General features: G+C 61.1%; 58 protein-coding genes and 1 pseudogene (1 of these 59 cut by a window edge). 30 read left to right on the top strand and 29 right to left on the bottom strand.

The window, feature by feature from the left end; genetic code table 11:
• The 3 genes in view from FEF26_RS08515 to FEF26_RS08505 are tightly spaced (at most 10 nt apart) and all read left to right on the top strand, a layout consistent with a single transcriptional unit that may run on beyond the window.
• Positions 1 to 526 carry the 3' portion of a 3-oxoacyl-ACP reductase gene (locus FEF26_RS08515; RefSeq protein ID WP_138253115.1) on the top strand. The gene continues 248 nt to the left of window position 1, outside the view, so the window shows 526 of its 774 coding nt (coding positions 249-774); its start codon lies beyond the left edge, outside the window; it ends in the stop codon at positions 524 to 526.
• Positions 527 to 531: 5 nt separating this feature from the next.
• Entirely contained in the window at positions 532 to 1,866 is a 1,335-nt protein-coding gene (locus FEF26_RS08510; protein WP_208012875.1) for an LLM class flavin-dependent oxidoreductase, read from the top strand.
• 10 nt (positions 1,867 to 1,876) lie between these two features.
• Positions 1,877 to 2,068: a hypothetical protein gene (locus FEF26_RS08505; protein WP_138253113.1), complete on the top strand. Its 192-nt coding sequence runs from the start codon at positions 1,877 to 1,879 to the stop codon at positions 2,066 to 2,068.
• Here FEF26_RS08505 and FEF26_RS08500 read toward each other — a convergent pair.
• A complete protein-coding gene (locus FEF26_RS08500; RefSeq protein WP_138253112.1) occupies positions 2,065 to 2,373 on the bottom strand; it encodes a nucleoside triphosphate pyrophosphohydrolase family protein in 309 nt (102 codons plus the stop codon). The two genes, FEF26_RS08505 and FEF26_RS08500, sit on opposite strands and share 4 nt — an antisense overlap.
• A 155-nt stretch (positions 2,374 to 2,528) precedes the next feature.
• Here FEF26_RS08500 and FEF26_RS08495 point away from each other — a divergent pair, with 155 nt between their 5' ends.
• Both FEF26_RS08495 and FEF26_RS08490 read left to right on the top strand, forming a co-directional pair.
• On the top strand, positions 2,529 to 3,356 hold the full coding sequence (locus FEF26_RS08495; RefSeq protein WP_138253111.1) for an alpha/beta fold hydrolase: 828 nt from the start codon (positions 2,529 to 2,531) through the stop codon (positions 3,354 to 3,356).
• A complete protein-coding gene (locus FEF26_RS08490) occupies positions 3,353 to 4,084 on the top strand; it encodes an esterase/lipase family protein (RefSeq protein WP_138253110.1) in 732 nt (243 codons plus the stop codon). The genes FEF26_RS08495 and FEF26_RS08490 overlap by 4 nt, the downstream gene beginning before the upstream one ends.
• A 29-nt stretch (positions 4,085 to 4,113) precedes the next feature.
• Here FEF26_RS08490 and FEF26_RS08485 read toward each other — a convergent pair whose 3' ends face one another.
• Entirely contained in the window at positions 4,114 to 4,530 is a 417-nt protein-coding gene (locus FEF26_RS08485) for a hypothetical protein (protein WP_138253109.1), read from the bottom strand.
• Positions 4,531 to 4,662: 132 nt separating this feature from the next.
• Here FEF26_RS08485 and FEF26_RS08480 point away from each other — a divergent pair, with 132 nt between their 5' ends.
• The gene (locus FEF26_RS08480) at positions 4,663 to 5,928 is read left to right on the top strand and encodes a phospholipase D-like domain-containing protein (protein WP_138253108.1); all 1,266 of its coding nucleotides are present in this window, start codon (positions 4,663 to 4,665) and stop codon (positions 5,926 to 5,928) included.
• A gap of 53 nt (positions 5,929 to 5,981) precedes the next feature.
• Entirely contained in the window at positions 5,982 to 6,641 is a 660-nt protein-coding gene (locus tag FEF26_RS08475) for a cyclodeaminase/cyclohydrolase family protein (RefSeq protein WP_138253107.1), read from the top strand.
• Between the two features lie 15 nt (positions 6,642 to 6,656).
• Here the strand turns inward: FEF26_RS08475 and FEF26_RS08470 are convergent, their stop codons facing one another.
• The 7 genes from FEF26_RS08470 to FEF26_RS08440 all read right to left on the bottom strand — a co-directional run bounded on the left by FEF26_RS08470 (position 6,657) and on the right by FEF26_RS08440 (position 14,488).
• Positions 6,657 to 7,148, bottom strand: coding sequence for a DUF3253 domain-containing protein (locus FEF26_RS08470; protein ID WP_138253106.1), 492 nt, complete (start codon positions 7,146 to 7,148; stop codon positions 6,657 to 6,659).
• A 152-nt stretch (positions 7,149 to 7,300) separates the two neighbouring features.
• On the bottom strand, positions 7,301 to 7,639 hold the full coding sequence (locus tag FEF26_RS08465) for a GntR family transcriptional regulator (protein WP_138253105.1): 339 nt from the start codon (positions 7,637 to 7,639) through the stop codon (positions 7,301 to 7,303).
• Positions 7,632 to 8,564: a hypothetical protein gene (locus FEF26_RS08460; protein WP_138253104.1), complete on the bottom strand. Its 933-nt coding sequence runs from the start codon at positions 8,562 to 8,564 to the stop codon at positions 7,632 to 7,634. Before FEF26_RS08460 ends, FEF26_RS08465 begins: the two co-directional genes overlap by 8 nt.
• Positions 8,565 to 8,676: 112 nt before the next feature.
• Positions 8,677 to 9,348 carry a DUF1801 domain-containing protein gene (locus FEF26_RS08455; RefSeq protein WP_138253103.1) on the bottom strand — a complete coding sequence of 224 codons (672 nt, stop codon included), beginning with the start codon at positions 9,346 to 9,348 and terminating at the stop codon, positions 8,677 to 8,679.
• A gap of 75 nt (positions 9,349 to 9,423) precedes the next feature.
• Positions 9,424 to 12,282: an FAD-binding and (Fe-S)-binding domain-containing protein gene (locus tag FEF26_RS08450; protein WP_208012873.1), complete on the bottom strand. Its 2,859-nt coding sequence runs from the start codon at positions 12,280 to 12,282 to the stop codon at positions 9,424 to 9,426.
• 14 nt (positions 12,283 to 12,296) lie between these two features.
• On the bottom strand, positions 12,297 to 13,907 hold the full coding sequence (locus FEF26_RS08445) for a GMC family oxidoreductase (RefSeq protein ID WP_138253102.1): 1,611 nt from the start codon (positions 13,905 to 13,907) through the stop codon (positions 12,297 to 12,299).
• Positions 13,907 to 14,488 carry a hypothetical protein gene (locus tag FEF26_RS08440; protein WP_138253101.1) on the bottom strand — a complete coding sequence of 194 codons (582 nt, stop codon included), beginning with the start codon at positions 14,486 to 14,488 and terminating at the stop codon, positions 13,907 to 13,909. Before FEF26_RS08440 ends, FEF26_RS08445 begins: the two co-directional genes overlap by 1 nt.
• Before the next feature lie 204 nt (positions 14,489 to 14,692).
• Here FEF26_RS08440 and FEF26_RS08435 point away from each other — a divergent pair, with 204 nt between their 5' ends.
• The 3 genes from FEF26_RS08435 (at position 14,693) to FEF26_RS08425 (ending at position 16,712) form a co-directional block, all read left to right on the top strand.
• Positions 14,693 to 15,445, top strand: coding sequence for an IclR family transcriptional regulator (locus FEF26_RS08435; protein ID WP_138253100.1), 753 nt, complete (start codon positions 14,693 to 14,695; stop codon positions 15,443 to 15,445).
• Between the two features lie 96 nt (positions 15,446 to 15,541).
• A complete protein-coding gene (locus FEF26_RS08430) occupies positions 15,542 to 16,327 on the top strand; it encodes an acetoin reductase (protein WP_138253099.1) in 786 nt (261 codons plus the stop codon).
• A gap of 52 nt (positions 16,328 to 16,379) precedes the next feature.
• Complete coding sequence (locus tag FEF26_RS08425) at positions 16,380 to 16,712, top strand: putative quinol monooxygenase (protein ID WP_138253098.1); 333 nt, start codon at positions 16,380 to 16,382, stop codon at positions 16,710 to 16,712.
• Here FEF26_RS08425 and FEF26_RS08420 read toward each other — a convergent pair.
• A pseudogene (locus tag FEF26_RS08420) lies at positions 16,702 to 18,177 on the bottom strand (APC family permease). The gene FEF26_RS08425 and the pseudogene FEF26_RS08420 overlap by 11 nt on opposite strands.
• Positions 18,178 to 18,382: 205 nt before the next feature.
• On the opposite strand from FEF26_RS08420, the gene FEF26_RS08415 reads away from it, so the two are divergent.
• The 4 genes from FEF26_RS08415 to gabT all read left to right on the top strand — a co-directional run bounded on the left by FEF26_RS08415 (position 18,383) and on the right by gabT (position 23,016).
• The gene (locus FEF26_RS08415; RefSeq protein WP_138253097.1) at positions 18,383 to 19,111 is read left to right on the top strand and encodes a GntR family transcriptional regulator; all 729 of its coding nucleotides are present in this window, start codon (positions 18,383 to 18,385) and stop codon (positions 19,109 to 19,111) included.
• A gap of 115 nt (positions 19,112 to 19,226) precedes the next feature.
• Positions 19,227 to 20,408 carry a CaiB/BaiF CoA transferase family protein gene (locus FEF26_RS08410; protein ID WP_138253096.1) on the top strand — a complete coding sequence of 394 codons (1,182 nt, stop codon included), beginning with the start codon at positions 19,227 to 19,229 and terminating at the stop codon, positions 20,406 to 20,408.
• Positions 20,409 to 21,566 carry an acyl-CoA dehydrogenase family protein gene (locus FEF26_RS08405; RefSeq protein ID WP_138253095.1) on the top strand — a complete coding sequence of 386 codons (1,158 nt, stop codon included), beginning with the start codon at positions 20,409 to 20,411 and terminating at the stop codon, positions 21,564 to 21,566.
• 139 nt (positions 21,567 to 21,705) lie between these two features.
• Positions 21,706 to 23,016, top strand: coding sequence for a 4-aminobutyrate--2-oxoglutarate transaminase (gabT, locus tag FEF26_RS08400; RefSeq protein ID WP_138253094.1), 1,311 nt, complete (start codon positions 21,706 to 21,708; stop codon positions 23,014 to 23,016).
• Positions 23,017 to 23,082: 66 nt separating this feature from the next.
• On the opposite strand, the gene FEF26_RS08395 is transcribed toward gabT, so the two are convergent.
• On the bottom strand, positions 23,083 to 24,108 hold the full coding sequence (locus tag FEF26_RS08395; protein ID WP_138253093.1) for an ATP-grasp domain-containing protein: 1,026 nt from the start codon (positions 24,106 to 24,108) through the stop codon (positions 23,083 to 23,085).
• 325 nt (positions 24,109 to 24,433) lie between these two features.
• Between FEF26_RS08395 and FEF26_RS08390 the strand changes: the two genes are divergently transcribed.
• Both FEF26_RS08390 and FEF26_RS08385 read left to right on the top strand, forming a co-directional pair.
• Entirely contained in the window at positions 24,434 to 24,682 is a 249-nt protein-coding gene (locus tag FEF26_RS08390) for a hypothetical protein (RefSeq protein ID WP_138253092.1), read from the top strand.
• A gap of 27 nt (positions 24,683 to 24,709) precedes the next feature.
• On the top strand, positions 24,710 to 25,594 hold the full coding sequence (locus FEF26_RS08385; protein WP_243730489.1) for an FHA domain-containing protein: 885 nt from the start codon (positions 24,710 to 24,712) through the stop codon (positions 25,592 to 25,594).
• A gap of 18 nt (positions 25,595 to 25,612) precedes the next feature.
• Here the strand turns inward: FEF26_RS08385 and FEF26_RS08380 are convergent, their stop codons facing one another.
• Positions 25,613 to 26,176 carry a CGNR zinc finger domain-containing protein gene (locus tag FEF26_RS08380; protein WP_138253091.1) on the bottom strand — a complete coding sequence of 188 codons (564 nt, stop codon included), beginning with the start codon at positions 26,174 to 26,176 and terminating at the stop codon, positions 25,613 to 25,615.
• Positions 26,177 to 26,335: 159 nt separating this feature from the next.
• Between FEF26_RS08380 and FEF26_RS08375 the strand changes: the two genes are divergently transcribed.
• On the top strand, positions 26,336 to 27,547 hold the full coding sequence (locus FEF26_RS08375) for an MFS transporter (RefSeq protein WP_166432972.1): 1,212 nt from the start codon (positions 26,336 to 26,338) through the stop codon (positions 27,545 to 27,547).
• A gap of 39 nt (positions 27,548 to 27,586) precedes the next feature.
• Positions 27,587 to 27,709, top strand: coding sequence for a hypothetical protein (locus tag FEF26_RS16265; RefSeq protein ID WP_279536482.1), 123 nt, complete (start codon positions 27,587 to 27,589; stop codon positions 27,707 to 27,709).
• Between the two features lie 28 nt (positions 27,710 to 27,737).
• Here FEF26_RS16265 and FEF26_RS08370 read toward each other — a convergent pair whose 3' ends face one another.
• Positions 27,738 to 28,595: an SDR family oxidoreductase gene (locus tag FEF26_RS08370; RefSeq protein ID WP_138253089.1), complete on the bottom strand. Its 858-nt coding sequence runs from the start codon at positions 28,593 to 28,595 to the stop codon at positions 27,738 to 27,740.
• A 166-nt stretch (positions 28,596 to 28,761) separates the two neighbouring features.
• Between FEF26_RS08370 and FEF26_RS08365 the strand changes: the two genes are divergently transcribed.
• From FEF26_RS08365 to FEF26_RS08355, 3 genes are all read left to right on the top strand, one after another.
• On the top strand, positions 28,762 to 29,055 hold the full coding sequence (locus tag FEF26_RS08365) for a winged helix-turn-helix transcriptional regulator (RefSeq protein WP_424991730.1): 294 nt from the start codon (positions 28,762 to 28,764) through the stop codon (positions 29,053 to 29,055).
• Between the two features lie 141 nt (positions 29,056 to 29,196).
• Positions 29,197 to 30,180, top strand: coding sequence for a hypothetical protein (locus FEF26_RS08360; protein WP_138253087.1), 984 nt, complete (start codon positions 29,197 to 29,199; stop codon positions 30,178 to 30,180).
• A 97-nt stretch (positions 30,181 to 30,277) separates the two neighbouring features.
• A complete protein-coding gene (locus FEF26_RS08355) occupies positions 30,278 to 30,640 on the top strand; it encodes a DoxX family protein (protein WP_138253086.1) in 363 nt (120 codons plus the stop codon).
• On the opposite strand, the gene FEF26_RS08350 is transcribed toward FEF26_RS08355, so the two are convergent.
• Positions 30,628 to 31,563, bottom strand: a complete 936-nt coding sequence (locus FEF26_RS08350) for an aldo/keto reductase (protein WP_138253085.1) — start codon at positions 31,561 to 31,563, stop codon at positions 30,628 to 30,630. The two genes, FEF26_RS08355 and FEF26_RS08350, sit on opposite strands and share 13 nt — an antisense overlap.
• 171 nt (positions 31,564 to 31,734) lie before the next feature.
• Between FEF26_RS08350 and FEF26_RS08345 the strand changes: the two genes are divergently transcribed.
• Positions 31,735 to 33,126 carry an NAD-dependent succinate-semialdehyde dehydrogenase gene (locus FEF26_RS08345; protein ID WP_138253084.1) on the top strand — a complete coding sequence of 464 codons (1,392 nt, stop codon included), beginning with the start codon at positions 31,735 to 31,737 and terminating at the stop codon, positions 33,124 to 33,126.
• On the opposite strand, the gene FEF26_RS15725 is transcribed toward FEF26_RS08345, so the two are convergent.
• Together FEF26_RS15725 and FEF26_RS08340 are read right to left on the bottom strand one after the other, a co-directional pair.
• Positions 33,123 to 33,287 carry a hypothetical protein gene (locus tag FEF26_RS15725; RefSeq protein WP_166432971.1) on the bottom strand — a complete coding sequence of 55 codons (165 nt, stop codon included), beginning with the start codon at positions 33,285 to 33,287 and terminating at the stop codon, positions 33,123 to 33,125. The two genes, FEF26_RS08345 and FEF26_RS15725, sit on opposite strands and share 4 nt — an antisense overlap.
• Before the next feature lie 37 nt (positions 33,288 to 33,324).
• Complete coding sequence (locus tag FEF26_RS08340; protein WP_138253083.1) at positions 33,325 to 33,648, bottom strand: hypothetical protein; 324 nt, start codon at positions 33,646 to 33,648, stop codon at positions 33,325 to 33,327.
• A gap of 396 nt (positions 33,649 to 34,044) precedes the next feature.
• On the opposite strand from FEF26_RS08340, the gene FEF26_RS16090 reads away from it, so the two are divergent.
• The gene (locus FEF26_RS16090) at positions 34,045 to 34,401 is read left to right on the top strand and encodes a MarR family winged helix-turn-helix transcriptional regulator (protein ID WP_243730488.1); all 357 of its coding nucleotides are present in this window, start codon (positions 34,045 to 34,047) and stop codon (positions 34,399 to 34,401) included.
• 136 nt (positions 34,402 to 34,537) lie between these two features.
• Positions 34,538 to 35,128 (top strand): small multi-drug export protein, encoded by a 591-nt coding sequence (locus FEF26_RS08330; RefSeq protein WP_243730487.1) that lies wholly within the window; start codon positions 34,538 to 34,540, stop codon positions 35,126 to 35,128.
• Positions 35,129 to 35,140: 12 nt separating this feature from the next.
• On the opposite strand, the gene FEF26_RS08325 is transcribed toward FEF26_RS08330, so the two are convergent.
• Both FEF26_RS08325 and FEF26_RS08320 read right to left on the bottom strand, forming a co-directional pair.
• Positions 35,141 to 36,256, bottom strand: coding sequence for a GtrA domain-containing protein (locus FEF26_RS08325; protein ID WP_138253081.1), 1,116 nt, complete (start codon positions 36,254 to 36,256; stop codon positions 35,141 to 35,143).
• A gap of 66 nt (positions 36,257 to 36,322) precedes the next feature.
• A complete protein-coding gene (locus FEF26_RS08320; protein ID WP_138253080.1) occupies positions 36,323 to 37,399 on the bottom strand; it encodes an LLM class flavin-dependent oxidoreductase in 1,077 nt (358 codons plus the stop codon).
• Positions 37,400 to 37,707: 308 nt separating this feature from the next.
• Here FEF26_RS08320 and FEF26_RS08315 point away from each other — a divergent pair, with 308 nt between their 5' ends.
• A complete protein-coding gene (locus tag FEF26_RS08315; protein ID WP_138253079.1) occupies positions 37,708 to 39,351 on the top strand; it encodes a phytoene desaturase family protein in 1,644 nt (547 codons plus the stop codon).
• A gap of 8 nt (positions 39,352 to 39,359) precedes the next feature.
• On the opposite strand, the gene FEF26_RS08310 is transcribed toward FEF26_RS08315, so the two are convergent.
• Complete coding sequence (locus tag FEF26_RS08310; RefSeq protein WP_138253078.1) at positions 39,360 to 40,136, bottom strand: LysE/ArgO family amino acid transporter; 777 nt, start codon at positions 40,134 to 40,136, stop codon at positions 39,360 to 39,362.
• A 115-nt stretch (positions 40,137 to 40,251) separates the two neighbouring features.
• Here FEF26_RS08310 and FEF26_RS08305 point away from each other — a divergent pair, with 115 nt between their 5' ends.
• The gene (locus tag FEF26_RS08305; protein WP_138253077.1) at positions 40,252 to 41,148 is read left to right on the top strand and encodes an ArgP/LysG family DNA-binding transcriptional regulator; all 897 of its coding nucleotides are present in this window, start codon (positions 40,252 to 40,254) and stop codon (positions 41,146 to 41,148) included.
• A gap of 14 nt (positions 41,149 to 41,162) precedes the next feature.
• Here FEF26_RS08305 and FEF26_RS08300 read toward each other — a convergent pair whose 3' ends face one another.
• A complete protein-coding gene (locus FEF26_RS08300) occupies positions 41,163 to 42,419 on the bottom strand; it encodes a hypothetical protein (RefSeq protein ID WP_138253076.1) in 1,257 nt (418 codons plus the stop codon).
• 79 nt (positions 42,420 to 42,498) lie between these two features.
• Here FEF26_RS08300 and FEF26_RS08295 point away from each other — a divergent pair, with 79 nt between their 5' ends.
• Both FEF26_RS08295 and FEF26_RS08290 read left to right on the top strand, forming a co-directional pair.
• The gene (locus FEF26_RS08295) at positions 42,499 to 42,987 is read left to right on the top strand and encodes an SRPBCC family protein (RefSeq protein WP_138253075.1); all 489 of its coding nucleotides are present in this window, start codon (positions 42,499 to 42,501) and stop codon (positions 42,985 to 42,987) included.
• A gap of 173 nt (positions 42,988 to 43,160) precedes the next feature.
• Positions 43,161 to 43,925 carry a CGNR zinc finger domain-containing protein gene (locus tag FEF26_RS08290; RefSeq protein ID WP_138253074.1) on the top strand — a complete coding sequence of 255 codons (765 nt, stop codon included), beginning with the start codon at positions 43,161 to 43,163 and terminating at the stop codon, positions 43,923 to 43,925.
• A 120-nt stretch (positions 43,926 to 44,045) separates the two neighbouring features.
• On the opposite strand, the gene FEF26_RS15925 is transcribed toward FEF26_RS08290, so the two are convergent.
• The 6 genes from FEF26_RS15925 to FEF26_RS08260 form a co-directional block, all read right to left on the bottom strand.
• Positions 44,046 to 44,471, bottom strand: coding sequence for a hypothetical protein (locus FEF26_RS15925; RefSeq protein ID WP_208012872.1), 426 nt, complete (start codon positions 44,469 to 44,471; stop codon positions 44,046 to 44,048).
• 75 nt (positions 44,472 to 44,546) lie between these two features.
• Positions 44,547 to 45,104 carry a hypothetical protein gene (locus tag FEF26_RS08280; protein ID WP_138253073.1) on the bottom strand — a complete coding sequence of 186 codons (558 nt, stop codon included), beginning with the start codon at positions 45,102 to 45,104 and terminating at the stop codon, positions 44,547 to 44,549.
• Positions 45,105 to 45,119: 15 nt separating this feature from the next.
• Positions 45,120 to 46,499 (bottom strand): MATE family efflux transporter, encoded by a 1,380-nt coding sequence (locus FEF26_RS08275; RefSeq protein ID WP_243730486.1) that lies wholly within the window; start codon positions 46,497 to 46,499, stop codon positions 45,120 to 45,122.
• Positions 46,496 to 47,347 (bottom strand): CPBP family intramembrane glutamic endopeptidase, encoded by an 852-nt coding sequence (locus FEF26_RS08270; RefSeq protein WP_166432970.1) that lies wholly within the window; start codon positions 47,345 to 47,347, stop codon positions 46,496 to 46,498. The genes FEF26_RS08275 and FEF26_RS08270 overlap by 4 nt, the downstream gene beginning before the upstream one ends.
• Positions 47,348 to 47,500: 153 nt before the next feature.
• The gene (locus FEF26_RS08265) at positions 47,501 to 48,523 is read right to left on the bottom strand and encodes an acyl-CoA thioesterase (protein ID WP_138253071.1); all 1,023 of its coding nucleotides are present in this window, start codon (positions 48,521 to 48,523) and stop codon (positions 47,501 to 47,503) included.
• A gap of 31 nt (positions 48,524 to 48,554) precedes the next feature.
• Complete coding sequence (locus FEF26_RS08260) at positions 48,555 to 49,052, bottom strand: Lrp/AsnC family transcriptional regulator (RefSeq protein ID WP_138253070.1); 498 nt, start codon at positions 49,050 to 49,052, stop codon at positions 48,555 to 48,557.
• 120 nt (positions 49,053 to 49,172) lie between these two features.
• Here FEF26_RS08260 and ald point away from each other — a divergent pair, with 120 nt between their 5' ends.
• On the top strand, positions 49,173 to 50,312 hold the full coding sequence (gene ald, locus FEF26_RS08255) for an alanine dehydrogenase (protein ID WP_138253069.1): 1,140 nt from the start codon (positions 49,173 to 49,175) through the stop codon (positions 50,310 to 50,312).
• A gap of 146 nt (positions 50,313 to 50,458) precedes the next feature.
• The gene (locus FEF26_RS08250) at positions 50,459 to 53,683 is read left to right on the top strand and encodes a beta-phosphoglucomutase family hydrolase (protein WP_138253068.1); all 3,225 of its coding nucleotides are present in this window, start codon (positions 50,459 to 50,461) and stop codon (positions 53,681 to 53,683) included.
• Here FEF26_RS08250 and FEF26_RS08245 read toward each other — a convergent pair.
• The 3 genes from FEF26_RS08245 to FEF26_RS16080 form a co-directional block, all read right to left on the bottom strand.
• A complete protein-coding gene (locus tag FEF26_RS08245) occupies positions 53,675 to 54,331 on the bottom strand; it encodes an alpha/beta hydrolase (protein WP_138253067.1) in 657 nt (218 codons plus the stop codon). The genes FEF26_RS08250 and FEF26_RS08245 overlap by 9 nt on opposite strands.
• Before the next feature lie 8 nt (positions 54,332 to 54,339).
• Positions 54,340 to 54,918: a VOC family protein gene (locus FEF26_RS16085; RefSeq protein WP_243730485.1), complete on the bottom strand. Its 579-nt coding sequence runs from the start codon at positions 54,916 to 54,918 to the stop codon at positions 54,340 to 54,342.
• A gap of 63 nt (positions 54,919 to 54,981) precedes the next feature.
• Positions 54,982 to 55,282 (bottom strand): VOC family protein (locus FEF26_RS16080; RefSeq protein WP_481850147.1); only part of this gene is annotated, 301 nt, incomplete at its 5' end.

Here is a 55,282-nt window from a genome sequence, read left to right as displayed (position 1 = left end):
CGGCTCCGTCACCACCGTGATCAACAACGCCCTGGTCGACTTTGTCTTCAACGGTGATGCCCGGCCTCAAGCCATGCAGATCACCTACGATGCGCTCACACGCCAGTTCGAAGGTGCAGTGAAGGGCGCACTGAACGCCATCCAGGCCGCCCATCCCGGCATGAAGCGAACAGGCTTCGGCCGCATCATCAATATCGGCACCAACCTCTTCCAGCACCCCGTAGTGCCGTACCACGACTACACCGCAGCCAAGGCCGCCCTGCTATCCCTGACCAAAACATTCGCCGACGACCTGGGTCCTGAAGGGATCACGGTCAACATGGTCTCCGGCGGGCTTCTGCGAACCACAGATGCCTCAGCGGCTACCCCGGAAGCGGTGTTCGAAGGAATCGCGGCCGGCACACCACTGCGAAAAGTCACCACGCCGGACCAGCTCGCCGATGCGACCCTGTTCTTCGCATCACCCTGGGCCAGAGGTGTCACCGGGCAGAACCTGATCGTCGACGGAGGCCTCGTCAAAGGTTGATGAGTATGAACACACCCCATACCAAGCAGGCGCATTTCAACCTCTTCATCCACGGTGTAGGCCACCACAGCGCCGCCTGGCGAGCCCCGGATTCTCACGCCGAGAGGCTGCGCGATGTCGACTACTACACGGAGTTGGCGCAGATTGCTGAACGGGGGAAGTTCGATGCCGTGTTCTTCGCCGATGGGCACTCGAACAGCATCACTGCTGCGGAGGATAGTCCACTCTGGAACCTTGAGCCGCTAACCCTGCTTTCGGCAATGAGCCGGGAAACCGATCGAATCGGACTGGTCAGCACCGTCTCAGCAACCTTCAACACTCCTTTCCACGCCGCGCGACTGCTGGCGAGTCTGGACTGGATCTCTCAGGGTCGGATCGGGTGGAACGTGGTGACCTCAATGTTCGATGCCGAAGCTCAGAACCACAGTCTGGAGAAGATGCCCGAACACGCAGTGCGGTACGAACGTGCTGAGGAGTTCGTCGACGTCGTCCTCCGGCTGTGGGATTCTTGGCCAGCCGAGTCGATTCTCATTGACCGCGAGGATGAACCAGACGGTACACCCGGACGGTACGTGGACGGGATGAAGCTCACCGAACTGAACCACTCAGGGGAGCATTTCGCCGTACGAGGGCCGCTCAATGTGCCACGCCCGCCTCAAGGTCATCCCGTGCTCTTCCAAGCCGGGGCCTCCGAACAGGGCCGTGAACTCGCGGCACGCCGGGCAGAGGCGATCTACGCTGTGGCCTACGACTTGGGTGCCGCCCAAGAGTACCGATCAGACATGAGGCGTCGGATCACAGCTCAGGGGCGCCACCCGGATTCTGTCGCCGTCATGCCGGGCCTGGTGACCTATGTAGGCTCCACGATGGAGGAGGCGCAAGCCAAGCAGCGTGAGCTAGATGAGCTGCTGCCGGTAGAGAGTTCCCTGCGTCAGTTGAGTGTATTTGTCGGTCAAGACGCTTCCGCGTGGGAAATGGACGCCCCGGTTCCCGACCTGCCTCCCTTAAAGGACTTCACCGGTCCCAAGGGACGCTACGCGACAATTCTCCGGATAATTGAGACGGAACAGCCCACCGTGCGTCAGCTCCTGGGACGGCTCGCAGCCGGCGGCGGTCACTGCACCATGGTCGGGACACCGGAATCGATCGCCGATGAGATCGAGCTGTGGCTGGATGCAGGCGGTGCCGACGGGTTTAACCTCATGCCGCCTTCTTTACCGCACAGCACCAGCGACTTTGTGGACCATGTGGTCCCTGAGCTTCAGCGCAGGGGGCGTTTCCGCTATGAATACGCAGGAGAGACGCTGAGGAGTCACCTCGGACTCGACGTGCCCGAGTAGGTTGGACTAGATGTCGGAGATCAGACTGACCGGACAGTTGATCTGCCAAGATGACTCGGAGATCGTGTGGGAGGTTTCGGAACACTTTCGGGACGCCGAACCCTTCGCACTTCATCAGGAGCGCGTCAGAACCAGCGAATGGGGACGCCGAACCTCCGAAATCAAGCGAAGCTACGCCGTGACGGGCCTCCAGCCGCCCTAGCTGGGTAGGTGGACCAACCACTTGGCCTTCATCTCTGCGTCCAGGTCGAGGCCGAACCGCCTGCCGACGAGCATCGCCATGCCCAGGACATCGGCCACCTCCGCACGGAACTGAGCCTGAACTTCCTCCTCACTGGCACCCTTGTCGCGGGCCTGACCAGTCAGAGCCAGAAATGCTTGACTGAGCTCGCCGACCTCTTCCTGGAGCTTCAGCATCAACCACTCATCGGAGCGCTCGATGCCGAAAAGCTCTCCATAGCGAACTGAGACCTGTTCCACCAGAGCTGCCATTTCATCGATATGCATCAGACAAGAATGACACGCCAGCACTCCGCCGGGGCGCACTGCGCAGACAAACGGGTTGCATGCTCTTGATGCTTGTCAGTAGCCTCAGCATTCTCTGACTATCCATTCAGCGGCGCCCCATCAGGCATCGCCTAGCAGAAGCGGACACCACCACAGTGCCCCAGACGAGCCCAACCGCAGACCGGTTCCATACCCGGCGCCTGCAGGTCGGCGGCTATGCCGTAGATGTGCGCGGTACCTTCACTCCAGGACTTCCCCCAATGGTTTTGGTGCACGGTCTCGGGATGTCTGCGGAGTATTTTCGGCCCTACGCCGAGATTCTCGCTGAGACCCACGATGTCTACGCAGTGGATCTGCCGGGCTATGGCAGCACTCCTAAGCCACCTCACGCGCTGACCATCCCAGAACTGGGCGAGGCCCTGACCGGAGTAGTCGCTGAGCTGGCGTTGGTGGCACCCGTGCTAGTCGGACATTCCATGGGATGCCAGATCGTCGCAGACGCGATCGCCAACAATCATCAGGTGTATGTCGGTTACATTCTCATCGGCCCCACAGTGGACCCCGCCGCGCGGAATCTCCCCACCCAAGCACTCCGGCTCTTCCAGAACATGTTGGCCGAGCCGTTTGCCACCAACGTTCTGGTCTTCCGAAACTACTTGCGGATGGGCCCACTCCGGCATCTGCACACCGTCCGCCACATGCTCGCCGACCGTCCCGAAGACACCATCCGGAGCTGCACTGTCCCTGGTCTCGTAGTGCACGGGGACAAAGACCCGGTTCCGTCAGATGAGTGGGTCCGCGAGCTAGTTGGCCTGGCCCCGGACGCGAACCTGCGTGAGATTTCCAGCGGAACGCACGCTCTGCACCACAATCAGCCCGATGAGCTCGCCGCAGCCTGCGCGCAGTTCCTGACCATGGTCACCGGCTCAGGTCCCTCACCGGAGGCCCCGCCCTCGACCCAGTCAACGGTCGAGGACCTATGAAAACGTCATCCTCCCGGGGTAGGGCTCGCGGAGCTGGGCGTGTCTTGAAGGCCGGCACCAACCTCACAGTCTGGGCCCGAGACTACGGCTACGCGCTGCGCCAGCAGGCCGCAGGCCTTCTTCAACGTCCCGACCCGTACTCATACCGGCGTGCCGACTCTGACAAACCTGTCATCGTTCTGCTGCCCGGGATCTACGAAACGTGGACATTCCTGCTTCCCCTGGCCAATGCGCTGCATGAACAGGGTTATGACGTTCGTCCCGTGGTCGAACTGGGTTACAACGGGGGCACCTTCGAGGAGATGGCACATGTTGTCCACAGGCACATCGACCGGGAAAGCATAGGCCCCTGCGTATTAGTGGCGCACAGCAAAGGCGGTCTGATTGGGAAACACCTGCTGGCCCGCCACAATGAGGCCAGGCTGATCAAAGGGCTCGTCACCCTCAACACGCCGTTCGACGGTTCACCGTTGGCCCGCCTGATGCCGCTGCCAGCGATCCGCGCATTCCTGCCACGATCTCCTGAACTTGCCGCATTGGGAGCTAAGCGGGATGTGGACAAGGACATTGTGTCCATCTACGGGCGTTTCGATCCACATATCCCCGGAGGCAGCTACCTGCAGGGGGCGCACAACGTTCAGCTGAGCTCCCGCGGCCATTTCCTGCCGCTGGGTGACCGCCGGGTCCATCAGGCGGTGCTGGAAGGAGTTCAACGGCTCACGCGTTGAATCCTTCACAGAACTGAGCTGGACCCTGACTAACCTTTGTTCTTCCGGTTCTTCTGTCCGCTGATCAAAGCGATGGAGATGGCAGCCAGCCAGACGTCCTTAGCCAGAGGTGTGCCGTCTTGTGACGGGCGCACGCCGTCGGCCTCAGTCATCGCATCATTGCGGAAGTACATGCTCAGCATTCCGGCCGAGAAGCCGGCCAGCCCAAGGCCAGCAAGCCGGTTGCTCACAAACGGAGTCAGCAGCGCAGTACCGAGGGTGATCTCACCCCAGGCCAGGGCCTTGCCGAACGTTTCCGGGGAGAGCTGTTTCACTGCTGGAACCCCGGTGGAAGCCATGCCCTGCAGCCCGGCAGCGGACTCGGCGTCTAGTTTCAGTTTGCTGATTCCGGCGTTGAGGACGAACGCGCCGGGTATGGTGCGCAGAGCAAGTGTTGAAACATTCATGAATTTTCTCCTACCGATCATTGTCACGAAGGACGCTATGGCGAGCTTCTGAGTGCATTTCTCACCAATCAACCCCGCCCGGTTCGACATCATTCCCTCTGCCGGGCTAGGCATGCGCATTAGGGTATGTTCATGAGCCCTTCCCGCATGCCGTTGCGCCGCCTACGCCGACGAACGTCCCCCAAGACCCTGCCACTGGCGATCGCAGGTTCTGCTATGGCGGTCCCAGTCACCGCAGCGATCTCTGTTGTGGCGTTGGACCTCTTCAAGCAGCGCGAACGCAAGGAACGCGACGCGCCCCGGCCAGGCACTTTCGAATCGCATGTCGAGGAATCACCGCTGCGCATCTACACCGACGGCGAAGCGCTCTACGGGGACATGCTGCAGGCTATCGATTCCGCCCAGCACTCGATCCTCATGAAGACCTACATCTGGAAGAACGATCAGGTGGGCCAGCAGTTCATCAATGCGTTCAACGCGGCAGTCAGACGCGGCGTCGATGTGTTCATCATTTACGACGGGTTCGCCAACCTCGTCGTACCGCAGTCGTTCTACCGCCGGCTCGATAAAGACGTTCACGTGTACCGGATGCCAGCCGCGGGAAGGAGCTTCTGGAAGGCGCCTCTGCGCTCAACCGGCTTCAACCACTCAAAGATTCTGGTGGTCGATGACGAGATCGGGTTCGTTGGCGGCTACAACATCGGTTCCCTCTACGCAAAGAAATGGCGCGACACCCACCTCCGTGTGGCCGGACCAGCGGTATGGGGTCTGCGGCAGACGGTGGCACGGTTATGGAATGAGGACCGCCACCCCTCAGAGCAGATTCCCTGGATCGCTCCGGACAGCTGGAACCCCACGGTCCGAGTGGTGGCGAATATGCCGGTCGACCTGGTCTACCCAGTGCGGAACATGTATCTCAAAGCGATCGAGCGGGCTCGCGATCGGATATGGATCTCCACACCGTATTTCGTCCCTGACCAGCAGATCGTGCGCGCCCTCACGCTGGCGTCCCGGCGTGGGGTCGATGTCCAAGTCATGGTCCCCAAAGATTCCAACCATGTGATCGCCGACTGGGTCTCTCGCGGATTCTTCGGGCAGATGCTCGATGCAGGCATCACCGTTCTCCTCTACACCAGCAGCATGATGCACTCCAAGACCGCCACCATCGACGGAGTATGGTCAACAATCGGCACGGCCAACATCGACAGGCTCTCCCTGTCCTTCAACTACGAATCCAATATTGAAGTCGTCGACAAGGGGTTCGCCGCCGAGATGGAGAGAGTCTTCCGCAGCGATCTCGAGCACTGCGAGCGCGTCAGGTCCGGTAGCTGGAGGATGCGCCACCCGATCGTGCGGGTCACCGAGGTCGCACTGAGACCCCTGCGCCCTATCCTCTAACAACACCCCACCTCCCACAGGAAACGCACTCGGTGATGAGACAGACTAGATTCATGAACACACCCGATGAGATCACCACCCAAGAATCGACTGTCGAGGACTGGACGCACGCACTGGGAAAGCCCATCGGCGCACCCGGCGGTGGCGCTGGCGCCGGAGTGATGCTCGCGATCGCAGCATCCCTGACCTCCATGGTTGCCGGCTACACCGACGCAGAGAAAAACCCGGGGAACCAACTGGAAGAAATCCTCACCAGAGCCCAGAACCTGCGACGCACTGCCCTACGATTAGCGGACGACGACGCCGCAGCCTCCCAAGCATTCGGCGCCGCGTTTAAGCTGGACCGCGGTGAAGAACGGGACCAGGCAATCCGTGAAGCCTCAGTCGGGGCGGCCCAGTCCTCTGCCAAGCTCGGCGAGCACGCGGTAGAAGCGATCGATGACTTAATCTGGCTCGCAGAGAACGGAAAGTCGGCACTGATCGCTGACGTCGTCGTCGCATTCGGTGCCCTACGGGCAGCAGTGGCAGGTGCGCGCACCAACGTGAGCTTTGACCTGGGGACCCTGCGCGCCTCCGGGTCAACCCTTGAGCAGATCCGCCAACAGCACCCCGAACTGTGGGAAACCGTCCACCGGTTCGATGACGCCATGGAGCGCATCGATGCCTCCACCGCCGCGATCGATCAACGAGCAGCCCCGACAGGCTCCCACTGACCCAGATGTGAGGCATCACCCCGCTCCCAGCCGAAGGTTCTCTCCCGGCCCCAAACGGATGGGGCCACGGGCATCAGCGTCCACCACCTCACCCTTTTGCGTGATGCGGATTTGCCGCTCTTCGGAGAGTTCTGCAGCCACCTGGCGGGCAAGGTCCATGAGGTCCCGCCAGGTATCGCCGCCGACGATTCGGGCGGCGTCACTTGGGCAGATGGTGGCCCCCTCACGTTGCCTCAGCAGCGCGCGAATCGCTGCCGCAAGCCTGTCCTTCTGTCCAGCCTCTGTAGGCTCCCACCATGGCTCACCGCGTTCTCCGAGTGCGACCTTCGCGTCCTGCACGCGGAACCGAACGTCGTCGCCGCGCGTTTTGACCAAACGCCGGGCAGTCATGAGCTCTTTGACGAGTTCGCTGCGCAGCCGCTCTGGAATATGCGGATCGGTGGCGCGCCACTTTTGACCTTTGACGATGATATACCGGCCATCATCAGTGCATTCATGATCACTCACGTGGTGCACTGTACGCGTCGGTTGTGGATATCCGAAGGGCGGATCAGGATCAGGGCCTCACTGAAACGTGTCGCGAGGTGCGCGGACATCGTAAGTCTTGCGCTGGGGTGCCTGAGCCTCGCTTTGCTGACATGGACCAGCTCCGCCGCCTGCTATGGGCGGTCGCGCCATACAGCCTGGACTGCGTTGAGGAGGTCTGACTCGCTGATGCCCGATTTTTGGGCCTCCGCCACAGCATCTCTGACATGGCCAAGCACCACGCCCGGGAGAACCGATGGCTGAGCAGCGACCCGGGTACCGGCAGCGCCCTTCGTCACCACAAACCCGCTGGACTCCAGCGCACGGTATGCCTTGGCGGCAGTCGTCACCGCGACGCCGAGATCCCGCGCGGTTTGTCGGACGGTCGGGAGCCGGTCCCCTGCACCCATCCGACCAGACAGGATCAGCCCTCTGAAATGAGCGGCGATTTGTTCGGCTGAATACTCAGCCATGAACAGTCGCCGCCTGAGGCTGGGGTCGCCGGACCGCCACCGCGACAACTGTCATCAGCAGGAAGAGCGCAAAGAACTGCACGAGGTATGACAGGCCCAAAAGCCATGGCGAAGCTGCTGCCAGAGTGGTGTCAAACGAGTAGCCCTCTGAAGCTAGTGACACTCCTGCTGCACTCGAGGCCGTGTTGAGCGCGCGGGCAAGAGTAAGGAGAACTGCACCGGCGCCGAAGCAGACCACCATGTATGAAAACGCTGATCGCGACGCTTCCTCCGCTCCGACACTGTTTGGGGTAAAAAACGGACGTACCGCATTGAGGTGAAGGACTAGAACCGTCAGCACAAGAAGCACAAGCGCCGCTGCAGCGGCCGGCAGACCATACGCCCACCCGAAGAAATCAGCCACCATTCCACCTGTGGCTCCGGTATCGATCACCAGCCACCGGTAGCGGCCCTCATCATCTGGGCTTGAGGCAGATCCGGCGAACGCGACGAACAAAATTAGGGCGAACGCGCAGGACCCAAACAACCACAACTGGGACGTGCCGGTGAAGGATCGCCACGTGCGGGGATGCGTGGGCGCAACTGGCTCGGCCGGCTGCCGGCGGTAACTGACCAAGAGCACTGCGACAACGAGCAAGACCAAGCATGCTGCTAGCAGCGGAATCGAGTACCTCCACCAGCTGTAGTCCTGGCCTCCGAGCCTTATGCGGTGGAAACGCATGACAGTCACCGTCACGGCGAACAGGACAAGGAGCGCAGCCCCAGACGCCAGGGTCCACCGCGCCGCAGCGTCAGGTCGGGATGAGCCGTCAAGCCGGACCGGACGAGGCAGCTTCTCGCGCCATAGGGGAACCGCTAGGACGGCCACGACGGACAGGGCCGCGACGACGGGAAGCACCTCACAGAGCATTGCCAACATGAACATGTCCGTTTCCCCGCTTCCCGCATGTAGTCATCACCACTCAACCTATGTACCACACACATGGTACAAGTTTTGTACTATATGTGCAGTACAAGGCGTGCCGATCCCGGGAGCCTCAGCAGTGGGGCGTCAGATCAGCCTCCCAGGCATCTCGGATCATCTCTTCCAAGACTGCGAGGTCGATGTCTTCCGGTGTGTTGATGTAGAGACACGCTGCGCCGGTGCTGTGCTTACCGAGCCGGGCTGAGAGTTCTGCTGAGCGCGGTGATCCGGTGAGGCCGTATAGCGAGATCTTCGCTTTCCGGGGTGAGAATCCGAGCCGGAACGTGTCGCCCTCCCGGCCGGTCGCATAGCGGTAGTGGGCCTGTCCATAGCCGATCATTGTGGGCCCCCACATCACGGGTTGCTCCCCAGTGACGCGTGTGAAGATTTCCAACAGCAATCTACCGTGTACGACACGTCGCGCAGTGTCCAGCCCTTCAACAAAGTCACTCGGAGTTTGGTCACTAGGGGCCGTCTTGAGGTCTATCGCGTTCTTTCCGGTATGACCTTCGGTGATCACAGAGCGGCGCGCCTCGGGCTCCGGCACATGGCCGGCCAGCCCCATGCCGCGTTCCACAAGAGCCGCCCGCAGGCGTTCCAGACTCCGCCTCCCGAGGCCGTGAAGTGAGGCGAGCGTAGCGTATTCGACCCCGTGGAGAGACTCCAGGTTCAGGTATCCGGCCTGCTGCAGGGCATCACGGGCGGGGCGCCCGATGCCGGCGACCGATCCGAAAGTCGTGCTCATGCCCTCATCGTATCCAGCGCGACTGCAAGCACGCCTCATCCCGGGACCGGATGCAGCTGAGCATGACTGATTGCGCTAGTGGACCGCGGCGTTGAGCAGTTCCAGAATGTGCCGGTAGGGCTTTCCAGTGGCACGCGCCATACCCATTTCACAGGTGCGATTCGTCGAGGCATGCGCCGCACTGTTCAGGCTCCGGACCTCTGCCGCCTGGGCCCTGGTCGCGGAGGCCGTGAGCTCCGGGTGGAGCATGCCTCGGTCCCCGGCGAATGCGCAGCACTCCCATTCCAGTGGTACGTGGATCTGCTGAGCCACAGCCTCCGCCAGGGCCTCAAACGCCGGGTTGAGCCCAAGCCGGGTGGAGGAACATGTGGGGTGCAGTGTCAACGACGGCAACGCCGGCTCAGGGAGCACACCAAGGTCACGGAGGGCGGGCAGCAGACGCTCAGCGGCGAAAGTCACCGAGTCCACCACCTCGATCCCAGCATCAGCCCGGAGCACCTCAAGGCCCTCAGTGCAGGAACTGGCGTCACTGATCACAGGGAGCCGCCCACCATCTGAGGCGTCCCTCACCGCCTCGAGCACCTTCTGCCTCATACGGTCGTAGCCAGCGCTCAGGCCTTTGGACTTCCAGGGGGTGCCACAGCACAGCGAGGGCATCGACTCAGGGGTGCGCAGCCGGACACCAGCCGTCTTGCACAGCTGCTGGAAGGCCTTCCCAACCCCGCCGCTGTTCTCACCCGCAACGTCGCCCACCTCAGGGCCGAACATGGTCTGCGTGCAACTGGGGAACCACAGCGCTTCTGCCTGGTCATTATGAAGAACAGGACGACGACGCCCCCCGCTGGGCAGATCAGCAGACCAGCGGGGAACAGCCTCCGCACCTAGAACACGTCTGGCCGCTTCTGATCCTCTGCGCGGCAGCGCTGATGGCAGCTTGCCAGCCACGGTCAGGGCGAAGCCTCCGGCCTGACTGGTCACATCCCAGCTTCTGGCAGCAACTTTCCATGCTCTCTGCTCAGCCCCAGACGTGGTCTCGGCGCGCAACCGGCGGACAAGGTCCCCGGTGTTGATGAAGACGGGGCAGGCTGTTTCACACATGCCGTCCACGGCACAGGTGTCGACGCCGTCGTAGTCGTATTCCTGACGCAGAGTGCGCACCAGTGGGGTGTCTCCGGCGTGCTCCGCGCGGGCGATCTCCCGGCGGAGCACAATCCGTTCGCGGGGGGTGAGGGTCAATTGGCGGCTCGGGCACACTGGTTCGCAGTAGCCGCACTCCACACATCGGTCGACCTCCTCCTCCACCACGGGCGAGGTTTTGAGGTGTTTCAGGTGCGCCCTTGGATCCTCGGTCAGAAGCACACCAGGGTTCAGGATCAGCTGAGGGTCCGCCAGCGCCTTGACCCGCTGCATCACCGCGTAGAGCTCATCACCTACTTGACGGCGCACGAACGGCGCCATGATGCGGCCTGTGCCATGTTCTGCTTTGAGTGTTCCTCCGCGAGCAAGAACGCTTTCCACCATGTCTTCGGTGAACTCCGCGTAGCGTTCCACCCCCTCCTGTGAACCTTCGGTGAAGGATTCGGTCACCATGAAATGAATATTGCCGTCCTTGGCGTGGCCGAAGATCACAGCATCCCGGTACCCATGCTTGGTAAAGAGGGTCCTCAGCGCCTCGCAGGTCTCACCCAGCTGTTCCACGGGGACCGCGATATCTTCCAAGAGGGCCGTTGTTCCGGGTGGGCGATTACCCGCCACCGCTGCGAACAGTCCTTTGCGGGTCCGCCACAGAGCGGTGCGCGCTTGGGCGTCAGTGCTCAATTGCGCTGGCACGGTCAGCGGGAGCCGGTCCCACAGTGCGTTCGCGGACTGGAGTCTGTCCTGCAGCGCTTGAGCATCCGCTTCCTGGAACTCTACGAGCAGCGCGCAGTGCTCTTTCACCTCGAGTGCCCGGATGGCCTCTGGGGATTTCGGGTCCCGTTGTGACACGCGCAGGCTGGTGGCGTCCATCAGCTCCACTGTGGCCAGCTGCGCACTGACAAGCTCGGGAAGGCTGGCAGTCGCGGAGGCCAGATCGGGGTAGATCAGCAGTCCTGTGGCCACATGAGGTTTGATCGGGACGGTCCGGTATGTGGCTTCACCCAGGAAGGCGAGTGTGCCTTCGCTGCCGATGACCAGATGCTCCAGGATCCGGACCGGCTCAGTGTGGTCCAGGAAGGAGTTCAACCCGTACCCCATCGTGTTTTTCAGCGAGTGCAGCTGCTGGATGCGCTCCACGGATCGCGGATCTGCGCGCAGCTGATCACGCAGTGCGGCCAGGCCTGCGTGCAGATCCGGCTCATCCTGTGCCAGGTGCGCATCTGCCTGGTCCGACGACGTATCCACCACCGTTCCGCTGGGCAGCACCAGAACACAGGAGTCCAGGGTGCGGTAGGTGTTCGTGGTGATCCCGCATGCCATACCGGAGGAGTTATTGGCCACCACTCCGCCGATGGTGCACGCAATCTCACTGGCTGGATCCGGCCCCAGTTTTCTGCCGTACCGCAGCAGCCGGGCATTGACTTGTCTGAGCACAGCTCCGGGGCCGCAGCGGACCCGGGCACCGTCGTCGAGCACCTCGATAGCGCCGAAGTGCCGGCGGACGTCTACGAGCACTTTGTCGGTGACCGCCTGGCCGGACAGGCTTGTCCCGCCGGATCGGAAGGTCACTGCTGCACCCGTCTGCTGCACCGTCCTGAAGAGCTCCGCGACCTCTGCTACTGAGCGGGGGCGCACCACCGCTTGCGGGGTCAGCAGATAGTGCGAGGCATCATGGGCAGAAGCCAACCGGTCAGTAGCCCGGGCACCGACCTCGCCGGTCGCTCTCCTGAGCGCGTCGACGAGGCCGGCCGGGATCTCTGCCAGAGTGGAGGAGACAGGGTTCGGGGATCTTCCCACGTGATTGTCCGGGATCAGATCCGTTGGGCTTTGAGCTCTTCGGCGATGTAGTCGGCCTGCCGAATGGCCAGCGCCACGATCGTCAGTGTGGGGTTCGCTGCCGCTCCACTGGTGAAGGCCGATCCGTCCGAGACAAACAGGTTCCTCACATCGTGGGCACGCCCCCAGCGGTCCACCACACCATCCTCGCGGCGTTCGCTCATCCGCGCCGTGCCGAGGTTGTGGGTCGAGGGGTAGGGCGGAGTGCGGTGTGTGGACTGCGCTCCCACCGCACCGTACACCTTCTCCCCGGCGGTGTAGGCATGTTCGCGCATGGCGACGTCATTGGGGTGATCGTCGTAGTGGACATTGGGCACCGGAAGCCCGTTGACGTCCTTCACTGTGGTGTTCAGTGTGACGCGGTTGGATTCCTGCGGCATGTCTTCACCGACTATCCACATACCGGCCGAATTGGTGTAGGCGTCGAGCAGCTTAGTGAAGTCGGGACCCCAGGCACCTGGCTCCACGAACGCCGCCATGAAGGCCGGCCCTAGGGAGATGGTCTCCAGGTAGTAGCCTCCGGCGAAGCCGCGGTCAGGATCATGGAGCGATTCGTCGCCGATGAGGCCCGCCATGGTCTCTCCGCGGTACATCCGGACAGGTTTGTCGAAGTGACCCCAGACGGTGCCGGTCAGGTGGCGCATGTAGTTCCGACCTACCTGACCGGAGGAGTTGGCCAGGCCGTCTGGGAATCTCGGCGTCGCAGAGAGGAGCAGCAGCCGTGGAGTTTCGATCGAGTTCGCTGCCACACAGACAACTTTCGCTGCCTGCCGGTGCAGGTTGCCCTCCTTATCGAGGTAGAGGACGGCGTCGGCCCTGCCTTCTGCATCATGGGTGATCTGCACAGCCTGGGAGTCCGGCCGCAGGTCCAACAGCCCGGTCGCTTCAGCTCGAGGCATCTCACGGACCAAGATGGACCACTTTGAGCGGTTCTTGTCGCCCTGAAAGTTGAAGCCGTCTTGGATGGAGGCCGGACGCCCGTCGTACTCCTCGGCGTTGGTGGCGTAGGGGCCGGTGGCGTAGAACTTATAGCCGGCCCGTTCGGCCCCATTGGCGAAGACTTTGTAGTTGTTGTTCGCCGGAAGCGGCGGTCGGCCGTGGACGTGCGTGGAGCCCATCGCTTTCTCTGCCCGGTCGTAGTAGGGGGCTAGGTCTTCTAGGCCGATGGGCCAGTCCAGAAGGTTGGCGTCGTCGACCCTGCCGTAGACACTGCGAGTTTTGAACTCGTGTTCTTTGAAGCGTGGGGTGGCTCCGGACCAGTGGGTGGTGGTGCCGCCGACTGCTTTGACGATCCATGCCGGGAGGTTGGGGAAATCGCGAGCCACACGCCAGGACCCGGAGGTGGTGCGGGGATCCAGCCACGCCATCTGGTTGAAGGACTCCCACTCGTTGTTCACGTAGTCGTCATGGGTGAGGTACGGTCCGGCCTCAAGCACCACAACGGGAATGCCCTTGGCGGTGAGCTCATAGGCCAGTGTTCCTCCACCAGCCCCGGAACCAATGATGACGACGGCGTCCTCGTCCTGATCGATGCTCTGGCTGGTGACACTCTTCCCGGGTGTGCCGTTCTCAGGGGCGGACGTCATCACTTCTTCACCTCTTCCATATCCGAGCTTGTGGCACCCGGCTGATTCGTGCTGTCAGTTGTGTGTCCCTCAGCGACTGGACGGGGCACGCCAGCCGCTCCCTGAGCCATCTCCGGCATGGTCTCTCCGACGGGGAATTCGACGCGCGGGTCGGGCAGCCAGTCGAGGTCGTTGAAACCTCGGTTGATGTAACCGCCGTGTTCGAATGACGGACCTTCATAGCCGAGGGCTTCCCACACATCGGCATCGTCGTAGAGATTCAGCACTGCGGTGCGGCGGACGAAACCGAAGAACTCGGTGCCCTCCACGCGGCGCAGGACCTTCAGCGCAGACTCGTCATCGAGGGTGCGGAAATCGCCGTCGGCCATCTGGTTCAAGGACAAGAGTCCCTGAGTCAGCGCCACCCGGAACCAGGTTTCGTTCTGCGCCTCAGTGAGGATGGTGTCAGCTGTTCGTTCGTAGGGCCCATCAGGAACGGACTCATGGGGGAACGCCACACGCAACACTCGGATCAAGGTTTGACGGGCTTCTTCCGTCATTTCGGTGGCATTGAGTGAAGGGTACTTGGCGGGGAAAACCATCGGGTGCTCCTTCGGCAGGTTAACCTCTCCGGCAGCTCTGCCACGACCATCGCGAAATGGTGATGACGGAGCCTTGCCGCGCGATCATCCATTGACCGCTCCTCGACGGTATGTGATCTGCGACACTGATAGACAGGAGTATTCTCGCCCCATGAGAACGCATGCCGCAGGCACTCTCTGAGCCGCCCCCGAGAGGAGACCCCAATGGCTACGACTTCTGTCATCCACAGGACTTTCGCTGTCCTGGAGGCCGTGGCTGCCTCAGGAAGCACCACAGCCAAGGAGGTTGCTCAACAACTTGAGATACCCCTGCCCAGCGTCTACCGACTGCTCAATGACCTCGTAGCGAATCAGTACCTGGTGCACCTCAAAGATGATGGGCGTTTTGAGTTGGGTCCCAAGTGCTTCGACCTCGGACTGTCCTTCCGGCAGCGACTATTGGCTCCCTCCCCCATCCGGCAAGCAACAGCCGAGCTGCACCGAACCCTGCAGGCGGCGTCGTACTTTGCCGTTTATCGAGGTGCGGACATCGTGCTCACCTACCTCTCCGATTGTGATCAACACCCCCGATTGCGGCCCTTGCGGTTCGGATTCCATGAGGCCGCCCATGCCACGGCATTCGGCAAGATCCTGCTTTCGGGGATGACGGCGGAGCAGCGGGGCTCCTACCTCGAGGCCCGCGGGATGCCGATTCTGACGCCACACACCATCGCGCGCCAGGACGTACTGAGTGATCACCTCGATGAGGTCTCAACCCGCGGAATCGCATGGGAACATGAGGAGTTTCTGCCCCGCACCACCTGCGCGGCGGCACCTGTGCGCAATGGCAGTGGGATGTGCGTGGGTGCCTTGGCGGTGAGCATGCCCTCGCGCAAAGTCACAGGTCTGGAGGCGCGGATTGAGTCTGCTTTGCGCGAGTACGCCGGCCAGTGCAGCCGGTACATGCGCGCAGGCTAAGCACCGCCAATTCTCATAGAACGAGAAAGCGACTAGGTATCTGTGTTAGTTGCGTCACAGACTGTGCTCACCTTCTAGAGTCAAGGAGCACGCATCATGAGCGCACAACACAGAGTCGCCGTCGTGACGGGGGCCGGCCGTGGGATCGGGCGCGGGATCGCCGAAAGACTGGGACGGGACGGGCTGCACGTCGTGGTCGCGGACCTGCCGCATATGCAGGAAGCATCAGAAGAGACTGTCGAGACCATCACCGGCGCAGGAGGACATGCCAGTACTGCCGAGGTCGATGTCACCGAGGAACCGTCCGTTGAGGCGCTGGTCCGGACAGCAGTTGATGCCGGCGGGTCACTTGACGTGTTTGTCGCCAACGCGGGAATCGCCCAGGTTCAACCGCTGCTCGACTACACCACAGAAGACTTCCACAAGATGATGAACGTCAACGTCACCGGCGTCTTCCACTCCTACCGTGCCGCAGCCCGCCAGATGATGGAACAGGATTCAGGCGGCAAAATCATCGGCGCCGCATCCATCGTGGCTTTCCGCCCTTTTGCCCTGCTCTCCCCTTATTCGGCCAGTAAGTGGGCCGTGCGGGGGCTGACCCAAGCAGCTGCCATGGAGTGGGCCAAATACGGCATTACCGTCAATGCCTATGGCCCAGGGATTGTCGGGACGGCCATGTGGGACCTCATCGATGAGAAACTCGCCGAATCGGAGGGCCTGCAAAAAGGTGAGGCGATCAAGAAGTACGCCGGGGACATCCTCCTGGGCCGGGTGTCCGTTCCCGAGGACGTCGCCAGCCTTGTGTCCTTCTTGGCCTCCGAGGACTCCGACTACATCACCGGGCAGACCATGTTGGTTGATGGAGGGATGCAGTTTTCTTGAGATTCAGCTCAGCACGCCGTAGACCCAGCACCACCGGAAAGGAAGAAAGAACATGATCCTCATCGTTGTGAAGTTTCACGTCAAACCAGAGCTCGCGGACCAATGGCCGGAGATCACCCGCGATTTCACCGAGGCCACCCGCGCGGAACCAGGCAATAAGTGGTTCGAATGGTCACGCAGCCTTGATAACCCTCACGAGTACGTCTTGGTCGAAGCTTTTGACGACGACGGCGCGGCTCCCCACGTAAACTCTGAACATTTCCAGAGGGCCACTGCGAAGGGGAGCCCCATGCATCAAGCCCTGGTGGCGACGCCCAAGATCATTTCACGCCAGGTAGAGGGTGATGGATGGGACGAGATGGGAGAGATGCAGGTTAGTCCCTGACGGGCTTCGGTGCGCGTTTCTGAGAGGCAAGCTTTGTGAGCAAATCATGCTCGGCCTGCGGTCCGGGTTGGATTCCTCCTGGGATACGCAGCACGAAGATCAGACCCAGCAGCCACCAGGCTCCAAACATGATGTAGGGCTGGAAAGTCAGGCCAGCAGGCATCCCAGGCAGGTACAGCAGGAACATCGCGGCGGTGGTCACCAGAGCCAGAACCCCAACTACGGTGCCACCAATGTTTCCGGTCTGCCCGCCGACCCGCATGGGCCGTGGCATATCCGGTTCGCGGCGGCGCAGAACCAGGAAGACCACTGAGACCAAGATGTAGGTGATGATGATTGATGGAGACCCGGAGTCCACCAGCCAGACCATCATGACTTCCCCGAAGAACGGGGCGACCACAGAGATCCCACCAATGAAGAGCAGGGCATTGATGGGCGTCCTGTGCTTAGGGTGAAGCTTCGCAAACCAGCGCGGCAGCATCCCGGAGTTGGCCATCGCCCAGATGAGGCGGGAGGCGCCGATGATGAAGGCATTCCATGAGGTCAGCAGGCCCGCCAGGCCTCCGGCCACTACGACGTTGCTCCAGAACGCGTTGCCCGCCAAGGCACCCATGGCATCAGCGGTCGCCAAATCGAAGTCGCCCATTTCTGATGCCGGCAAAGCAACGGAGGTGGTGAGCACGATCGCTATGTAGAAGGCTGCAGCGATACAGACTGATAAGACCACGAGAATACCGATTTTCCGTGGAGACACCTTGACCTCTTCCGCAGACTGCGGAATGACATCAAAGCCGACGAAGAGGAAAGGCACCACGACCAGCACTGCGATGATTCCTGCCGTGCCTCCGGTGAAGAGCGGCTCCGCATGCTGGGGCTCACCGTTGAACAGCGCTAACACAATCAGCGCCAAAGCCATCGTCACGACGAAGCTGACGACAGATGTCTGGAAGAAGCTGGCCTGCTTGATTCCTTTGATGTTCAACGCAGTGAGCAGGATTCCGGTGACGACGCCGATAAGCGCCCACACCAAGTTCACCTCAAAACCAGCGACCGTCCACAACGGTATCGAATTCACTTGAGGAATGATGTAGGCGATGGTTCTGGGGATCGCGACCGCTTCGAAAGCGACCACCGCAATCTACCCACCGACGATTCCCCATGACCCGATGAAGGCGAGACGCGGGTCGAGACCCCGGAGGAGGTAATTGTGCTCTCCCCCGGCAAGTGGCATCGCTGAGACCAACTCGGCGTAGACCAGCCCAACCAACGCCATAATGGCAGCCCCAATGATGAATGCGACCACAGTGCCCATGGTGCCTGCGCCGATGAGCCAACCGCTGGTCAGCGTCACCCAGCCGAAGCCAATCATGGCCCCGAATCCGATAAACAGGATTTCCAGCCATCCAAGAGAGCGCTTGAAGCGGCCCTCCTGGGGCGGGGTGTGCCCTGAGAGTGATTGAGACATTGGTGGTCCCTTCTGAGTGCAACGTGGGAGAGGTCCTGCGGAGAATACAACGGTCAGGCAAGAGCGCTTCAGATCAGTGTGCGCTCAAGATGAGGCGCATCGTAGACGGCCGACTCGCCTCTTGTGACGCATACTACACATAATGAAGGCGGCAACCCGCCATCGCCTCACCTGGAGCTACTCAGGCTCCCCGTAGACTTTCACCATGAGTAGCATGCAACCAGTGACCACGGGTGCCTCCCTCACCAACCAGGTCACAGACATGCTGCGAGCTGCGATCACTTCAGGGGAAATGCGTCCCGGAGAACACTACTCGGCAATCGGCCTTTCCCAGCGACTCGGCGTCTCACGCACTCCCGTCCGCGAGGCACTCCAATTGCTGGAGAAGGAGGGCATTGTCCGGATTGAGAAGAACCGGGGAGTCAGGGTCATCCAAATGTCCCTGGATGAAATAGTGCAGATCTTCCAAATCCGCATCATCTTGGAACCGCCGGCAGCCGCCCGGGGCGCGGAAGCTGCCACTGATGAAGACCTGCGCCACATCCAGGTCCTCCACGGCAGAATTCTTGATGCGGCCGCTGCCGGAGACGGCCCTCGAACTCTGCAAGCGGATAAGGATTTCCACCTGTTTCTGCTGGGTCTGGCGGGCAATCCCAGACTGACGGACTTGGACCGTGAACTGCGCAACCTGGTTCTGACGCGGGGTCTTGTCACGATTCCCAATACCCGGAGCGGACAGGACTTGGCCGATGACCGTCGCGAGATTATCGATGCGCTTCTCCGCCGCGACTGCGAGGCAGTCGCTCTCGCCGTGCGCGCACACGTCACCAGAACAGCGAAACTGCTGATCACCGGTGTCAGCGCCCATACCCCGGGGCTTTCTGCTGATGAGTATCTCCTCAAGATTGATCAGCTCAGCAGACACTGCCAGTAGCACTCACCCCGTCCCCCACACCCATCCCGCCAGCCTCCGAGGTCAGACGTTTACAACCTCGGCCTTGCCCGATACAGTTGCATGCAACATGCCACAATGGCGAGGAGGCCATGCGATGTCGCATTCCGTGAGTTCGGGGCCACTGGAGGGCGTCCGAGTCGCTGACTTTTCTCGGGTTCTCGCTGGCCCTCTGTGCACTATGCAGCTTGCAGACTTCGGTGCCGAGGTCATCAAAATTGAAAGTCCCAGTGGCGATGACACACGCTCCTGGGTCCCACCGGTGGATGCGGATGGGACCGGCACATATTTCTCCAGCGTCAACAGGAACAAGCGGTCGGTCGTGGCAGACCTGAAGACACCGGAAGGATTGACCTACGCTCGGGATCTGATCGCTGACTGCGACGTCGTCGTTGAGAATTTTCGACCCGGCGTCATGGCAAAATTTGGACTCGATTATGAGACCTTAACGAAGGACCATCCCCATATTGTGTACTGTTCGATCTCTGGCTTCGGTCCCGGGTCCGGGGAGGATATGCCCGGATACGACCTCTTGGTGCAGGCGCTGGGTGGCCTGATGAGCATCACAGGTCAGGCCGACTCAGACCCGAGCAAGGTGGGTGTCGCCCTGGTGGATGTTCTCACCGGGCAAAACGCCTTGGCTGGCATTCTGCTGGCACTGCGAGTTCGAGATGCCACGGGGATGGGTCAAGAGGTGCAGGTCAACCTCCTTTCCTCTGTGGTCGCCGCACTGGTCAATCAAGGCACCGCCACTCTGGCCACCGGCAGGTCACCGCGCCGGTTGGGCAACGCCCATCCGAGCATTGCTCCCTATGAAACGTTCCGCACCGCAGAGGGCACTCTGGCGCTAGCGGTGGGAACCGACCGCCAGTTCGCTGACCTTCTGCGGGTCCTGGAACGTGAGGATCTGCTCGAGGACTCTCGTTTCGCCAGCAACGAGCTCCGCGTTGCCTCACGCGATGACCTACGCACTCTGATCGAAACCATGTTATTGGACGACACTGCTGCGCGGTGGCAGGAGAAACTTCTCGCAGAAGGAGTACCTGCCGGAAAAGTCAACAGTGTCAGCGAAGCCCTTGAGTTAGCCGAGACTTTGAAGCTTGAGCCGCGAACAACAATCGCAGACCCGGCAACGGGCCGTGAGTCACAGCAGTTGGCAAACCCGATCCACCTTTCGAACGCAGCACCGCAGTATCGCAGCGTCCCACCTGCCCTGGGGGAGCATCAAGGCACCATGTTCACCCTGCGTCCAACACCCAGCACGTTGAAAGGCTCCTAAATGCTTGACAGTGACCTGATTAGCTTCGCATCACTCCTCACCGCGGAGGAGCAGAACCTCCAAGCGCAGGTTCGCTCGTTTGTGGATTCCGCCATCAAGCCCAATATTGCCGGCTGGTACGACGACGCCGTCTTCCCACTGGAGATCGTTCCCGAGATGGCCAAACTGGGGCTGCTCGGAATGCACCTAGAGGGCTACGGCTGCGCCGGACGCAGCGCAGTGGAGTACGGGCTTGCCGCCGCAGAGCTGGAGGCTGGTGATTCTGGCCTACGCACTTTCGTTTCTGTTCAGGGCTCCCTAGCTATGAGCGCGATCTACAAGCACGGGTCAGAAGACCAAAAGCACACCTGGCTACCCCAGATGGCCACAGGTGACGTGATTGGCTGCTTCGGCCTGACCGAACCGAGCGCCGGTTCGGACCCGTCTGCCATGACAACCGTTGCCCGACGTGACGGTGATGACTGGGTGCTCAACGGTTCCAAGCGATGGATAGGCCTTGCTTCCGTGGCGCAGGTCGCAGTCATTTGGGCGCAGACAGAAGATGGCATTCGAGGCTTCCTTGTCCCTACTGACAGCAAGGGCTTCAGTGCCACGCCGATCGAACCTAAGCTTTCGATGCGCGCCTCCATCCAATGCGACATTGAACTCAGCGATGTTCGCCTGCCTAGCGATGCCCAACTGCCCTATGCCAAGGGATTGCGGGGCCCGTTTGAATGCCTGAATGAGGCTCGTTACGGAATTATTTGGGGTTCAATGGGCGCCGCACGTGACGCTTGGCAGGTGGCGCTGGACTACTCGAAGCAGCGCCTCCAGTTCGACAAACCTCTCTCCGGCTACCAATTCACCCAGGGGAAGTTGGTGAATATGGCGCTGGAGATCAACAAGGGATTCCTGCTCGCTCTGCACTTGGGGCGCCTGAAGGATGCCGGCCGTCTGGAGCCGCACCAGATATCAGTGGGCAAACTCAACAATTGCCGCGAGGCAATTGAGATAGCCCGCGAGAGCCGCTCCATCCTCGGCGGCAACGGAGTCACCATGGAGTACTCACCACTGCGTCATGCCAACAATCTGGAGTCGGTGCGCACCTACGAAGGCACAGACGAGGTCCACACTCTGATCATCGGCAACAAAATCACCGGCACCCCGGCCTTCAGATGACACGCATAAGAGTGCACACCACCAGCTCTATGCCCAGCAGGCATATTTGCTGTGAACTATAGGCATTCGACTGCATGGATTCTGTACCCCAGGATCGGAACCGGAATACCCATCACATCTGCACCAAGGAGCACCCTGCATGAAACAGTCCCGCCACCTCGAGACCGAACTTCCCGGACCGAAGGCTCGCCGACTCATGCAGCGGCAACAAGCTGTTGTAGCTCGGGGCGTTTCCACCCTCATGCCAACATTCGCAGTCAGAGCTGAAGACGGCATCGTCGAAGATGTGGACGGCAACCGGCTCATCGACCTCGCCGCAGGTATCGCTGTGACCAGCGTCGGCGCCAGCGCCCCAAAAGTGGTGGAGTCCGTCCAGCGGCAGGTTGCTGAGTTCACCCACACCTGCTTTATGGTCACGCCCTACGAAGGCTACGTAGCCGTGGCGGAGAAGCTTGCAGAGATCACACCGATTTCGGGTCCAGTGCGTTCCGCCCTCTTCAACTCTGGCGCCGAAGCCGTGGAGAATGCTGTCAAAATCGCCCGGTCCTTCACCGGGAGGCAAGCAGTCGCCGCCTTCGACCATGCGTATCACGGCCGCACCTCGCTCACGATGTCACTGACTGCGAAGTCGATGCCGTACAAGCACTCCTTCGGCCCGTTCTCCCCTGAGGTGCACCGAGTAGCCGGCTCCTATCCTTTCCGCGATGAGCTGGACGGTCACACGGCAGCTGAACGCGCGATCGATCAGCTGCGGACTCAGATTGGCCCCGAGAACTTGGCTGCAGTGATCATGGAGCCGATTCAGGGTGAAGGCGGTTTCATCGTGCCTGCGCCGGGCTTCCTCAAGGAGGTGGTTCACTGGTGCCGGGAAAACGGCGTCGTCTTCATCGCCGATGAGGTGCAGACGGGCTTCGCCCGCACCGGCCGCTGGTTTGCCTCCGAATACGAGGAGATTGAGCCGGACATCATCACCACCGCGAAAGGAATCGCTGGCGGGATGCCCCTCTCTGCCGTGACGGGACGAGAAGACATCATGAACGCCGCACACCCTGGTGGGCTCGGCGGCACATACGGCGGCAACCCCGTGGCATGCGCAGCAGCATTGAGCTCCATGGAGACGATTGATGAACAGGGACTCGATCAGGCTGCCCTAAGAATCGAAGAGCTCGTCCGCGAACGCCTTGAAGAGGTTCAGAGAAGTGATCCTCGGGTAGGCGATATTCGGGGTCGCGGAGCCATGCTGGCTTTCGAGCTTGTGGATCCTGCGACGAAGGCCCCCGACGCGGCATTAACCTCCGCTGTGGCGTCGGCAGCCCGTCAGTCAGGCGTGATCACCCTGACCTGCGGAACCTATGGCAACGTTATTCGCCTTCTTCCCCCGCTCACTATCAGCCACGATCTCCTCATTGAGGGCCTCGGCGTCATCACTGACGCGTTGGCTGAGGCCTGAACGCAGTGCTACGACTCTCAGCAATCCGATGACCAGGGCGAGCAGGACCGCAGCCTCGCTTCCGGCCTAGCGTCGTGTTTCTGGCGAATCGGTTGTGGCTGTCGGGAACATGGCCTCTATCAACATTGCGGCGACATCTCTGCTGGGACCGGCCCAGGGGTAATGATGACCGGTGATGAGCGGGCTACTGTTGACTTCTAACACGTGTGGTTCGCTTCCATTGCCATCCCTGGGCAAGAGCATATCGAGACCTGCCACGCGCAGACCTGGAATGGCGCGAGCAACGTTTTCTGCCATTGCTATCTCTGCGGGACTCATATCGTCAGTGGCATCATGAGCCTCACCGCCACTACTGACATTTGAGTTTGAACGCAACCAGATTTTTTGACCACGTGCCGGCACGGAATCCAGACTCACCCCCTGGGAGTCCAACTTGCCTAATACGGCGTCGTCGATATTTATTTGAGACTCAATGTATATTTTATTGTTTGACTTTATTCTCTGCTTATTCTTCTTCTTTATAAGTTTATTTATAGTAGATCGACCATTTCCCAGGACGTGAGCTGGGACACGCCGTTGAGCCGCGGCGACTTTTCCATAAATGAGAAGAACTCGATGTTCCTCTCCGGGAACAAAACGCTCAACAAGGACCTCAGCTGCAGACTCTGCGACCGCGTTGAAAGCACTCTCGAACTCAGCGAACCCGTCGACACCAACGTGAACCAAGTCACCCTTGCCCCCGTTGGGAGGCTTCACCACCACTGGCAATTCACGTAGGGCCCACTGCCATGCTGGACCAACATGTTCTGCACCGAACACCACGTTATCTGGCGCATTGACACCGTGATTTCTCAGCAGCCGAGCAGTCACGTCCTTGTAGCGGGTGCAGCGCTGAGCCAGCACTTTGTTGATATTCGACTGCGCCCCGTCAAACCAGATGCGTCGTTTACCGCGATGCAGCGTCAACCGCTGACGCTCATCGGAGGAGACCGCGATTCCACGACTCATGGCCCGGTTGGCGATCAGCGTGGCCGTGGAGCCAGCATTGATATCAAGTTCACTCAGATGCTTGCGTGTTTCCGCTAGGTCCACTGAGCAACCTTCCACTATCCACCGAAGAACTCACACAAATGCGCCGTCTACGTAACCACTGTCTTCTTCACTGATTGTAGACATTTCAATAGTCATGAGCATTTTCGTTACTCCAGAAGAATGGCAGGCAAACTACCATCACGAATGTGCTGAACACGCAGGTCATGGAGAGAGGCCGAGATGAGGCTGACTCCTGGTGGGTGGTGACAGTTCTCGACTCAGCCCGCGGTGAGTCACCATTGCAGGGGATCCCTCAAACGGGGATTTCTCTGTACACTGAAAGTCCAAAGTCACGCTGTTTCGCGATGTGAACGGAGATTGGGCCATGACGGAAAGCAACTCACCAGATACTTCGACCCAGCAGGGATCCGAGACTCACCAGATCGGCGACTGGGCTGATCTTGGGCAAGAAATGTGGTCCTACCTCACGGGTCGGGGCGCGGCAGTGAACTACACGCTGCAGGACATGACTGTGGAAGTTCCGCGCGACATCGGCCCCGACGCCCCACGCGCAGTATGGAAGTTCGACGGCACCCTCCGAGTGACGACCAGCGACGACGAAGTCTCTCGCTGAGAGACCGTTGACAGGTAGTCACCCCTCATGCGGCTGGATATAGATCTCAATTTCTCGTTCACGCCAATTGATGCGAAGAACGAAAGCGGCCGCACCATTAGCGGTTCCGTCAAAGCTGCAGGAACCCATGTTGAGGTGCGCACTGACGACTCCTCGCTGGTTTCCCAGCTGACGCCCGCCGACAGACGCAGTGCGGTGAAGCTTGCCGACGGGCTGGCTGCTCGGGGTTTATCCGTCTCCATCATCGGCCCAGAAGGGCCTATCGTCCGTCTGGGAGCAGTCAAAGCACCTGCTTTTCAACGCTTCCTGACACGCTCGCCGCATATACGTCTGGGCTCATTGAAGACTGCTTTCAGCGCAAGTCGAGGAAAGCCTGAGGAGCCGGGGCTTCCGGGCCTGGCCACAGTGCCACTGACACCGTGGCCTCCGGTTCCTACATTCAACCGGAGGATTCGCCGTCGGGTGACGACCACCCACTCCGCACCTGGTTCCGGACGTCCCCGGCTTATCGTGTCCCGGACTGACGCATCGGGTGGCTCCTGGCAGCGGACTGAGTTCAATCTTCTGCCCGAGCAGACCACTATTGGCAGCGATGAAGGTGCGGACCTCACACTGGCTGGACTGGACCCCACCCATGCGATCATCACGCACACCGATATGGACGAATACGTCCTCAAGCGCATCGGAGCCGGTGGCGGCAGCAGGAACGCCGCCCCAGGTGAGCAGGTGATTCTCAGGTCAGGGTCCCGCATCGAAATTGGACATTGGCGACTTGTCTTCTTCCGCGAAGAGTATGCCGACCACGGGCGTCCTTTCGGCGGTCGCCAGGGCGGTGAACTTGCCTACCAGAAACCTCAGTACGACCCCTATGTGGGCAAAATGACCAAAGAAGGCGACGACGGCCACGTCTAGGGGTTCACGCCTAAGACCCTAGGAAGAGTTGTGCCGCTGCCGATAGAGGCGCATCTTTGCCCGTGAACCGCAGATGGCCATATCGCACCATGTCGCTGACCGGTTCTTGGAACTATCAAAGAACGACCACCTGCAGTCTTCGTTGGCGCACACCTTTAGTCGAGCCCAGGTCTGCTTGTAGTGGGCATCAACTGCTGCTTCCATAAGCCGCCCTTCCAAGCTCGGCTCCGTATCGGCCCGCGCACTGACTTTGGGCTCAGCCAGCTCATTGAAGCTAGCCTGGAGCAGATCGGGCCCTGTGACCCTATTCAGAGCTTGGGCGGCCGATGCTTTCTCTGCTGGTGAACCAGAAATGTGTGCAAGCAGAACGGCCCTCAGGGCTTCCCGCAGGGATTTGTAGCGTCTCAACTCACGATCCTCTGGCATCTGTTCCAGCGGCATGCCGGCCACCTCTTCACACCAGATAGCGAAGCTCAGTGGCGTGTCGAGGAGATCAAAGTTCCTCATCAAACTGCGCGTATTGAGGAACTGTTGGACGAGCTGAAGAGGTTGCGGGGCTGGCTTCAACTCATCAGTCTCCATCAACTCAGCCTCCCTCTCCACAGGTCGTCAGTCTTGAAGTTACCATCATTACAATTTTACTAGTCATAGTTACTGTCATACGGTTTAGACCGGTAACTTTTCCAATCGGCGGTGACAGCACAGTGATGTATGGAGCGCCCTGCTCAGATGGAGAGCCTTGTGAAGACACACGAGCTAAAACTTGGACTCGCGGGGATGTCAATGATCGCCGTCGCCTTCGGGTTCGCCCGCTACGGCTACGGCTTGTTCGTACCGGTCTTCCGGGAGGAGTTTGACCTCTCCACTGAAACGCTAGGCCTGATATCCGGAGCGACGTATGCTTCCTACCTCGCCGGACTGCTCCTGGCGGGCTACCTCTCAACGAAACTGCGCCCCAGGATTCCCATTCTGCTCGGAGGGCTGTGCGCCGCCGCGGGCATGCTGCTCATCGCTGTAGCACCCAATGGGGCAGTTATGGCGATCGGCGCGGTACTCGCCAGTACAAGCCCAGGCTGGGGCTGGGCCCCCTTCTCCGATGCTGTCGATCAGCTCATATCTGCCGATGCCCGCGGACGCACATTGTCCATCATCAGTACGGGAACGGCTGCCGGCCTGATTCTCGCCGGGCCCATTGCGCTTATCGCGGGTCCATTCTGGAGAGCGGCATGGGTCGCCTTCGCAGTCTTCGCACTGGTCAGCGCGGCGTGGAACGCCCGTCTACTACCAGGAAAGGCGTCACAGCCCGCTCACTTCCACGCTGGCGGTGGGAGGCCTCTCGGCGCCCCAGAGGCCCAAGGGACCACAACCTCTGACAAGAAATGGCGGTGGACTCTCATTAGGGAGGCACACCCGCTGTATTTTGTGGCCGCCCTCTTCGGTGTTGGAAGCGCATTCTATTGGACCTATGCCGCAGATCTGGCGCTGGAGGCTGGGCTACCGGAGCACGTGGGACCTGTGTTGTGGACCATTGTCGGAGTGACAGGAATTACCGGTGTGGCGACTGGTGACCTCGTCAGGCGCTTCGGTCTAGGTGGCGTTTTGATCGCGGCATTGATCCTCCTTGCCGCTGCCATTGCCCTCCCTGGTGTGGCACCAGGGAGCTGGGTGACGGTGTGCGCCTCCGCTGCGCTCTATGGGCCGAGTTTCATGATGATGTCTGCACTCTTGGCGGTCTGGAGCTCCCGGGTCTTTCCTGAACGGCCCACAGCTGGGTTCAGTGCCGCGTTGCTGCTTCTGGCTGTCGGCTCTATTGCAGGACCAGCAGCTCTAGGGATCCTTGCTGGAGGAGTGGGGCTGGCTCTATCGTTTCTGGTCACTGCCGCAGTGACGCTCACCGGGCTGTGGGGCGCCCTCCCAGAGTTGCGCCGGCACCACTCGGAGCGCCTCACGTAGGCTCAGAACGGACCCAGCGGAATAACGGAGGGAGCAAGAATGCCTGTGGAGATGGGCATGTTCGCCAACCAGAACTGTGCGGGCAAGCTCCGCCAGCAGTACACACTAGACAGGCTCGCCGCGCACTTCGCTCTGGAAACCGAGTCAGCGCCGAGCTCCTGACTGAGCAGTCAATGTCAATGCTCGCCTCCTAGGTGGCCAGAAGCTGCTTGATGTGTTGCTTCAACGGTGTGGTCGGGCGCCCGATGATGCGGCTCAATGTGCCGTCACTGTCGGCAAGCAGACCTTCAGCGATATTGGCATCCAATGCCGCGACGAACTCCGCAGTCCCTTCTTCCAGTCCGAACCCTTTGAGCGCTTCGACATGCTCAGCAGTCGTGACTTGGTTGACGGTCACCTCCCGGCCTGCGACATCGGAGACAGTCGCAGCGAGCTCGTCGAAGCCCCAGGGCTCATCACCGGCAAGTTCGAGCACTTGCCCGGCGTGGTCCTGCGAAAGCAGAACTTCAGCGGCAGCCTCCGCGTAGTCGGTACGAGTGGCACTTGCGACTTTTCCGCTACCAGTGCTGGTAAGGATGGTTCCATGGGCAGCCGCCTGGCGGATGGCATCGTCGTAATTTTCCGTATACCAGCTATTGCGCAGCACGGTGTAGCTCAAGCCGGACTCCGCCAGCAGCTCTTCAGTCGCCTTATGCTCCGGCGCGAGGATAAGGGCGGAGGTGGAGGCCTTCGGCGCGCTGGTGTAGACCACTGATGCGTTCACGGAACGAGCCGCGTCGATCACAGCTTTATGCTGCGGCACCCGCTGACCCACCTCGCTGCCAGAGATGAGGAGGACTTTCTCCGCTCCGCGGAAGGCAGCCTCGAGAGTCGCCGGATCACCGTAGTCAATATGTGCGGTTCGCACTCCGGATGCGGCCAACTCCTCCAGGGCCTGAGCGTTTCGACCCCCGGCGGTAATGGTGGACAGGTCTACGCCGCGAGCCAACAGCTGCTCTACGACCTTTCTGCCCAGTTGCCCAGTTGCTCCAGTAATGACAATGCTCATGTTTCTCCTCCTATGTAAGCACCCGGAAGTGGTGCATCTATGGGAGTAACAGGCTGAGACAGACTAAACTTCCCAATAGTTAGTACGCACTTTCAGGTAAGCTTCCGCCTATGCCCCGGCCTCAGTTCTCAGCGCGCAGTGTCCTAGCCGAACCCTCTTGGAGCACGTGACCAGTAAGTGGGGAGTCTTGATCATCCATGCGCTGAGCCAGGGCCCGGAGCGCTGGAGTGGGCTCCGCCGGGCGATCGAGGGAGTCAGCGAAAAAATGCTGGCCCAAACACTGAAGACCCTTGAGGCGGACGGGTTCCTCGCACGCCATGACCACGGCACGATTCCCCCGCACGTGGAGTACTCGCTGACCGACGCGGGACAGGAGCTTGCGGGACACTTGCTCCCCCTGCTGGCGTGGATCGAAGCCCACACCGACGTCCAGACGACAGCCAACTCGACCGCACCCTAGGCAAAGTAGAGGCGGCATCAGCCGGGGCCTCCCCCGCCACCGGTTCTGGCACACACCGAATAACCACCTTGCGATGCCCGGTTTTCCCGTAGATTGCCATACAAGGTCTTATACGCAGCTGATTCAAGCCATAATCAGTGCATGAGACAGCAGCTTGCGTGGGTCCCGGATGTGGCGCGGGGCGAATGGCTTCGGCCTATGGAAGAGCAGCCCCTTGGCAGCATCCTCACATTGGTGCCTCCCGGGTTCGAGATGTATGCACGGATTTTCCACCCAGTTGAGCGCGATCGCCCTCGAAAGACCGACACATGGATCGGTGTGGATCAGGAGCGCGCGTTTGATGGGGTCGATGACATTGACGCAGCTCTGGAGACCCAACGCGTCACGTGGGCTGACACGGCCGCATCATTCGGCACCATCATGCACCGTACGGCTCAGTACCCCCGGCTCGTCCGGAGCGATTACGAAGAGAGCGACGGTGTTGTAGCCCCAGATGGTTGGCGCTATTCAGGCCCGAGCGAAGGCTGTCTCGACGCGGAGACACTCACCACGGTGGCTGCCGTTCTGGCCAGGCACACCACGACGCCGCATTCCGGAGTCGCTGCCATCTGGGAGGGCTGGGGCGGACTCACCAGTTCTGATGGTTTGGGCTACTTCTCCGTGTCAGCCTTAGACCAGAGGCCCTGGGCGGCCTGCGCACAGCGTATGCTCGGCTCCGCGAGGGGTGCAATCCAAGGAATGCTCTCCAGGTTCCCACGCCGCCCAGCGGAACCCGGCACAGGGCTGCTCTCCGCGGAGATGGCTTCTGGTCCTCGGTTGGAACTCCACGGTGACACGGGACGGACTTATATTCTCTTTGAGGCCGGGGCGGAGGACTTCGCCGAGGAGCACTGGACTGAGCGTGCGCCCTGGATAGGCGGTTCCATGTGGTCCCAGTCGCCGAGCATCATCTGGCCCGATGACCACTCTTGGGTGCTTGCTACTGAGCTGGACTACGATTCCACCCTGATAGCTGGGAGCACCGTACTCGTTCAGCACCTGGTGCGCACCCCCGGCCTAGAGGTTCATGCCCTACACCACGATGCTGATCTCTCCTGGGAAGGCGACTCGGTCAACCACCGCTAGGTTCGCGAATTGCGGGACTGGCACAATGGAGGACTTCACTAGCGTCTGAACCTGGCAGGCTTTACAGGGACAGAATGACCACACGATAGGGGTACGAGTGACACGATCTGCGGCAGCCATGGCGAGCATGCTCACTTTGGCCGGAGTCGGGCACTTTGCGCGCCCCGAGATCTTCGATTCGATCGTTCCGCCCCAGATGGGGAACCCGCGGTTCTGGACCTACGCCAGTGGTGCCGCGGAACTCAGCTGCGCCGCGCTGCTGGCAGTACCTGCAACCCGAAGGGCAGGAGGGTTCTGCACCGCAGCGCTTATGGTGGCCGTCTACCCGGCGAACATCTACAGCGTGCGGAAATTCTGGAACAATCCCACCGCTCGAGCGGCCGCTATTGCCCGCCTGCCGCTGCAGATCCCCCTCATCCGCACCTCGCTGCAGATCGCTAAAGATCATCAGGGCACGTGATGCCCGGCAGCTTGGAACAGGCCGTACCACTCTCGCCGGGTCAGTGGCAGATCCGAGCCGAGTGCGGCATCACGCACCCGATGCGGCGTCGTCGTACCCAGTACTACCTGCATGCCAGCTGGGTGGCGAGTGATCCAGGCGGTGGCCACAGCTAAGGCAGTCACCCCATAGCGAGCCGCCAACCGGTGCAGTTCCGCGTTGAGTTCTGGATATGCCGCCTCATCGAAGAGGACACCGGGAGCAGCTCCCTTCTGGAACGGGGACCATGCCTGCAGCGTGATGCCATTGATCCGGCAGTAGTCGACTATGCCGCCACCGTCGAGGGTGACCGAATCTGGCTGGCCGACCATGTTCGACGCGATGCCCTGCGCTATGATCGCCGAATGGGTCAGTGACAGCTGGACCTGGTTGGCCACAATCGGCTGCCGCACCGCGGTCTTCAACAGGTCGATCTGCCGAGGCGTGTGATTCGAGACTCCGAAGGCCCGCACTTTGCCGCTGCTCTCCAACTCATCGAACGCACGAGCCACCTCATCAGGCTCCACCAGCGCATCCGGACGATGAATCAGCAGCACGTCAATATAGTCTGTGGAGAGCGCCTGCAGGGAGTGCTCCACGGAGGAGATGATGTGCTCATAGGATGAATCGAAGTACGGGTCACCGGTGATGATGCCCGTCTTAGTCTGCAGGATGATCTCCTCCCGGTCACTGGGCGTGAGCTGCAGCGCCTCGCTGAACCGGCGCTCACACAGGTGACGTTCCCCGCCGTAGATATCGGCGTGGTCGAAGAAGCTGATTCCCGCGGTGCGTGCAGCCTGATAGAGATCGCGTATCTCCTGATCGGACTTATCGTGGATCCGCATCATGCCGGCAATGATGTTGGAGGACAGTGCCCCAGCCGGGCCAAGGGGAACGTGACGCATGGGACTCCATTCGTGTAAACGCATGAGGGCAGTTTTGTGCTGCTCATCACAGTACCTCTGAAACCAGTCTGGACCCTGCCAGGAGCGGCGTCAGCCACTTGACCTGGGAACACTTCTCCGCTCTCACCGAAATCCCTCGACGTGAGAGCCAAAGAGGTCTTGAATGAGGGTATGAGCACATTCGCAGTCACAAACCCGAACACCGGTGAAGTTGAGAAGACCTTCGACTCACTGCCCACCGAACAGATCCCAGGGGTCATCGAGACAGCTGACCGGGCCTTCCACGATTGGAGCAGCGCCTCTGTGGAGGACCGCGCCGCGGTGCTCAGCCGTGCCGCGGACATCTTTGAGTCCCGGGCAGAAGAGCTCGCCCACATCATTGGCCGGGAAATGGGAAAGCCGCTCAAACAGGGCATTTCCGAGGTCAAAAAGGTCGCCTACACCGCACGCTGGCACTCCAAGAATGCGGCAAGCTTTCTGGAGCCCACAGAGCTGCCAGAGGCTCAGGGTGCTGACCGTACCTACGTCAAGCACGACCCGCTCGGCGCTCTGCTGGGCATCATGCCGTGGAACTTCCCGTACAACCAGATTGCCCGTTTCACGATGCCCAACCTCATGGTCGGCAACGTGATCATCATGAAGCAGGCAGCCATCTGCCCTGAGTCTTCACAGAAGTTCCAGGACATTCTAGAAGAAGCGGGGCTCCCCAAGGGCGCCTACACCAATGTGTACCTCAACAGCAGCGATGCTGAGGAGGTACTGAAGGATTTCCGGGTCAAGGGCGTGTCCCTGACCGGCTCAGAAACTGCCGGAGCGTCAGTGGCCGGACTGGCCGCCAAATACCTGAAGAAGTCTGTCTTGGAGCTGGGAGGCAATGACCCGGCAGTTGTTCTGGACACCGACGACGTCGCTGCGCTGGCTCAGAAGCTGGTCACGCTGCGCACTGCCAACGCAGGTCAGGTATGCACCTCACCCAAACGGTTCATAGTGCTGGAAAACCTCTACGACGAGTTCCTCGACGCCACCAAGGAAGCAGTCGAGGCCGTCACCGTGGGCGCCTACGACGACCCCAACACGGACATGGGCCCACTCTCCTCAGAGGGCGCACGCGATGAAGTGGTCGACAGGATCCAGCAAGCCGTCAGCGATGGCGCCACCCTCCACACCGGAGGAGAGAAACTGGACCGTGACGGTTGGTTCATGTCCCCTGCGCTACTGACCGATATCGACCTCGACAGCGACCTGGGCTGCAACGAACTCTTTGGCCCAGCGGTGATGGTGTTCAAAGCTCAGGACGAGGAAGACGCCCTGCGGATCGCAAACAGCACCCAATACGGCCTCATGGCCTCAGTCTGGACCACCCATGTTGAACGCGGACAGCAGGTAGCGGAGCGGATCAACGCCGGGATGACGTTCGTCAACACCCATATGGACTCCAGCCCCGAGTTCCCCTTCGGTGGAATCAACAACTCCGGCTATGGCCGGGAGAACGCCCAGTGGGCGCTGCGCGAGTTCACCAACGAACGCCTAGTTCGCCTCAACAAGCAGAACTTGGGCGGCTAAGCCTCTTCGCGGGGGCCCAACACCAGGTTCGGGCCGGTTGGGCCCTGCGCGGGGCGTCTGCGGCGCGTCACTAGAAAGTGCGTGAGCTTCCAGGTGAGCAGAATCGTCGCGATCGCCAGCAGCGGCCAAGAAAATGCATTAATAGTGTGAATGAGTGCCATGTCCATGGTGACCTCTGTCTTTTCTGGTGAGGACGCTTTAGGCGGGAGGAGTGACGGTGAAGTTGAGGTCGTGGGTGGCGAATGCCTCACCCAGAATCTTCTCCACATTGGAGAGAAGCCCTGCTGAAATGTGGGCGATAGTGTCGGACGGATCATCCTCTGGCAGGAGGGTGCACCACAGGTGGAAGACCAGATTCCCGGAAGTTCCGGAGATCTCCACCACGGCGCTGTCGACCTGGCGGTGAGACATAATTCCAGCGGCGGCAGCTTTGGCGACCTGGTCATACCGTCTCGAATCGAGGGCAACCGGTTCAGTGGGGCCATCGTGCGTCACGTCATGTGATGTGAGGGGTCTGTCCATTGTTTGCTCCTGACGTATGACTGAGGTTCCACCTGAGATGCGTCTCCGCAAGGTGCCCAACGATCAGGACCAATAACAAGTACAACTTTGGTATATTTAGACTGTATAACAGTTGGCCAAAGTTAAGCAAGATTTCTAAATTATCGTTTATAAAATTTGGGGGTCAGCATGAGCAGCGAGACGCCGCCATCGCCGGGCGAGAGCCCAACGACCAGTGAGCCTCTCCCTACTGCTGTGAAGCTCCTGGTTCCCCCACCGTCTGAGGTCTCCGAGAGTAGTGGGTACTGGTACCCCAAGAGTTCGGGGTCCTGTAGTTCGGTAGATTTGCTCAGCCTGCTTCGAGAATACCGCGGTGCAGAAAAGGCCATGCGCGCCAGGACCCGGAAAACCATGAACATGAATGAGACAGACCTGCTCGCCCTCACCTTCCTGGTCCGGCAGCGTTCCGCCGGAAGGATCTGCAGACAGCGTGATCTTGCACAGGCACTCAATATGACTCCTGCCTCAACCAGCGCACTTGTCGACCGCCTAAGTCGCGATGGCTATATCCGCCGAGCACCCCATCCAGAAGATCGCCGTTCCGTGGGCTTGGAGATACTCGGAGAGACTGATCGAGAAGTCAAGGCCACACTGAGCGGCATGCACGCAAGAATGATTCACGCTACGGAGGCCCTTACTGAGGCGGAGCGAGCTGGCGCGGCTAAATTCCTCACGGGTCTGATCCACAGCGTTCGCAGCGACAGTGACGTTTAGGTCCCGGACCGTCTCCCTGAGTCCTGGCTTGCCGCTCCGTCATGCTTAAGGCTGACAGCGCAGGCTTACCCCCGCGAGACAGAGATAGCCCTCAGGGAGGACGCCACTACGGCCGGTGTCCTGAAGACTAAAGCCCATGATTGAGACTCTCCCCGCACTCACCGATACGTTATCCACACTCTCACTCGCTCAGGGCGCCGAAATAGACCCGACCGAGGTGATTATCCCTGAGGACTCCTTTGTGGGCCGCATGCGGAATTGGACCGACGAGCTCCCAGAGGCTCTCCAGTGGCTTGGCATTATCGCGATCTCCGCGATCCCATTCGTCGAATCGTTCTTCGGCGCATTCGTGGGCGTTGTCATCGGCATGCCGGTATGGATGGCTCTCATTGCAGCGATTATCGGCAATATGCTCTCCCTGGCCATCGTGGTCTACGGCGCACACTGGATTCGCGCCTCGATCTTGAAATGTAAACAGCCCAAAGAGCTCAGTGACTCTCAGCGTAGGCGCCGAGCCAAAGCCCAGCGCCTGTTCGACAAATTCGGAATTCCCGGAGTCTCCCTGTTGGGACCGCTGGCACTGCCCAGCCAGTTCACCGCACCTCTGATGGTCTCTTTCGGCGCCAACCGGAACTTGGTCATGATCTGGATGTTCGTATCCGTCGCCGTCTGGGGAACCGGGTTCGCACTCCTTGGGGTGGGCTTCCTCAACCTGCTCTCAGCCTGACCCAACCCAATGTCAGCTTTGCTCAGTGTCCCGGGGGTAGCGCTGCTTCTCACGTGAGCCCTGCGTCAGGTTCCTCAAATCGGCGTCGTTATCGAAATTGGACCCGATGGCGCCCGCCACTGTACCCATGGAGGCCGACAGCCAAGCAATGTCCACATAACTGGCCAGGGTGGCTTCATCACCGATGGTGTCGCCGAGGAACTCCGGGTCAATGAGCAACAAGCCAACGGCCAGAATGGCCCCAAAGAGAAGCAGATAGAGGATCCCCACGCTGACCAGCAGACTGATCACGGTGGAGACGTTGTACATGAACGCCTCGCGCTTCCCACCAGGCCCGGAGCGGTCCCACAGCCGGTTGGAGAACATGAGCCAGGAGACCATCACCGCAACGGCGATCACCGACACCCCTGCCAGACGCCATTGCGGCAGGAACGTGGCCATCTCCCAAATGGTGGAGAAGAAAATACCGAAAGCACCCGTGGCGGCCGCAGCGGAGAACAGGCCTGACAGCTTCGGCAACGACCAGAGCGGCTCGTTATTGGCAACCATGCCCAGAGTCGTCCAGGTACGAGCCGGAACGAACCGAGGAGCGGTGGTGAAGACAGTCTCCTCACCCTTCTGACGCTCCATGCGGGACGAGAAACCAACGTGCCGCTCGACATCTTCCGCGCTGTCATACCGCAGGGCGTCCAGACAGGTGCGCAGTTCTCGGCGCAGGCAGTGGCGCACCCTGGTCGGACCCAAGGCCGGAAGCGAGATGATCGCCAGCGAATCAGCAAAGTGCAGCTCAGCGCGTTTAGGGCGCTTCCCCGCCATCCGGGGAATCTCAGTCACGACCACAGTGAAGTCGGCGTCGTCGTCCCGTGCCCAGTTCTTGACCTCATCAAGGTCAAGTGTGGCGTCCTCCCGGAGCGGGATAAGAGCCCGCTTGTGGACGATGTCCAGTTCGGAACTCCACTGAGCGTCCTCGGCTGAGGAGCCGTCCAATTCCTCCAGCGTGCGCCGGACCCACATAGACGTCCGTCCAGGGTCGGAGTAAATGGCCACAGCGGGCCCGGTGGTGCTTCCTTCCGAATGGTGGTCTTCCTGCGTGGACTCACAGTCCGTCTCGGTGTTCTCATCAAGCATGCCCGGGATTATATGAAAACGCGCCTCGAGTTCCCTGGACAGACTCTGAACAATCGCTCCGCCGGGCTATCCCTGATCGTTGAGCTTCTCAAGCACAAGCGGCTTGACCTTGCTGCCATAGAGCTCGATGGCGTCCATCATGTGCTCATGGGCCAACGCACCATTGCCGTACTTCAGGCCGAAGCGTGTAATGCCGAGCTGTTTCTTGGTCCGCACGATCTTCTCCGCCACCGTCTCTGGTGAACCGACGAAGAGCGCACCATGGGTGATCTCCTGCTCGTACTGCTCACGTGAAGGATACCCATTGCCCCAGCCGCGCTCCTGGCCGAGCTTGTACATCGAGTCAGCCCAGGACGGGTAGAAGATGTCCTGCGCTTTCTGATCAGTCTCAGCGATGAAACCGTGGGAATGTGAGGCCACCCGGAAATCCTGGCCGTGGCCGAACTGTTCCAGTGCGCGGTAGTACAGGTCAACCATCGGGGCGAACCGTTGCGGGGCTCCGCCGATGATTGCCAGTTCCAGGCCGACGCCGTGCCGAGCCGCACGGACCACCGAATTGGGAGTTCCGCCGACGGCAATCCAGGTCGGCAGCCCGAGCTCATGGTCGGTCTTGGGGTAGATCTCAACACCCTGCAGCCCACCACGGGTTTCTCCCTGCCAGGTGATGGCACCCTCTCCACGCAGCTTGGCGAAGAGGTCCACTTTCTCCTCGAACAGCTTCTCGTACTCCGAGAGGTCGTAGCCGAAGAGCGGGTAGGACTCGATGAAGCTGCCGCGGCCCAGTGACACTTCCGCGCGTCCGCCGGTCAGCCCGTCAATGGTGGCGAACCGCTGATAAACCCGGACGGGATCATCCGAGGACAGCACCGTGACCGCCGAGATCAGCTTGATCCGCTCTGTGGCTGCCCCCGCGGCAGCCAGCACCACGTCAGGCGCGGAGATGGCGTAGTCCGGCCGGTGGTGCTCGCCGATTCCGACGACGTCGATGCCCACCTTATCCGCCAGCTTCACCTCATCCAGGACGTTGCGGAGGACTTCAGGCTGGGAAAGCTCGCGCGAGCCATCAGGGGTCTTGGTCACATCACCAAAAGTGTGGATGCCGAACTCGAATGTGTCGCTGTAGCGCTCAGTGCTGATAGTCATGATCACCTCAACCCCAATACTACTCAGGTAATTCCTTCAAATTTGAAGTAAACGCTGAGGTGGCCGGATGGGGCACCCGCTGCGTCGCCGGCGTCGCCGCGGAGCCTGGCGGCCATGTGGACGGCGCGCGGGGCACGGCGCCCACCTGGAGGTTTCTCGGGGTATGACGCCCATCGGAGGGTCCGCCGAGCATATGACAACGCCTTAGTGACATTACCCGGGCGCATAGCGCAGGGTAGAAGCGATAAGGCGGGGTAATCCGAGGGGAAGTACTGGGGACGCTCAGCAGCGGAACGTAGGCTTAGGTCATGACGCAGCACGCTGCCATTGTCGGATCCGGGCCCAATGGGCTGAGCGCCGCCTGCACCCTGGCCCGCGCCGGGTGGAAAGTCACCGTGTACGAGGCGGCAGACCTGCCCGGCGGGGCCGCGCGCTCGGCAGAGCTGTTCGGCCCCGGGCTGATCAGCGATCTTGGTTCCAGTGTGCATCCGCTCACCGCGGCATCTACCGCCTATGCATCGCTCCTGGGGACGGCGGAATCACCCGGTGGCATCGACTACGCCCACCCCCCAGTAGCAGCGGCTCACCCCTCCGATGACGACGACGCCTCCCCCGCACTTCTACACCGCTCACTCGAGCAGACTGCCGAAGAACTCGGCGAAGACGCGGAGCTTTGGCGCTGGGTGATGGGACCCCTCGTTAACAACTGGGACGCTGTGCGGGACGCCATTTTCACCCCACCCAGCCGACCATTCACCGGGATCGCGCGCTCCGGTGAACCGGGCACGGCGCTCCCCCGCCGCATGGCTGAGACGGTCAAGGCCACCGCATCCGCAGGGCTCGAACGGGGCGTGGCCTTCGCCCAGTTCGGTTCCGTGGGGGCCATGCCAGCTCGGAACATGATGCGCAGCTTCAAGACCGCCCGGGGACGAGCGCTGTTCGCCGGACTGGCCGCGCATTCGACAGGGCCGCTCACCCGCCCGCTGACGTCTGCCTTCGGGGTGGTCCTCGGGGCTGCAGCACATGCGGTGGGCTGGCCTGTGATCCGCGGCGGCTCACAGAAGCTGGTCGACGCACTGGTAGCGGAACTCCACGCCCACGGCGGTGAGATCGTCACCGACTTCAAGGTCGAGGCCATCAAGGACGTGCCGCTATCCGGTCTCAGGCTGGGCGTACGCAAGAACCTCAAACGCCGTGGCTACCGGATCGAAGGGGTACGAGCCGATCATCGCGGCCATAGGCGGCGTGCCGGCGAAGAGGTTGCTGACGTCGTCGTTCTGGATCTGACGCCCAAGCAGATGCTCCAACTGGAAGGGCTGTACCTCACCGACCGGGTGACGCGCCGCATGAAGCGCTGGCAGTATGGTCCCGGAGTGGTGAAGATCGACTTCCTGGTGGATGGGCCGATCCCATGGGAGCGGGAGGTCCTCGGATCAGCGGGAACCGTCCACTTAGGCGGCAGCGTGGAGCAAATCACCGCGAGTGAGGCCGCCGCGAATCACGGGGTTCTGCCGGGGCGCCCGTATGTGCTGCTGGCCCAGCCCAGCGCCGCAGATGATTCACGATCACCAGACCACCGGACCGTCGGCTGGGCCTACGCCCATGTGCCGCCTGGCCTTGATGCTGAAGGCACAGCCCGCGCGGCGAAGCTGATTGAGCAGGAAATCACTCGGTACGCTCCGCAGTTTCCGGACGCGGTGTTGGATCGGAAGATCTGGGGACCCTCCGATATGGAAGCCTGGAACGCGAATCTGGTGGGCGGCAGTGTCAGCGCAGGGCTGGCCACCATCGGGCAGACCCTCTCCGGCCCCGCCAGCCTGCGCAGGCCGTATTCAGCGGGCATGGAGGGCATCTACACGTGCTCTGCGGCGACTCCGCCGGGCGGTGGCGCCCACGGAATGGCTGGCTACAACGCAGCGAACGCGATCCTCCGAGAGACTCACTCACTGTAGGCGCCCGCCTAGAACCCGGTGAAGGCGAGCACGCCTGCCACGGCCAACATGGTCAGCCCCACCACAACGTCAATGATCTGCCAGGTCCGCGGGCGGCTGAGCAGCTTGGCGAGCATGGCGGATCCGCAGGCCAGCAGGTTCAGCCAGATCACTGAAGCCAGCACTGCACCAGTGGCGAACCACCATTTGTCAGGCCCGAAAGCATTCGCCATGGTGCCCAAAACCACCAGAGAATCAACCCATGCATGAGGATTCAGGATGCTCAGCATCAGCCCGGTAGCGGCCACGGTGGTGACCTTCGAAACGTTGGTGACTTTGACCTTCTGACGGGTCTGCGTGGCAGTTGCCCCTGGGGCCGCCTCTGCGGAGACCGCGGGCAACTCGGAGGTCATGGCTACGTGAACGGCCTCGCTGGAGGTCTGCTCAGGGAGGACCTCACCGCCACCACCCGGAAAGTGGATGCCTGACTCTTTGGATGCCGGCTCAGCCTTGGGTGCTCCTGTGGCCTTGTACGCCGAACGGAATGACTTGAAAGCGAACCACGCAAGGTAGGCCACTCCCACCCAGCGGATCACATCCAGCAGCCAGGGCGCGTGATCGAGCACGACGCCGACTCCGGCAGTCCCTGCCACGATCAGCACAATATCTCCGATGAGGCAGCAGAAGGCGGCCAGCGCCACGCGGTCTCGGCGTAGCCCCTGGCGCAGAAGCCATGCGCTCTGCGGGCCGATGGCAACGATGAGCGCCATGGTGGTCAGCAGTCCGGTGAGCAGAACAGTAAGCATGCTCCCCAGTCTGGTGTGATCGGCGTATCCGCACCAGCGCAATATTCTTCACTCAATGAAGCTATGCTTCAGATATTGATTAAGGGCGTCAAGCACCAGCAGAAGGGAGAAGACGGTGAACACTGACCATCTGCGGGCCTTTGTACTCGCTGTGGACGAAGGCACGTTCGAATCCGCGGCGGCTCTGCTGCTCATTTCAGGTTCGGCGTTCTCTCAGAGGATCAAGGCCCTGGAGAAAGAGGTCGGCCAGGTCCTGCTCACTCGCACCATCCCGGTCAGGCCTACGGAGTCGGGAGAACAGTTGCTGCGGATCGCTCGGCAGACGATCTTGCTAGAGGATGAGGCTCGTCGCAGTCTGGGTTTCCGCGGATCGTCCCCCAATTTCCGCCCGACCATCACGCTGGCGGTTGCTGTGAACGCGGATTCGCTCTCCAGCTGGTTCATCCGGGTACTTCAGGAGGCGGCGACTTGGGATGATGTGGAGATACACGTTCACGCAGAAGACCAGCAGCACACCGATGAGCTGCTGCGCAACGGGACGGTGGCTGCAGCCGTGACCGAAAACCCCGCTCCAGTGTCCGGGTGTCGGTCACAGCCACTCGGCACCATCCGGTATTGGCCCGTCGCCAGCTCCGAGCTGTTGGACCGGCACCGCGGAGAGCGGGGCGAGGTCGACTGGGCGCGAGTGCCGCAGATTGATTTCAGTGTCCGTGACGCCACCCAGCGCAACGCGCTCTCAAGACTCAGCGCAACACCTGCGGTTACGCACCTGTTGCCATCGGTTCAGGCCTACAACGCTGGCGTGGGGTACGGCTTGGGGTGGGGCATGATTCCGGAGTCCATGCTTCCTGCCGGAGTACTCGAAGGTGAGCATCCAGATCTTGTGGTGATTTCAGAAATCGGAGTGGAGGACGTTCCGCTGCATTGGCAGCACTGGACAACCACGACCCCCGCTCTGGACCGTCTCAGTGACGCGGTGCAGCGGTCCGCCGGACGTTTCCTCAACGGCTGAGGCCGTGGCGGGCGTCAGTGCTCAATCCTCCTGACCCGTTCCACCAGGGCAGCGATATTGCGGATGAACACGATCAACCACGCAAAGAGGATGGCTGCACCAACCAGCTCCAGCGAGGTGAGGTTCCAGTAGTCGATGGGCATCCACAGCAAGAACGAGAAGACCAACCCTGCCGCGGCGATCAGGCTCAGCAGATAGAACGACCGCGGAAAGCCAGGCAGCAGATACGGCACGGAGAGCAGGATAAAAAGAAAACTCAGACCGGAGATGCCTGTGACCAGGCTATGCAGGTCGTGATGGAGGTTAATCGGGATCAGCCCCACGCCTGCCAGGGAAAGGCCCATCACGATCATCGCTGCCCGCAGCAGGGCGATCCTAGGAGTGCGGAAGTGGCCCGAGAGGGCGTTGGAGATCCGAGTGCGCAGCCGCACCTTTCCGGCGGCGTTGCGGTTCTCCTCAGCCCGGGTAGCCAGCCGCCTGGCGACTCTGACCCGTTCGTGACTGGCCCAGATCTCTAAGTCGCGGGTAATGAAAGCCGTAAGCGTGGTGATGATGATGCCGGAAACAACGAGCGTGGTGTTGAAGGTCCAAAAGCTGGTCAGCCCCGCCTGGCCGGTACCCAGTTCGGAGAACATCACATGCCACCAAAAGGGGTTCTCTGCAAAAATCATCGACACCAGAACCCCAGATGCCATGAACACCGCAAGCAGTGTAGAGAGCGAGAAGGCCGTGATGCGCGCGCCCGAGTTGAAGCTGAAGTAGGCCGATACTCCCCCGACCACTGCCAGCAGTACCGCACCGGCAATATGGTCGATGGTCAGGCCGATGAACGCTTCCTGGAAGACCCGGAAGATACCGAGGGACCCCATCACCGCAATCGATGAGTGCACCACGAGGAGCGCGATGGTGTCGATCAGCTGCCGGAGTCTGGGCCTTTGTCCGATCCAAATGTTCGCCATGCGGGCGTTGAGCGAATAGCCCAGCAGGAACGCCAACCCGGCGGTCACTCCGCCAATCACAGCCCCGTAAAACTGAATCGACTCATCACCTGCCAGTGGAGGACGGTGGTCATAGAACACCACCAACCCCAGCATCAGACCCAGCAACCCTCCGATGAGCGCTGACCAGATGGCTCGGGACTCGATCAGGACTTGCAGCCTGGCCTGGGTCTCGGCTTGCTGCGCAGTGGCCATCGCCGGATGAGCGGACTCTTCCTGCGCAGCGCTGACAGCAAGTTCTCGCGCCCGACCAGGTCTGCGGTTGGATGTCACACCACCAGATGTACCAGATTCAGCTGGGACAGGTAAGTTGAACCTTTGCCCCTCCCTGAAGCCGGGATAGGGTCTGCCTATGGAACCAGTGCGCAACCAGGCAGGTCCCCATGTGGTGTCGTACTCGATCACAGTGGCTGCCCCGGCTGACCGGCTCTACGCCATTGTGGCGAACCCACACCGGCATCATGAGATTGACGGCTCGGAGACTGTTCAGTCACGAGCTCGTGGGCCTCAGGAACTCACTGCGGGGTCACGCTTCAGCGTTCATATGCGCAAGTTCGGCATTCCCTACCGGCTTCCGCTGCGCGTCATACAGGCCCAGCGCCCCACGTCGAGCTCATCTGGGGTGGTGGAGTGGCGTCAGCCCACGGGTCACCGCTGGCGTTGGGAGTTCCAACCGCAGGACGACGCCACGACATTGGTGACCGAAAGTTACGATGCCTCGGGCCAGTGGGGTGTGGTTCGTTCTGGACTGAGATGCGCCAAAGTGCCTGAGGCCAACGCGCACAGCGTCCAGTCCTCGTTGCGCCGAATGGCGGGAGTTTTCACCGACACAAGCCCGTGACCAGTACATTTCCCCAGGTCAGGGGAGTTCAGGCTACACTGTGAGGTCTGCGCGAATCGACACCTCCGTCATGGACGACGGAAGTGTTGAATTCTCGCTATTCCGTTGCACCTATTAGCGCCCAGGCTGCCGTTCCAGCTGGAGGGCGTTTCCATATTTAGCAGGAGAACTGCATGTTTAACCCAGAAATTAACCGTGCCCTTATTGCGGCATCAGACTTGATCAATACGGCAGAAGGTCTCAAGAGCGCGAAGCCGTCACCCGACACGCTGGATTCCGTGGAGGGCCTGAGCGTCTACCTCCACGAGCGCGAGCCCGAGCTGGAGTGGCCGACCACCACAGTCAACCGACGTCAGCTGGAGAAGGTCCGTGCGCTGCGCCATAAGTTGCAAACGTTGTGGTCGGCTGCTCCGGTCATTGAGCCCAAAGAGTTGGACATCATCAACGATCTCCTCGATGGCGTGGGAATCCGGGTGGTCGCTGGTGAGGCAGGCGAAGGTTCTGCGTTCCGTGAACGCCCCATCCCCATCTCCGACCAGATCAGCGATGTTATGACAGCGACCGTCGCCGCGGCTCTGTCGTATCTTGTCACCAACGAGGAGACCGGCCGCCTGCGCATCTGCCGCGGTGATGATTGCGAGGCCTCGATTGTCGACTTGACCCGCAACCGTTCCAAACTGTTCTGTGACTTCGGCAATTGTGCTAACCGTGCCCATGTCAGGGCGTACCGGGCCCGCCAAGCCGCGAGGAAGGATGATGAGGAAACCTCCGGACCGGTTCGTCCGCGGCTCACGAAACCCTCCGCCGCAGAGAAGGCCGACCAGCTGAATCGGCCCACCTCTGCCACTGCAATCGCCGCCAAAGAATTCCGGGACCGTATGCGTGAGGAGCTCATGCAGAAACGCCAGGAAAGCTCGAAGGCGACCAAGAAGGTTTAGCACTTCTTCACAAAGAGAACCCCGTCGACGCCCACTGCACTGCGCAGGGCGGACGCGGGGTTTTCTTGTCCCTCCTCCAGCTCAACAGCGGCGGAGAGGGTCCAGCTGGGCTGATTGGCCTCAGCGGTCGGAGCGTTGACCGTAGGGCGGGTCTTCGGCGGGCCCACCACGCTTTTCGGCCTCTTCTTCAGCCTTGCGTCGGCGGGCCTTCTCACGCCGCTCTGCCACCTGCTCGCGGTAGAGCTCCTCAGATACCCGGTTGACCCCTCCGCCCTGGGAGAGCTCTTCAGGGTTTTCGCGTGAGGCCAGCTGCAGCATGGACACCAGTAGCAGGCTCACGATGAACACGATGCCGAATGCCAGCAGTGAGAGGTTGATCGGGTTGTCTAGACCGGCGGAGTCGTGCTCCACACGTGGGTTATCCGACCCACCCGATGAGACGATCAGCGCCACGAATCCGGCCACAGCTGCCAGTGCGAAAGAGAAGATCAGCGGAGCTTTGACTGTCTCCAGCAGGGAGCGACGCTCCTTGGAGTCTTCTGGCACGTGGGTAAGTTTCCTTTGCGGGATCTGGTTGCGACGTACCCCAATTCTACGCCTAGTAGAAGTCGCGGCGCATCTTTACGCCCTTTTACTCGCCTCATGAGTCAGTCCGGCCGCTGAGATGAGCAGGAGTACGGCCATGATGATGACACCCATGCCGGAAATACCCAGAATGCCGTGGGGATCCAGTCCCGCTCCGAGGAAGAGTCCCACCCCGGTGAGGACGCCGACGACGCCGAGAATGATGTGGTCACGGGAGGGGACGAACTCCGCGCGCACCTTCAGTCCGCCATAGAGCTCACAGGCGCCCATGATCAGGAAGCCGACGCCGGCGATGATCGCCAGTGCCGTCGGAGTGGCCGCGAAGAGCGCGGCGATGCCCGAAAGCACCCATGCGGCCGCACCCAGGGCCGCGGCTCCGGTGAGCTTGGGGGGCACCTGCTCCGTTTTGACGTAGTCCCAGACAGCGGTGGCGCAGAGGATGAAGAACGCGGCCAATGCGATGCGGGCGAGGGTCATCGTCTCGTCAGTCCAGAAGATCGTGAGCACTGCGAAGACTGTGGTCACCACCGCTCGCATCCAGGCGGGACGGACGAGGGCAGCGGCAGTCTGGGGGTCGATGCGGGTCACTGGCACGGCCGCAAGTTTACTTCACCGCGTCGCACCAAGAACCATCCACCGGTCAGTGGCGGCACGAACGCCCAACGTCAAGGCCCGGGCCCCGAGGAAAAGCACACCGAATGCCAGCCAGAGCCACAGGATCGGTTCACCGCTCAAGTCCGGGCCCTCCGTCCCGACTGACTGCGAAACCCACCACAGGACGGGAAGGTACATGCCGAGGTTGACCACTCCAGCCAGGGCTAAGTACCTCACGTCTCCGGCTCCCATGAGCACCCCGTCCAGGACAAAGACATATCCGGCCACGGGCTGAGCGGCGGCCAGGACGAACATGGCGATCGTGATCATGTGCGCCACCTGCTCGTCGGGCGTGAACAACAGCGGCACCCAAGGCGCTGCCAAGGCCGTCAGCACCCCCATAAGAGCCCCGAACCCTACCCCCCACCAGGTCATCAGGCGAGTCATGCGCCGGGCCGAAAGCGGTTTGCTGGCGCCCAGTTCGCGTCCTATGAGCGCCTGGGCGGCAATGGCCAGCGCATCCAACACGAACGCCAAGGTGGAGAAGAACGTAAAGGCAACTTGGTGGGCAGCAAGGGTTTCTGGTCCTAGGTCAGTGGCCACGATAACGGTGGCGACCAAGGCGGCACGCAGAGTCAGGGTGCGCAGGAACATCCAACCTCCCACCTGAGCGGCGGAGCGCAGCGCTATAGGATCAACACCCAGCGTCACTCCGGCTGCCCGCATACGCGGTATCAGGATCACGAGGTACGCGATCGCCATTCCCCACTGGGCGATGGAAGTTCCTATTGCTGCACCTGCCACGCCGAGCCCCACAGGGTGAACCAGGATGAGATTCAGCAGAGCGTTGGCACCGAAACCACAGCCAGCCACTACCAGAGGGGTCTTGGTGTCCTGGAAGCCGCGCAGGGCGCCAACTCCGGCAAAGACCAGCAGCATTGCAGGCAGTCCTGGAAGCGACCACAGCAGGTAGTCGAGGGCATGAGGGTGGATTGCACCGGCACTGCCCATGGCCTGAAGCACGCTCTCCCCGGCGGCCAGCCCTGCCAATGCGAGCACCACCCCTAAGCCGAGCGCCAACCACAGTCCATCGCGGCCAGCGGCCAAAGCTTTGGAGGTCTTTCCCGCCCCGACGAAACGCGCCACAGCGGGAGTAGTGGAATAGGCCAGGAAGATCATGAGCCCAACCACGGTGTGCATCACGGTCACACCCAGTGCGGCGCCGGCCAGCTGAGCTGTGCCGAGCCACCCGATGATGGCGGTATCCGCCATGAGGAACAGCGGCTCCGCTACCAGCGCCCCAAGCGCGGGCACGGCAAGAGCAAGAATCTGCCGGGGCAGCGGGCGGGGGTCGCTGCCTTCCGGTGAGCTGGCGTCGTCGTGCTTCTGCGTCACCCGATAACGCTAGCCAGCCAGAAGGTGCTCTGCAGCTCGCCGGCGTGGTCGCCCAACCACGGCACGAGGAAATAGCTCAACAGCAAGGACATCACATTGTTGAACGCGTGCAGCAGCCAGGCGTAGAACAGGTTGCGTCCGGTGACGATGTAGCCAACGGTGATGATGATGCCCATCGTCAGGTAGGGAACGATCGCCACGAAGGAGAGGTCATCGGCCATCCCCAGCAGCGCGGGGATGAAGTGAATCAGCGGGAATGCCACCACCGAGATCGCGCCGCAGATCCACACGTTGATGTACTTGGAGAGTTTGCCGATCAGCAGGTGCCGGAAGAAGTACTCCTCCACATAGGGGCCCAGAATGCCGATCACGGCCACTGCCGCCAGTAGCGGGATGGCTTGGAGCATCGCGTCGATGGCTTCCTGGTTCTCGGATGTCTCACCATCTGAGCCGAGGATGATCACAATGATCACCAGGTTGAGGAGGATGGAGGCGAACCAGGCGACCGGGACAAGAAGGAGCTTCAGCCACCAGAGGTAGCTGAAGGCCTTAATCGACCGCCACAGAGCGGCTCCAGAGAGCGCGACGGCGATCGCAGCCAGAATTCCGTAACCGATGGCATTGATCAGAAAGGTCCCTTGTTGGGCTTGCACCTCATCGCCGGTGAGCAGCTCATTGACCGGCGGCAGCAGAGCGACCAAACCGATCAGTCCTGTGAGGAATCCCACCACGTAGAACAGCGTTGCACCGAGATCCCACCAGGTGAATGCTCCGGGCTCAGCGTCCTTCTGCTGTCTCCTCGGCGCTGGGCGCCAGCCTGGTGGTGGCCCCGCAACCGGCGGACTCATCCCCGGCTGCCAACCGGGAGGAGGTCCAGACTGGGGGCTCCAACCTGCAGGCGGGGGCCCATACGGGTTAGGTACTGGTGGTGGCTGCTGGCTCATTGACCCCAGCCTAATGAACTCCAGGGCGGCTGGACATCCGCCTCAGGGATGACGGCGTCAAGGTTGTTGAGGGCTGGGCTGGCGCTGCGGGGTGGAGTCCGCGATGGCGGCCGGATCTACCGCTCCCTCATTGCGACCGGAGTACGGGGAGGGGGTGAGCAGTGTGGCATTGCGCAGATCGCGAATGCGTCGGGCTTTTTCCGCCACCTCATGGTCCTCTTCGCTGATCGGCTCCCACCGAACGATCCGCCGCGCTGAACCGGTTCCATCGGGGGCGACCATGACTGGGAGCCCATACGCGACATCTTCCGGGTTGCGGTCCCACCGGTCGCCGGCGCGAACTCGAACCAACACGTGCATAGATTTGGAACCGGTGAGGACAAGGCGCGCGTCAACCTCCACAAGATCTCCAATAGTGATGGGACGGTAGAACCGCACACCTCCGGAGAGGACTGTCACCACGTCATAGTCGCAGTACCTTTCAGCGCAGATCTCAGCCGCCTGGTCGATCCACTTCATCACCACGCCTCCGCGAATTTTCCCATCCGGGTACCGTTCCTGCTCTTCGGTACTGACGAGGAATCTCAAGGTCAGAGCCTCAGAGGAGCTGAAGCTCTTTGGCAGTGACTGAATCGTCTCCTCAACCCGTTTGCGGTAAATCATCCGCCGGGCGGCGTCGACATCCCTTCTGCATTCCAACTCGCTAGAGGGCTCAAAAGGCGGCACGGGCTCAACTTCACCGTCCGGGCCGACTGCCACGTAGATCATGAAGCACTCGGTGCATGTCTGCCATCCGCCGGATTCCTTCTTGATCAGCACTCGGGTCTGGATGTGCACGCTCGCCCGCCCGGTGTGCACCACGCGCGCCTGGACCGTGACCGGGGTGTCCCGAGGCACCGGGACGGTGAAGTGCATATTTCCCACATACGCGGTGACGCACTGCGAGCGCGACCAGCTGGCAGCGCAGGCGTAGGCGGTTTTGTCTATCCAATCGACCACGACGCCGGCAGGCACATTCGTATCACGCGAGGAGCCAGTGACTTCGCGGAAGGTCAGTTCGATGCTTGACCGGCGGGGCATGAGTCGACGGTAGCACTGGCGGTGGAGGGGCTCATAGGGAAGCGGGACCCGCGACGTGGTCGAAGACCAAGCTTGTTTGGGTTGTCGCCACCACAGGATCTGCCGACAGGTGCTCCAGAACGAACTGCCTGATGTGGTCTGTATCCCGGGCTGTGACGTGGATGAGAAAGTCATCCATCCCGCCTACAAAGAAGTATTGGGTGACTTCGGGGACCTTCTTGAGGGTTTCACCGAAGGCTGCCATCTGCTGCCTGGCGCCTGGGCGCAGCCTGACGCTGATCAGCGCTTCGATGCCCCGCCCAAGGGCTCTGGGGTTGACGTCGACGGTGAATCGTCGGATCACACCAGCCTGCTGCAGAGCCTTCATGCGGGCCAGGCAGGTTGAGGGCGCTACGCCTAGGGCCTCACTGAGCGCCTGGTTGGTCATGCGCGCATCGTCTCGCAGCAGTTCAAGAAGGCGCCGGTCAGTGTGATCCAGCTCATAACTGCTGTGCAGTTCCTTCGATGCACGGGGTCGTTTCGGAGGCATAGTTTCTATCCTTCTGTCATTTTTTGATGAATTGCCGAATATTCTTCGAAACTATCGCACGATTCGGGGATTTTCGCGATAATTGAGACAACTCGCAATTGTTTCTTCGAAGGGGAAAGTATGATCATCTCAGTACCGCGGGAAGTTAAGAACTTCGAGCACCGCGTGGCCATCACCGTCTCGGGTGTACATGAGCTGACCAAGCGCGGCCACCAGGTCTTGGTGGAGGACAACGCAGGTGGGGGCTCTGCGATCACGAATGATGACTACCGCGCCGCTGGTGCCACCATTGTCGACGACGCCGATGATCTGTGGGCGCGGGCGGACATCGTCCTGAAGGTCAAAGAGCCTGTGGAGTCTGAGTACCACCGCTTCCGCAGAGGACTGGTGCTCTTCACCTATCTTCATCTGGCTGCTGAACCAGCGCTGACCCAGGCGCTTTTGGATGCCGGCGTCACAGCTATTGCGTACGAAACGGTGCAGACGGCTGACCGCCGACTACCGCTGCTGGCCCCGATGAGCGAGGTTGCGGGGCGGTTGTCGGTGCAGGCTGGTGCTCATGCCCTTACTGCGCCCGCTGGGGGCCGGGGGGTCCTGCTCGGGGGTGTGCCCGGTGTACCACCCGCCAAGGTCACAGTTCTGGGGGCAGGCATCGCTGGAACCAACGCTGCCGCCATGGCTGTGGGGATGGGTGCGGAGGTGAGCATTCTTGACATCAACGTCGACCGGCTCCGCCAGCTCGACGCCCAATACGCTGGCCGACTGAAAACCATCGCCTCCAACGCACTCGAGGTGGAGCGCGCGGTTCACGAATCCGATCTGGTGATCGGCTCCGTTCTCATCCCAGGAGCAAAGGCCCCCAAGCTGGTCACCGAGGCTATGGTGCGCTCAATGCGGCCCGGTAGCGTCCTGGTGGATATCGCCGTCGACCAAGGGGGCTGCTTTGAGAACTCCCGGCCCACAACGCACAACGATCCCACCTTCACTGTTCACGACACGGTCTTCTACTGCGTCAGCAATATGCCTGGAGCCGTTCCCAGCACCTCCACCTATGCTCTGACCAATGTCACGCTGCCCTATGTCACCGCACTGGCAGATCAGGGAGCAGCAGCCGCGATGGAGGCGAACCCCTCCCTGGCCGGAGGCCTCAATACGATGGGCGGTCATGTCACGCACCAATCAGTCAGCGACGCCCATGGGCTGCCTTTCGTGGACCGCCACGAGGCGTTGTCCTCCATGGCGGAGGGACAACAGCTCTAGCCGACATCTCATGCACCTGAAGGTGCAGGATGACACACAGGTGAAATCCGCGACACTCTATGGTGGTGAAGCGGAGCCACCATAGTATGGTTTCGCGTGCACGACGATGTGTCAGTCCTCGACCCAGCGATGACCTTGAGGTGGCAATGCACCCGTTCGAGAATCCCTTCCGTCACAGTGCCGAAGCGAAGCGCCACGCGCTGCGGCACTTCCGCGCCGTGCTCTTTGACATGGACGGCGTCGTCACCGATACCGCAGGGGTGCACTTCACCGCGTGGAAAGAGCTGTTCGACGCTTCACTGACTGAGCTCACCGGCACCAAGCAACCCGAGTTCACTGAGGAGGACTACCTCAACTACGTGGACGGACGCCCACGCGAGGAGGGTGTGCGAACCCTTCTGCGCGCCCGTGGTGTCGAAGCTCCTGAGGGGTCACCGGATGATCCGGCCGAAACCCTGAGCATCCACGGACTCGCCGCCCGCAAACAAGGATTCTTCCAGGCAGTGATGGACCGGGACGGCGTCGATGTCTTCGACACGACTGTTGACCTGATTCATCGTCTGCGCAAAGACGGAATCCCGACAGCACTCGTCACGTCCTCTCGCAACGGCCGCGAGGTTCTCCGACGAGCAGACCTGATGGAGATCTTCGACACGATTGTGGACGGCACCGACGCCCTGGAGCTGAAGCTGCCGGGCAAGCCGAATCCTCATATGTTCCTCCACGCCTCCGCACAGCTCGGCGTGGAGCCCGAGGACGCGATTGTGGTGGAGGACGCTGTCTCTGGGGTACAGGCAGGCCGGGCGGGGAACTTCGGTATGGTCGTCGGGCTCAACCGCGGCGGAGACCCGCGGCGCCTCAAAGATGGAGGAGCCGACATTGTGGTCTCCGACCTCTCTGTGGCCCGTCTGCATACCCGTACCACCAGGCCCTACGACCCCAACTGGGTGCTCACATACGATTCCTTCGACCCGCTCGAGGAGCCCACTCGGGAAGTTCTGTGCCATATGGCCAACGGCTACTGGGGAACCCGTGCCTCCTACCCGGGGACGAGCGCTGATGCGACCCACTACCCGGGAAACTACATCGCAGGAGTCTTCAACAGACTCAAAACAGACATCATGGGCAAGACGGTGGAGACCGAACATATGGTCAATATCCCCGACTGGACCTATGTACAGATCACCCCGGAGGCAGGCAACCCGCTGATCCCAGGGTCTCCAGAGCTGCTGGACTACCGCCAAGAACTGGATATGCGCCGCGGCCTTGTCACTCGCGTTGCCCGCTACCAGGACCTGCACGGACGCCGCACCAAAGTCACCTTCCGCCAGTTCCAGACCTTGGCGGGAGTGCACCTTGCGGCAATGGAAGTCAAGATCGAGGCCGAAAACTGGTCCGGGAACGTCAATGTTCGCTCCATGATCGAAGGACGGGTCGCCAATAGGAATGTGGCGGCGGACCGTGAGTTGGCGGGCAATCATCTGAACCCGGTGGACTCTCGAGAGGTGGACGGCCAGACCGTTCTGTTGGAGACCGAGACCAACCAGTCGCGGGTGCAGATCGCGGTGGCAACGCGGACTTCAGTCAATACTAAGACTGCTCCGATGCGCAGGCCTGTCATGGAGTCGGACCTGGTGGCCGGCCATGACATCTCGCTGAACCTGGTAGAGGGCGAACCTGTCATCATCGAGAAGATCGCGGCGGCCTCGAGCTCTCATGACCACGCGGTATCCACTGTGTGGCACAACGCGGTCAAGCGCGTCCAGCGCGCTACATGTTTCCGGGAGATGCTCACGTACCACGAGGAAATGTGGGGCACCCTGTGGCATCGTTTTGCGGTGTCGATCGGCACCGGGCATTCCCGGCAGCAACTTGCACTGAACCTCCATACCTTCCACATGCTGCAGACTGCTTTCGGGGCTCGCCGGGACCTGGATGCCTCACTGCCTGCCAGGGGACTGTCCGGAGAGGGGTACCGCGGCCACCTGTTCTGGGATGAGCTCTTCATGTACCCCATGCTCACGCTGCGCCGCCCGGAGCTGACCCGTGGGATCTTGATGTACCGGTTCCGCCGCCTCGGTGAGGCCCGCGCCGCCGCCCGGGCCGCCGGTTACGCGGGTGCGATGTTCCCTTGGCAGGCTGGGTCTGACGGCCGGGAGGAGACTCCGACAGAGTTGTGGAACCCACGGTCCCAAATGTGGATGCCGGATCACTCTCACCGGCAACGGCATGTTTCCCTCGCGGTGGCCTATTCGGTACTGCAGTACTTTGAGGCGACCCAGGATTACACTTTCCTCTCTGACTATGGGGCTGAGCTCCTCGTGGAGGTTTCGCGTTTCTTCGTTTCCATGACTGAGTACGACGCCGACGCCGACCGATACGACATCAGCGGGGTGATGGGCCCTGATGAGTATCACGACGGGTACCCGGACACCCCCGGCTCAGGACTGAAGAACAATGCCTACACCAATGTGCTGACTTCCTGGATGCTGCGGCATACCGCGCATCTGGTGCGCGAGCTGGACTCGCGCGACGATCCGCTGAGCGAATGGCTGGATATCTTCGAAGATGAGCTGGTCCAGTGGGAGAACATCTCGCAGCGGCTTCGTGTGCCGTTCCATGAGGATGGGATCATCAGCCAATTTGAGGGCTACGAGGACCTGTTGGAGTTCGATTGGGCTGGTTATAAGGCGAAGTACGGAAATATTGGCCGACTGGATCTGATCCTTCAAGCAGAAGGTGACGCCACGAACCGGTACAAGCTCTCCAAACAGGCCGATGTGCTCATGCTGTGCTATCTCTTCAGCGCGGACGAGCTGATCGGCACGCTGCGGCATATGGGGTATGAGCTGACCATGACGGACTTTGGTCGGACCATCGAGTACTACCTGGCCAGGTCCTCCCACGGGTCAACCCTGTCCAGAGTGGTGCACGGATGGGTGGCCGCTCGGTTCGACCGAGCGGGATCGTGGAACCTCTTCCGGGAAGCGCTGGAGGCAGACCTATCTGACACTCAGGGTGGCACCACTCGCGAAGGTGTTCACCTCGGAGCCATGGCCGGGACGGTCGATATGGTGATCCGCTGCTACGGCGGCGTGGAGACCCGCGCGGACGCGCTGTGGCTGCGGCCGCTGCTGCCCGATGACGTTCCTGAGGTGACATTCCGAATGCGCTACCGCAACCAGCCGATCCTGGTGCGCATCAATCACGACGATGTCACCCTGAATCTCTCACAAGGTTCCGCCGAACCCATCGACATCAATGTGGAGGGTAAGCACAAGCTGATGGAACCCGGCGAAGTCTGGACGGTCAAGCTCGAACATCACGCCCGCGCGCACGAAAAGGAGCTCGCTGAGAACACCTCAGACTGAGGCTCTGTCCACCAGCCCTCTAAAGTACATGCGCATCCGGCCGAGGGCATGGTCGTTGATGTGATGTTCACTGTCGTGGTAGACAGTCAGACTCGTAGAGGCAACAACTGCTTCGAAGGCCTCCGCTGTCTCTTTGGCACGTTGGAGTGGAACCCAGGGGTCCTGGTCGGCGCAGAAGAGTTCCACCTGCGTGTTTGCCATGGGACTGCCAGGTCGCTGAGCGAAAGTCCGCCGGTCCGGACCCAGGAACCCTCCAGTGTGAAGCACCACCCCATCCACAGCGGGCTGTCGAGTCAGTAGATACTCGGCCAACAAGCATGCACCCTGGGAGAAGCCGAGTACGGCCACTGGAGGGCCCCCGGCATCGCGTTCCCGGAGGAGGCCCTCCAGTTGCTTTTCCACCACACCGATTGCTTGGCCCAGTTGCGGCTGGTTCGAATCCATGTCTGCCATGAATTTCCCGGGATACCAGGAATTATCAGCAGCAGCCGGAAGGACCCAGCTGATCCAGTCCAAGCCGAGACGTGCGGCAAGCTCTTTGAGGAACTCGGGGCTCTGAGTTCTTCCGTGCACCCCGTAGACCACGAGCCTTGCGTCAGATCTTGCTGGACCGTGGTCTACGGGATCAATGTGTGCATGGGACGTCACGGTGTTGCTCAGTCCTCCACGGTGATGTCTTCGAGCTGGCCCATGATGTGATCGCGCTCGTGTTCGAACTGGGGAGGCAGCATGAACTGGCGGCCGAGCTCTTCAGGTGACTCATCACAGTCCCAGCCGCCGTCTTCATGGGTCACTGCAAGTTCGAAGAGTGCGCCTCCTGGTGTGCGGACATAGTGAGACTTGAAGTAGGTACGGTCCTTCAGCTCGGAGATGTCGGTGTACCCCGCTCCTTCGATGCTGAACTTAGCTTCCTCCTGGTTCTCCAGGTTGTCGAAGTTCCAGGCGAAGTGGTGGTAAGTGCCGGCCCCGAAGCGCCACGACCCCTGCTGATCGCTGCGGTTGCCCCGCAGCTCGATCCAGTTGCCGTAATCATCTGAGCCAACTTTGAACCGCGCCACATCGCCTTCTTCGGAGATCTCTCCCTCGGCGAAGAACACGTCATTGACGAAGTCAACCATCCGGTCCTGGTCGTAGAGGTGGATGCCCATGCCGTGGATTCCGTGAATAGCTGCGTCCTGAGGAACACCATTGCCCGGGTAGCCCACTCGAGGGTCCCCGTGCGCACCGACGAGCACATATTCAATTCCGGAGGGGTGGTTCAGGGCGATCCGGCGCTCCCCAAACTGCTCAAACTCCTGCTAGTCGACGCGAAACTCCTTGAACCTTTTGGCCCAGAAGTCCATGGAGCTGGCCGGGACTGAAAGCATCACTTCACGCGCTTGGTTCGTGCCGCGTTTGCCAAAGATGTTTTGTTGCGCCCACGGAAAGGTGGTCACCACAGCTGAGGGGTCGCCATTGGCATTGGAGTAGTAGAGATGGTAAATCGGAATCGATCCGTCATACAGCACAGTCTTCTTGATGAACCGCATTCCCGGGTTATAGGCAGAAATGTGTGTATGGCCCGGGCGTGTCAGGGGCTGCCGGCCCAGCCTTTCCTGG

The organism is Nesterenkonia salmonea (assembly GCF_005771525.1).
Taxonomy (GTDB): Bacteria; Actinomycetota; Actinomycetes; order Actinomycetales; family Micrococcaceae; genus Nesterenkonia; species Nesterenkonia salmonea.
Note: the sequence above shows the minus strand (reverse complement) of the source record. Positions and strands in the feature narration are given on the sequence as shown.

What these genes read in the sequence shown, in the direction of transcription:
- FEF26_RS16090 (WP_243730488.1), top strand. Translation starts at nt 34,045, where the DNA reads ATGAATGAGACAGACCTGCTCGCCCTCACCTTCCTGGTCCGGCAGCGT.
- FEF26_RS08250 (WP_138253068.1), top strand. Translation starts at nt 50,459, where the DNA reads ATGCACCCGTTCGAGAATCCCTTCCGTCACAGTGCCGAAGCGAAGCGC.
- FEF26_RS08405 (WP_138253095.1), top strand. Translation starts at nt 20,409, where the DNA reads ATGCTTGACAGTGACCTGATTAGCTTCGCATCACTCCTCACCGCGGAG.
- FEF26_RS08490 (WP_138253110.1), top strand. Translation starts at nt 3,353, where the DNA reads ATGAAAACGTCATCCTCCCGGGGTAGGGCTCGCGGAGCTGGGCGTGTC.
- FEF26_RS08480 (WP_138253108.1), top strand. Translation starts at nt 4,663, where the DNA reads ATGAGCCCTTCCCGCATGCCGTTGCGCCGCCTACGCCGACGAACGTCC.
- FEF26_RS08295 (WP_138253075.1), top strand. Translation starts at nt 42,499, where the DNA reads ATGGAACCAGTGCGCAACCAGGCAGGTCCCCATGTGGTGTCGTACTCG.
- FEF26_RS08315 (WP_138253079.1), top strand. Translation starts at nt 37,708, where the DNA reads ATGACGCAGCACGCTGCCATTGTCGGATCCGGGCCCAATGGGCTGAGC.
- FEF26_RS08390 (WP_138253092.1), top strand. Translation starts at nt 24,434, where the DNA reads ATGACGGAAAGCAACTCACCAGATACTTCGACCCAGCAGGGATCCGAG.
- FEF26_RS08510 (WP_208012875.1), top strand. Translation starts at nt 532, where the DNA reads ATGAACACACCCCATACCAAGCAGGCGCATTTCAACCTCTTCATCCAC.
- FEF26_RS08505 (WP_138253113.1), top strand. Translation starts at nt 1,877, where the DNA reads ATGTCGGAGATCAGACTGACCGGACAGTTGATCTGCCAAGATGACTCG.
- FEF26_RS08410 (WP_138253096.1), top strand. Translation starts at nt 19,227, where the DNA reads ATGTCGCATTCCGTGAGTTCGGGGCCACTGGAGGGCGTCCGAGTCGCT.
- FEF26_RS08500 (WP_138253112.1), bottom strand. Translation starts at nt 2,373, where the DNA reads ATGCATATCGATGAAATGGCAGCTCTGGTGGAACAGGTCTCAGTTCGC.
- FEF26_RS08320 (WP_138253080.1), bottom strand. Translation starts at nt 37,399, where the DNA reads ATGACTATCAGCACTGAGCGCTACAGCGACACATTCGAGTTCGGCATC.
- FEF26_RS08485 (WP_138253109.1), bottom strand. Translation starts at nt 4,530, where the DNA reads ATGAATGTTTCAACACTTGCTCTGCGCACCATACCCGGCGCGTTCGTC.
- FEF26_RS08325 (WP_138253081.1), bottom strand. Translation starts at nt 36,256, where the DNA reads ATGCTTGATGAGAACACCGAGACGGACTGTGAGTCCACGCAGGAAGAC.
- FEF26_RS08380 (WP_138253091.1), bottom strand. Translation starts at nt 26,176, where the DNA reads ATGGAGACTGATGAGTTGAAGCCAGCCCCGCAACCTCTTCAGCTCGTC.
- FEF26_RS08430 (WP_138253099.1), top strand. Translation starts at nt 15,542, where the DNA reads ATGAGCGCACAACACAGAGTCGCCGTCGTGACGGGGGCCGGCCGTGGG.
- FEF26_RS08445 (WP_138253102.1), bottom strand. Translation starts at nt 13,907, where the DNA reads ATGACGTCCGCCCCTGAGAACGGCACACCCGGGAAGAGTGTCACCAGC.
- FEF26_RS08370 (WP_138253089.1), bottom strand. Translation starts at nt 28,595, where the DNA reads ATGAGCATTGTCATTACTGGAGCAACTGGGCAACTGGGCAGAAAGGTC.
- FEF26_RS08310 (WP_138253078.1), bottom strand. Translation starts at nt 40,136, where the DNA reads ATGCTTACTGTTCTGCTCACCGGACTGCTGACCACCATGGCGCTCATC.
- FEF26_RS08455 (WP_138253103.1), bottom strand. Translation starts at nt 9,348, where the DNA reads ATGAGCACGACTTTCGGATCGGTCGCCGGCATCGGGCGCCCCGCCCGT.
- FEF26_RS16265 (WP_279536482.1), top strand. Translation starts at nt 27,587, where the DNA reads ATGCCTGTGGAGATGGGCATGTTCGCCAACCAGAACTGTGCGGGCAAG.
- FEF26_RS08330 (WP_243730487.1), top strand. Translation starts at nt 34,538, where the DNA reads ATGATTGAGACTCTCCCCGCACTCACCGATACGTTATCCACACTCTCA.
- FEF26_RS08385 (WP_243730489.1), top strand. Translation starts at nt 24,710, where the DNA reads ATGCGGCTGGATATAGATCTCAATTTCTCGTTCACGCCAATTGATGCG.
- FEF26_RS08340 (WP_138253083.1), bottom strand. Translation starts at nt 33,648, where the DNA reads ATGGACAGACCCCTCACATCACATGACGTGACGCACGATGGCCCCACT.
- FEF26_RS15725 (WP_166432971.1), bottom strand. Translation starts at nt 33,287, where the DNA reads ATGGCACTCATTCACACTATTAATGCATTTTCTTGGCCGCTGCTGGCG.
- FEF26_RS08345 (WP_138253084.1), top strand. Translation starts at nt 31,735, where the DNA reads ATGAGCACATTCGCAGTCACAAACCCGAACACCGGTGAAGTTGAGAAG.
- FEF26_RS08265 (WP_138253071.1), bottom strand. Translation starts at nt 48,523, where the DNA reads ATGCCCCGCCGGTCAAGCATCGAACTGACCTTCCGCGAAGTCACTGGC.
- FEF26_RS08465 (WP_138253105.1), bottom strand. Translation starts at nt 7,639, where the DNA reads ATGGCTGAGTATTCAGCCGAACAAATCGCCGCTCATTTCAGAGGGCTG.
- FEF26_RS08460 (WP_138253104.1), bottom strand. Translation starts at nt 8,564, where the DNA reads ATGTTCATGTTGGCAATGCTCTGTGAGGTGCTTCCCGTCGTCGCGGCC.
- FEF26_RS08270 (WP_166432970.1), bottom strand. Translation starts at nt 47,347, where the DNA reads ATGAGTCCGCCGGTTGCGGGGCCACCACCAGGCTGGCGCCCAGCGCCG.
- FEF26_RS08350 (WP_138253085.1), bottom strand. Translation starts at nt 31,563, where the DNA reads ATGCGTCACGTTCCCCTTGGCCCGGCTGGGGCACTGTCCTCCAACATC.
- ald (WP_138253069.1), top strand. Translation starts at nt 49,173, where the DNA reads ATGATCATCTCAGTACCGCGGGAAGTTAAGAACTTCGAGCACCGCGTG.
- FEF26_RS08435 (WP_138253100.1), top strand. Translation starts at nt 14,693, where the DNA reads ATGGCTACGACTTCTGTCATCCACAGGACTTTCGCTGTCCTGGAGGCC.
- FEF26_RS08440 (WP_138253101.1), bottom strand. Translation starts at nt 14,488, where the DNA reads ATGGTTTTCCCCGCCAAGTACCCTTCACTCAATGCCACCGAAATGACG.
- gabT (WP_138253094.1), top strand. Translation starts at nt 21,706, where the DNA reads ATGAAACAGTCCCGCCACCTCGAGACCGAACTTCCCGGACCGAAGGCT.
- FEF26_RS08360 (WP_138253087.1), top strand. Translation starts at nt 29,197, where the DNA reads ATGAGACAGCAGCTTGCGTGGGTCCCGGATGTGGCGCGGGGCGAATGG.
- FEF26_RS08415 (WP_138253097.1), top strand. Translation starts at nt 18,383, where the DNA reads ATGAGTAGCATGCAACCAGTGACCACGGGTGCCTCCCTCACCAACCAG.
- FEF26_RS08475 (WP_138253107.1), top strand. Translation starts at nt 5,982, where the DNA reads ATGAACACACCCGATGAGATCACCACCCAAGAATCGACTGTCGAGGAC.
- FEF26_RS08260 (WP_138253070.1), bottom strand. Translation starts at nt 49,052, where the DNA reads ATGCCTCCGAAACGACCCCGTGCATCGAAGGAACTGCACAGCAGTTAT.
- FEF26_RS08425 (WP_138253098.1), top strand. Translation starts at nt 16,380, where the DNA reads ATGATCCTCATCGTTGTGAAGTTTCACGTCAAACCAGAGCTCGCGGAC.
- FEF26_RS08290 (WP_138253074.1), top strand. Translation starts at nt 43,161, where the DNA reads ATGTTTAACCCAGAAATTAACCGTGCCCTTATTGCGGCATCAGACTTG.